This is a genomic window from Crateriforma spongiae, assembly GCF_012290005.1.
Taxonomy (GTDB): Bacteria; Planctomycetota; Planctomycetia; order Pirellulales; family Pirellulaceae; genus Crateriforma; species Crateriforma spongiae.
This window is the reverse complement of the sequence record NZ_JAAXMS010000004.1, coordinates 1-57,671: the sequence shown is the minus strand read 5'-3', so window position 1 is coordinate 57,671 and position 57,671 is coordinate 1. Positions and strand designations below refer to the sequence as shown.

Annotated in this window: 42 protein-coding genes and 1 tRNA gene (1 of these 43 running past the window's edge); 25 read left to right on the top strand and 18 right to left on the bottom strand. The window is 58.6% G+C overall.

Features of this window, described 5'->3' with window-relative positions; all coding sequences use genetic code 11:
- On the bottom strand, positions 1-235 hold the beginning of the coding sequence (locus HFP54_RS11715) for a hypothetical protein (protein ID WP_206036168.1). The gene continues 425 nt to the left of window position 1, outside the view; only the first 235 of its 660 coding nucleotides appear in the window; it begins with the start codon at positions 233-235; the stop codon falls past the left edge of the window.
- Between the two features lie 320 nt (positions 236-555).
- Positions 556-630 (bottom strand) — tRNA-Pro (locus HFP54_RS11710).
- Positions 631-810: 180 nt separating this feature from the next.
- Between HFP54_RS11710 and pyrF the strand changes: the two genes are divergently transcribed.
- The 6 genes from pyrF (at position 811) to HFP54_RS11680 (ending at position 8,285) form a co-directional block, all read left to right on the top strand.
- On the top strand, positions 811-1,719 hold the full coding sequence (gene pyrF / locus HFP54_RS11705; protein ID WP_168565277.1) for an orotidine-5'-phosphate decarboxylase: 909 nt from the start codon (positions 811-813) through the stop codon (positions 1,717-1,719).
- Between the two features lie 75 nt (positions 1,720-1,794).
- Positions 1,795-2,784 carry a GDP-mannose 4,6-dehydratase gene (locus tag HFP54_RS11700; protein WP_168565276.1) on the top strand — a complete coding sequence of 330 codons (990 nt, stop codon included), beginning with the start codon at positions 1,795-1,797 and terminating at the stop codon, positions 2,782-2,784.
- Between the two features lie 136 nt (positions 2,785-2,920).
- A complete protein-coding gene (locus HFP54_RS11695; protein WP_146414022.1) occupies positions 2,921-3,937 on the top strand; it encodes a glycosyltransferase in 1,017 nt (338 codons plus the stop codon).
- Positions 3,938-4,181: 244 nt separating this feature from the next.
- Positions 4,182-5,453: a capsular polysaccharide export protein, LipB/KpsS family gene (locus HFP54_RS11690; protein ID WP_168565275.1), complete on the top strand. Its 1,272-nt coding sequence runs from the start codon at positions 4,182-4,184 to the stop codon at positions 5,451-5,453.
- A 22-nt stretch (positions 5,454-5,475) separates the two neighbouring features.
- Positions 5,476-6,810, top strand: coding sequence for an O-antigen ligase family protein (locus tag HFP54_RS11685; protein ID WP_168565274.1), 1,335 nt, complete (start codon positions 5,476-5,478; stop codon positions 6,808-6,810).
- A gap of 86 nt (positions 6,811-6,896) precedes the next feature.
- Positions 6,897-8,285 (top strand): lipopolysaccharide biosynthesis protein, encoded by a 1,389-nt coding sequence (locus HFP54_RS11680; protein ID WP_168565273.1) that lies wholly within the window; start codon positions 6,897-6,899, stop codon positions 8,283-8,285.
- On the opposite strand, the gene HFP54_RS11675 is transcribed toward HFP54_RS11680, so the two are convergent.
- The 3 genes from HFP54_RS11675 to wbaP all read right to left on the bottom strand — a co-directional run bounded on the left by HFP54_RS11675 (position 8,203) and on the right by wbaP (position 13,426).
- Entirely contained in the window at positions 8,203-8,880 is a 678-nt protein-coding gene (locus HFP54_RS11675; protein WP_206036167.1) for a class I SAM-dependent methyltransferase, read from the bottom strand. The genes HFP54_RS11680 and HFP54_RS11675 overlap by 83 nt on opposite strands.
- 254 nt (positions 8,881-9,134) lie before the next feature.
- A complete protein-coding gene (locus HFP54_RS11670) occupies positions 9,135-11,513 on the bottom strand; it encodes a polysaccharide biosynthesis tyrosine autokinase (RefSeq protein ID WP_168565271.1) in 2,379 nt (792 codons plus the stop codon).
- Positions 11,514-11,704: 191 nt separating this feature from the next.
- A complete protein-coding gene (wbaP, locus tag HFP54_RS11665) occupies positions 11,705-13,426 on the bottom strand; it encodes an undecaprenyl-phosphate galactose phosphotransferase WbaP (protein WP_168565270.1) in 1,722 nt (573 codons plus the stop codon).
- A 467-nt stretch (positions 13,427-13,893) separates the two neighbouring features.
- On the opposite strand from wbaP, the gene HFP54_RS11660 reads away from it, so the two are divergent.
- Positions 13,894-14,571, top strand: coding sequence for a hypothetical protein (locus HFP54_RS11660; protein WP_168565269.1), 678 nt, complete (start codon positions 13,894-13,896; stop codon positions 14,569-14,571).
- A 67-nt stretch (positions 14,572-14,638) separates the two neighbouring features.
- Positions 14,639-15,946, top strand: coding sequence for a polysaccharide biosynthesis/export family protein (locus tag HFP54_RS11655; protein ID WP_168565268.1), 1,308 nt, complete (start codon positions 14,639-14,641; stop codon positions 15,944-15,946).
- Between the two features lies 1 nt (position 15,947).
- On the opposite strand, the gene HFP54_RS11650 is transcribed toward HFP54_RS11655, so the two are convergent.
- The 3 genes from HFP54_RS11650 to HFP54_RS11640 form a co-directional block, all read right to left on the bottom strand.
- Positions 15,948-17,078 carry an MraY family glycosyltransferase gene (locus HFP54_RS11650; protein WP_197137494.1) on the bottom strand — a complete coding sequence of 377 codons (1,131 nt, stop codon included), beginning with the start codon at positions 17,076-17,078 and terminating at the stop codon, positions 15,948-15,950.
- A 56-nt stretch (positions 17,079-17,134) separates the two neighbouring features.
- On the bottom strand, positions 17,135-17,545 hold the full coding sequence (locus HFP54_RS11645; RefSeq protein ID WP_168565267.1) for a hypothetical protein: 411 nt from the start codon (positions 17,543-17,545) through the stop codon (positions 17,135-17,137).
- A 236-nt stretch (positions 17,546-17,781) separates the two neighbouring features.
- Positions 17,782-19,830 carry a S46 family peptidase gene (locus HFP54_RS11640; RefSeq protein ID WP_168565614.1) on the bottom strand — a complete coding sequence of 683 codons (2,049 nt, stop codon included), beginning with the start codon at positions 19,828-19,830 and terminating at the stop codon, positions 17,782-17,784.
- A 281-nt stretch (positions 19,831-20,111) separates the two neighbouring features.
- On the opposite strand from HFP54_RS11640, the gene HFP54_RS11635 reads away from it, so the two are divergent.
- From HFP54_RS11635 to HFP54_RS11625, 3 genes are read left to right on the top strand one after another with little or no spacing between them, the layout of a single operon-like run.
- Positions 20,112-22,700 (top strand): DUF1592 domain-containing protein, encoded by a 2,589-nt coding sequence (locus HFP54_RS11635; RefSeq protein ID WP_168565266.1) that lies wholly within the window; start codon positions 20,112-20,114, stop codon positions 22,698-22,700.
- Complete coding sequence (locus tag HFP54_RS11630) at positions 22,697-24,088, top strand: DUF1552 domain-containing protein (protein ID WP_145296899.1); 1,392 nt, start codon at positions 22,697-22,699, stop codon at positions 24,086-24,088. Before HFP54_RS11635 ends, HFP54_RS11630 begins: the two co-directional genes overlap by 4 nt.
- A gap of 41 nt (positions 24,089-24,129) precedes the next feature.
- Positions 24,130-25,677, top strand: a complete 1,548-nt coding sequence (locus tag HFP54_RS11625; RefSeq protein WP_168565265.1) for an ankyrin repeat domain-containing protein — start codon at positions 24,130-24,132, stop codon at positions 25,675-25,677.
- Between the two features lie 88 nt (positions 25,678-25,765).
- Here the strand turns inward: HFP54_RS11625 and HFP54_RS25605 are convergent, their stop codons facing one another.
- From HFP54_RS25605 to HFP54_RS11595, 6 genes are all read right to left on the bottom strand, one after another.
- Positions 25,766-26,026 (bottom strand): transposase, encoded by a 261-nt coding sequence (locus HFP54_RS25605; protein WP_235951682.1) that lies wholly within the window; start codon positions 26,024-26,026, stop codon positions 25,766-25,768.
- Positions 26,027-26,528: 502 nt separating this feature from the next.
- On the bottom strand, positions 26,529-26,939 hold the full coding sequence (locus HFP54_RS11615; RefSeq protein ID WP_168565263.1) for a SufE family protein: 411 nt from the start codon (positions 26,937-26,939) through the stop codon (positions 26,529-26,531).
- A 116-nt stretch (positions 26,940-27,055) separates the two neighbouring features.
- Positions 27,056-29,266 carry an FdhF/YdeP family oxidoreductase gene (locus tag HFP54_RS11610; RefSeq protein WP_168565262.1) on the bottom strand — a complete coding sequence of 737 codons (2,211 nt, stop codon included), beginning with the start codon at positions 29,264-29,266 and terminating at the stop codon, positions 27,056-27,058.
- A 161-nt stretch (positions 29,267-29,427) separates the two neighbouring features.
- Positions 29,428-30,033 carry a TadE/TadG family type IV pilus assembly protein gene (locus HFP54_RS11605; RefSeq protein ID WP_315853880.1) on the bottom strand — a complete coding sequence of 202 codons (606 nt, stop codon included), beginning with the start codon at positions 30,031-30,033 and terminating at the stop codon, positions 29,428-29,430.
- Positions 30,034-30,078: 45 nt separating this feature from the next.
- Positions 30,079-31,209 carry a vWA domain-containing protein gene (locus tag HFP54_RS11600; RefSeq protein ID WP_235951680.1) on the bottom strand — a complete coding sequence of 377 codons (1,131 nt, stop codon included), beginning with the start codon at positions 31,207-31,209 and terminating at the stop codon, positions 30,079-30,081.
- Between the two features lie 28 nt (positions 31,210-31,237).
- Entirely contained in the window at positions 31,238-31,672 is a 435-nt protein-coding gene (locus tag HFP54_RS11595) for a TadE family protein (protein ID WP_146414038.1), read from the bottom strand.
- A 436-nt stretch (positions 31,673-32,108) separates the two neighbouring features.
- Between HFP54_RS11595 and HFP54_RS11590 the strand changes: the two genes are divergently transcribed.
- Complete coding sequence (locus HFP54_RS11590) at positions 32,109-33,557, top strand: sulfatase-like hydrolase/transferase (protein WP_168565612.1); 1,449 nt, start codon at positions 32,109-32,111, stop codon at positions 33,555-33,557.
- Between the two features lie 81 nt (positions 33,558-33,638).
- The gene (locus HFP54_RS11585; RefSeq protein ID WP_235951677.1) at positions 33,639-34,400 is read left to right on the top strand and encodes a 3-keto-disaccharide hydrolase; all 762 of its coding nucleotides are present in this window, start codon (positions 33,639-33,641) and stop codon (positions 34,398-34,400) included.
- A 327-nt stretch (positions 34,401-34,727) separates the two neighbouring features.
- Here HFP54_RS11585 and HFP54_RS11580 read toward each other — a convergent pair whose 3' ends face one another.
- On the bottom strand, positions 34,728-35,069 hold the full coding sequence (locus HFP54_RS11580) for a Gfo/Idh/MocA family oxidoreductase (RefSeq protein ID WP_168565259.1): 342 nt from the start codon (positions 35,067-35,069) through the stop codon (positions 34,728-34,730).
- Positions 35,070-35,472: 403 nt separating this feature from the next.
- Between HFP54_RS11580 and lpdA the strand changes: the two genes are divergently transcribed.
- From lpdA to HFP54_RS11560, 4 genes are all read left to right on the top strand, one after another.
- A complete protein-coding gene (lpdA, locus tag HFP54_RS11575; RefSeq protein ID WP_168565258.1) occupies positions 35,473-36,873 on the top strand; it encodes a dihydrolipoyl dehydrogenase in 1,401 nt (466 codons plus the stop codon).
- Positions 36,874-37,651: 778 nt separating this feature from the next.
- On the top strand, positions 37,652-38,020 hold the full coding sequence (locus tag HFP54_RS11570) for a hypothetical protein (RefSeq protein ID WP_168565257.1): 369 nt from the start codon (positions 37,652-37,654) through the stop codon (positions 38,018-38,020).
- A 459-nt stretch (positions 38,021-38,479) separates the two neighbouring features.
- The gene (locus HFP54_RS11565) at positions 38,480-39,259 is read left to right on the top strand and encodes a TIM barrel protein (protein WP_168565256.1); all 780 of its coding nucleotides are present in this window, start codon (positions 38,480-38,482) and stop codon (positions 39,257-39,259) included.
- Between the two features lie 190 nt (positions 39,260-39,449).
- On the top strand, positions 39,450-40,259 hold the full coding sequence (locus HFP54_RS11560; protein WP_168565255.1) for a class I SAM-dependent methyltransferase: 810 nt from the start codon (positions 39,450-39,452) through the stop codon (positions 40,257-40,259).
- Between the two features lie 150 nt (positions 40,260-40,409).
- Here HFP54_RS11560 and HFP54_RS11555 read toward each other — a convergent pair whose 3' ends face one another.
- Complete coding sequence (locus HFP54_RS11555; RefSeq protein WP_168565254.1) at positions 40,410-41,366, bottom strand: SMP-30/gluconolactonase/LRE family protein; 957 nt, start codon at positions 41,364-41,366, stop codon at positions 40,410-40,412.
- 288 nt (positions 41,367-41,654) lie between these two features.
- On the opposite strand from HFP54_RS11555, the gene HFP54_RS11550 reads away from it, so the two are divergent.
- Both HFP54_RS11550 and HFP54_RS11545 read left to right on the top strand, forming a co-directional pair.
- Positions 41,655-43,184: a sulfatase gene (locus HFP54_RS11550; protein ID WP_168565253.1), complete on the top strand. Its 1,530-nt coding sequence runs from the start codon at positions 41,655-41,657 to the stop codon at positions 43,182-43,184.
- Between the two features lie 72 nt (positions 43,185-43,256).
- Entirely contained in the window at positions 43,257-43,991 is a 735-nt protein-coding gene (locus HFP54_RS11545) for an SDR family oxidoreductase (RefSeq protein ID WP_168565611.1), read from the top strand.
- Positions 43,992-44,156: 165 nt separating this feature from the next.
- Here the strand turns inward: HFP54_RS11545 and HFP54_RS11540 are convergent, their stop codons facing one another.
- Positions 44,157-45,101 (bottom strand): nucleoside hydrolase, encoded by a 945-nt coding sequence (locus HFP54_RS11540; protein WP_168565252.1) that lies wholly within the window; start codon positions 45,099-45,101, stop codon positions 44,157-44,159.
- A gap of 85 nt (positions 45,102-45,186) precedes the next feature.
- A complete protein-coding gene (locus HFP54_RS11535; protein ID WP_168565251.1) occupies positions 45,187-46,134 on the bottom strand; it encodes an NHL repeat-containing protein in 948 nt (315 codons plus the stop codon).
- 387 nt (positions 46,135-46,521) lie between these two features.
- Here HFP54_RS11535 and HFP54_RS11530 point away from each other — a divergent pair, with 387 nt between their 5' ends.
- The 6 genes from HFP54_RS11530 (at position 46,522) to HFP54_RS11505 (ending at position 57,539) form a co-directional block, all read left to right on the top strand.
- Positions 46,522-47,976, top strand: coding sequence for a DUF6666 family protein (locus HFP54_RS11530; RefSeq protein ID WP_206036165.1), 1,455 nt, complete (start codon positions 46,522-46,524; stop codon positions 47,974-47,976).
- 354 nt (positions 47,977-48,330) lie between these two features.
- Positions 48,331-49,092, top strand: coding sequence for a toxin-antitoxin system HicB family antitoxin (locus HFP54_RS11525; protein ID WP_168565249.1), 762 nt, complete (start codon positions 48,331-48,333; stop codon positions 49,090-49,092).
- 440 nt (positions 49,093-49,532) lie between these two features.
- Entirely contained in the window at positions 49,533-52,283 is a 2,751-nt protein-coding gene (locus HFP54_RS11520) for a secretin N-terminal domain-containing protein (RefSeq protein ID WP_168565248.1), read from the top strand.
- Positions 52,283-54,229, top strand: coding sequence for a proprotein convertase P-domain-containing protein (locus HFP54_RS11515; protein ID WP_235951675.1), 1,947 nt, complete (start codon positions 52,283-52,285; stop codon positions 54,227-54,229). Before HFP54_RS11520 ends, HFP54_RS11515 begins: the two co-directional genes overlap by 1 nt.
- A gap of 261 nt (positions 54,230-54,490) precedes the next feature.
- Positions 54,491-56,038, top strand: a complete 1,548-nt coding sequence (locus HFP54_RS11510) for a sulfatase-like hydrolase/transferase (protein WP_168565247.1) — start codon at positions 54,491-54,493, stop codon at positions 56,036-56,038.
- Between the two features lie 91 nt (positions 56,039-56,129).
- Positions 56,130-57,539 carry a sulfatase-like hydrolase/transferase gene (locus HFP54_RS11505; protein ID WP_235951672.1) on the top strand — a complete coding sequence of 470 codons (1,410 nt, stop codon included), beginning with the start codon at positions 56,130-56,132 and terminating at the stop codon, positions 57,537-57,539.
- Positions 57,540-57,671 lie beyond the last annotated feature (132 nt).

The following is a 57,671-nucleotide window of genomic DNA, read 5'->3' as shown; positions in this document are numbered from 1 at the left end:
CAGTCCATGATCCGACGAGCAGGACCAGCAAAGTCAACGCGATTCGAAACATGGCCATATTCCTCGACGATGGGGCTTGGTTGAATGTCACAGTTCCAATCGTCCCAAACCCCTGTCTGTTACGAAGAATTCGTCCCGAGAAGTTCACAGGTTCCAGCATGGCATAGGCAGCGACGACTTCGCTGCTTTGGCTTAGGCATGCTTGCCAGAGCGTGAAGATGAAAACGACGCCCACCGACTTTGCTTCACCATCGCACAAGTGATGAAGAGGGCTATTGGGTCGTTTGGCGTTTCAGCACCTTGTTCGTGCAACCATCCGGCGGCTAGCGACTGGCCGACTCCCCGCCGAACGCTCGAGCATTCCGAGCTCGCGAGCTAATTGCAAACAACCTGCCCATCGAGTTCATCTCGGTGCGATCCCACCTGCCGAAGTCGCCCACTTCTTTCGTCGCTGCATCACCGGTGCGACGGACCACTCATTCCGGCGAAAAGCGGGCGGCATGTCACGACGCCGGTATCACTTAAAGTGGTGATTCGACCGACATTTGTGAACAGTCGGGATGACTAGATTCGAACTAGCGACCTCTGCACCCCCAGTGCAGCGCTCTAACCAGGCTGAGCCACATCCCGAAAATCGGCGGCGAAGGTGGGGCCGTGAAGGCTTGCCGAGCCGATTTCCCTAGAGATTAATGAACCTTCACGGACTTCGCTAGCGGAGTTTCGCGTCTGGGACGGGATGTTTATTCTGCGACGGTCGCTGGCACGCGTTGACAGCCGATTTTGCCGCCTTTTTCCGCGAGAACCCCGATCATGAAGTTCGCCGATCGTCTTGCCCAAGCCGTCCGCCAATCGGGTTCGGTCACCTGTGTCGGGCTGGACCCGCGTCGCGATCAGCTGCCCGCCGGCATCCGGGACGGCATCCCGAACGATTCGCCCGACCAATGGGCGGCGGCCTACACCCAGTTCTGCACGGAGATCATCGATGTGGCCGCCGGGCGCGTCGCCTGTGTGAAGCCACAGGCCGCCTTCTTTGAACAACTGGGGCCCGCCGGAACGATCGCTCTGGGCGAAGTCATTGCCTATGCCAACCGCCGCGGTCTGATCGTCATCACCGACGGCAAACGCAACGACATCGGCAGCACCGCGACCGCCTATGCCGATGCCTATTTGGGCGCCGGCAACGCCAGCGCATGGGGCAGCGATTCGCTGACGGTCAGCCCCTATTTGGGCGAAGACAGCCTGCAACCGTTCGTCGATGTTTGTGACCAGCGGGACGCGGGCATCTTTGTTCTGGTCAAGACGTCCAATCCCGGCGGCGGATTGCTGCAAGATCGTCAAACCGATAGCCAAACGGTCTATCAACGCGTCGCGGAACTGATCGCCCAGATGAACGCCGACCGACGAGGCGACAACGGGTATGGACCGGTCGGTGCGGTGGTCGGTGCGACCTATCCGGAACAGTTGGCCGAGATGCGAGCCGCCATGCCGACGTCGTGGATTCTGGTTCCCGGCTTTGGTGCCCAAGGCGGCGGCGCGGACGACGTGAAGCATGCGTTTGACGATGCCGGCCTGGGGGCGGTCGTCAACAGTTCACGCCACATCATCTTTGCCCACCGTCGTGCGGAATTTGCCGACAAGTTTGGTGATGCAAAGTGGCAAGACGCCGTGTCGGCGGCGATCGACGAAATGAATCAAGCGTTAAGTTTCGGCAGCCTGTAGTTGCGTATCGTCCAAGACCGGGTGACAACGGTCCGCTTGAAAACTGTCTCTCACCTTTCGCCTGATTGAGCGTCAATGAAACGAGTCCTGGTTACCGGTTGTGGCGGATTCATCGGTTCGCGTGTTTGCCACCAGTTGATCGACGACCACAACGTGGATGTGGTGGGTATCGACAACATGAACGACTACTACGACATCTCGCTGAAGTTCCACCGGTTGGACCAGTTGCGTCGTCACAGCCAATTTCACTTCCACGCGGTGGACATCAGTGACCGCATCACGTTGGGCGATGTTTTTGAAAACTATCAGTTCGACGTGGTGCTGAATTTGGCCGCGCGTGCCGGCGTGCGCTACAGCATGGAAAACCCTTACGTCTACATGCAGACCAATGCCCTGGGCAACTTGAACCTGTTGGAAGAAATGCGGATGCACGGGATCCGCAAGTACGTGTTGGCATCCACGTCATCGCTGTATGCCGGCCAAGAGATGCCGTTTGTCGAATCGCTATCGGTCAACACGCCCATTTCACCGTACGCGGCGACCAAGAAGGCGGCCGAAGCGATGGCGTATTCGTACAACTATCTTTACGACATCGACACCACCGTCGTCCGGTACTTCACCGTTTACGGACCCGCCGGCCGACCGGACATGAGCTATTTTCGATTCGTTTATCTGATCGACCAAGGCCATCCGATCACCGTGTACGGCGATGGAGAACAGTCACGCGACTTTACCTTTGTCGATGACATCGCACGCGGCACGATCCTGGCGACCAAACCGCTGGGGTACGAGATCATCAATTTGGGCGGCGGCAATCAACCACATTCGATCAACAAGGTGATCGGCATCATCGAAGAACTGTTGGGCAAGAAAGCGGTCGTGGATCGCAAGCCCGCACACGTGGCCGACATGGAGTCGACTTGGGCCAACATTGAAAAGGCCGATCGTTTGCTGGGATGGAAACCCGAAATCAGTCTGGAAGAAGGCTTGCGACGATGCGTCGCCTGGTACCAGGACAACCGAGAATGGTTAGTCAAGTTGCCCGGAATCTGCGAAACAGCCTGATAACCGGGTTGTATCAAGTGGGCGACTCAGACCCCCCGACGACTTTAGAAAGTCTTTTGATTTTGTGACAAAGCGTCGATGTGTCGCGATTTTGAGTCGATGAACAGGACAGCTCCCCCTCAAAAGAGGCTGTCCTATGGATTCACGACAGGACCGGTCTGCCGGTGCGCCCCGATTGAACCGTTTTCACGGTGGCGTCACGCAGCCGGCATCTCGCAGAACCGACCCCGGGTCGGCGCGAAACGGATCCGCCCCACAAACCGCGGTCGCTTTGAAACAATCGGCCGGCACACCGGTGCGGCCCAGTCGGGCGACTTCGGGGCTTCGCCAGAACCGGTTTTCGGTGTTGATGTCGGTCTATCGGAACGACGACCCGATCCATTTTTGGGAAGCCATCGACAGCGTCACCGCAAAACAAACGCGGCGTCCCGACGAAGTCATCTTGGTGGTTGACGGTCCGGTCAGCGAAGACCTGGAAACGGTCATCGATCACTGGGAAGCCCAGCCGATGCACAACGTTCGCGTGGTTCGATGCAAGAACAATATCGGACTTGCCAAAGCGATGAACGTGGGCCTGCAGCATTGTCGTTATGACTATGTTGCCCGAATGGATGCCGACGATGTTTCGCTTTCGGATCGGTTTGAAAAACAGCTGTCGTATCTGGATCAACATCCGGACATCAGTCTGTTGGGCGGTTGGTACCGCCAGTTCGATGATCAGATGCAACAGTGCCTGACCGATCGCAAAGTTCCGGCGCAGCCCGACGCGATCAAAAAGTATTCGCGAAAACGCACCCCCTTTAACCATGTGACCGCGGTCTTCAAGCGTGCCGACCTGATGCGTGTGGGCGGCTATCCGTCAATCGACGGGCTGATGGAAGACTGGTGGATTGCACTGCGAATGATCAAGCAGGGCATGCGGCTTGCGAATCTGCCGGAGTATCACGTCAACGTCCGCGGCGATAACGCGTTCATGCGACGACGCGGTGGCTGGGATTACCTTCGCTCGGAATTCGCCAACCTGACCGCGATGAACCGCGAAGGCTTGATGTCGATGCGGGATCTGGTCCAAAACCTGATGATCCGATCGGGCGTGCGAATCATCCCAGTCGGCCTGCGTTCGATGATCTACAAAGCGATCAGACGCGTTTAGTGCGATGAACGCATGCCACGTGGTCGTCATGATCACCGCGGCTATCAAGGTTCAAGCGACTGGTGGTCGTGCGTGAAAAGCAGTTTCACGAGGCTTGCTATTGTGCCGGGGCCCGGAAATCAACTACTTCCGCAATGGAATATTGATTTGCACCGCCGGGGTTGGTGCCCGGGAAACATCTTCGAACCTAGCAGTCGGCAATCCCCGATCGCCGCCCACCGACATCGATTTTGGCCAATCCACGATGAAGCTTCGATTGCTATTTCTGGCCGACAATGTGGAACGCGCACGGTTCTTCGTGCGTGTTCACCGTGCGTGCCAGGAATCGGGAATCGACGTCCGTTTTCTGGCGTATCGAAAGTCGACGCACGGCTTGTTGCGGTCGCACGGTGCGCCGGTGGAATTACTGTCTTGGCGTCGATCGGTACGCAGCAATACGAGCTTGGATCGCTTGAACCAGTGCGCTTCGGAGAGTCTGGAATGCCTGCGTGGCGATGTGACATTGGAATCTTTGCGACGATTGGCGGCGCCGGTTTCCGCAGCGATTGAAACCCAATTGCATCGCATGAATCCGACTCACCTGTTTCTTTGGAACGGCAGCCAGTTCGTTGAACAATTGGCCGCAGCGGTTTGCCCCCCGTCGGTCGCCACGCGATTCATGGAAATCGGCAACATCCCCGGAAAGCTGTTCATCGATGACTCCGGCGTCAATGCAGCGTCATCGATCCGCCGCAACCCAAACCGTTTGCGGTTGTACGCCGATTGCGAGGCGGCGGAATACGAATCTTGGAAGTCGGCCTACTGGGACCGAAAGCTGGGGGTTGGCGTTCCGCAAGCCAAGAGTGCGATCCGGATGCAATGGGAACGCCCGAGCGACTGGATCAACGCCATCGCAGGCCGCGGCATCTATCCGATCCGACCGAACGCGATGTTGGGTCGCTTTAGTGACAAATGGCACCGTTTGCGAAAAGCCAAGCCATTGAGCGACGTCGACGACACGATGTCCAAACTGAAAGACTTGCCGTCGACGTTTCGACTATTGCCGCTGCAGGTTTCTTGCGACACGCAACTGTTGCTTCACAGCGACGTCAACAATCAAGCTGCCATTGATCGTGCGGCGGAACAGTCGGGCCGTGATGGCCTGGCATTGGTCATCAAGCCGCACCCGGCGGAAACCAACCGATCGGCGATTCAGGCGGTGGATCGGCAGATCACACGGTTGCGATCACGACGTTTGAAGATCTATCAAACGCGTGAAGACACTGCGGGTTTAATCCAACGTGCCAGTCACGTTTGCACCATCAATTCGACCGTGGGACTGGAGGCACTGATCGCGGGGAAACCGGTCACCGTTTATGGGCGTGCCTTCTTCGAATCTTTTGTCGATCGCCCGGATCTGCTGCGTCGCTACTTGACGCGTTTCCTAGCCGACGCCGACTACTTTGCGGATCATGCGATCACGCCGATGGGCCTTGAACGCATGATCGATCCGTGGCCGCAACGTCAGGCCGCATGAGTCCCATCGGAATGTCAAAATCATGCGGCTGATTCATTGCTTCTACCTTGCACTGGTCTTCCTGACACTGGTTCAGATACCGGTCTATGAGAATGACGTCACGGGCAACACCCTGAATGCCTATCACTTGCTGTTGCCGATCGGATTGATCCTGGGGGCGACACGCATCCATCGGCTGACGCTGAATCTGGAGATGTGCTTTTTCATCTCCATGGCGTGCACGACGATGTTCACTTATTGGGTCTACGGATACAACATTCGTGGAATCTTATTGGTGTTTGCCGGGGCCGCATGCGTTGCGGGTGCAGATTGGGTTCACCGGACCACAGTGGATGAACGCAAACAGACGCTGCGGGTCATCTTCTGGATGACGATCATCGCCATCATTGCCCGCAATGTGATGCACCACGGCGAGTTGGCGACCATCTACAGCCGGGAAAAATCCAATTCGCCGGTTTGGTTCCTGGCTTCCGGAGGTCCCAATTTGGAATCCACCCACCTCGGTATGCTGGCGGCACTTCTGGTGGGAACGTCCTTGTTTTTGCCATCTTTGGCGATTGCCGCGATCACCAGTGTGTTGATGTTGTCTCGGGCGGGCGTGATCGCCTGTTTGGCTGCATCCTGTTTCTGGATCGCGGAGAATCGTCGGAATCCGTATCGAATCGGCTTCTTGCTGATCGCGCTGATCGGTGCGACGACTTATGTGATGCTGTTGGCCGGTGGTCGACATGAGGATCAATTGACCCAGCGTTTCGATATCAAAGCCGAACAACGTCTGGCAGACCAGCGTCAAGGCCGCTTGGCGATCTGGAAATCAGCGTCACAACAGATCACGTCCAATCCGTTTGGGCATGGTGCGGGCAACGGATTTGCGATGATGAATCGCGACTTGGACCATTTTTATCGCGAGAACAATTCACATAACATTTTCATCGACCTAACAATGGACGGTGGTGTCCAGTCCACCTTGTTGTTGTTGATGATTGTGTTTGCGAACCTTCGTCAACCGCTGACGCGGATGGATTCCTGCACTCGGTTGGTATGGATCTACTTTTTGCTCGGGATGTTCGAATTCACCGGCTATGACATCATAGGATGGTTCTTCATTGGTGCCAGTAGTGCGTCGCGGTCCTTGGCGAAGCAAGCGATCGACGAACAGCAAGACACATTGCCGGTGGCCGACACCACCATCGGATCGATCGATGACATGATGGCGTTGCCGTCACCCGGCGAAATCGCCGATGACGGCCCGCTGATCGACGAGGGCGAGCCCCAACGATCCACTCGGGAAGAAATCACTGCCGATGACGAACAATGGTGGGCGATCGACATGGATCGAATTCGTCACAGTGCATGAGTCTTGTCTACGCGTGCAGGTCACTGAATGGCGGTGCGAGTATTTCTGGCGCTCCGTCGACATGGTGAACAGACGCCAGGGCTTTTATGATCAGCCCACCTGACACGTCACATGGGACAACATTTTTGCTGAATCGGCTGTTTCGACTGGCGACCTCCGGCGGGCTGGCTTTTGTGCTGCGCGTCGGGGGTGCTGCGGCAGGTGTGTTGATGAATGTTGCGGTCACCCGTGCAATGGGGGCCGAGGAGGCCGGACGCTTTTTCGTCGGCCAGATCATCATGATCACCGCTGCGATGTTCGCCCGTCTGGGATTGGACAGTACCATCGTCCGTCAAATCGCGGCGAAGAAGGTGACCAACGATCGCCGGGGGATGAGCGACGTGATCCTGGTTTCGGTGGGATTCACCGGCATGGCTTTATGTCTGGCCGGTTCCGCAGTCTGGCTGGCGGGTCATGAACTTCCCGTGTTTTGGGATCCAGGTGGCTATCAGGCGGTCATCCGGTCGACCGCTTGGGCCATGATCCCGTTCGCGTTGACTCAATTGCTGGCCTTTGGCTTTCAAGGACTTGGACGGATCAACACGTACATGTGTTTTGCGTTCCTAGCGTTTCCCGGATCTGTCATTCTCTTGACGCAACTGGATGATCGCTTCGGAATTCACGACGCCGCAGATCTGATGCTCGCGGCAGCCATCGTCAATGCATTGATTGTGGTCGTGGCCGGATTGATTTGGTTTCGATTCGTCCCGCCACGTCGCTATTCACGGTCGATCGATCCGCGGCAAATGATTGCCGATTCGGTACCACTTCTAAGTGCTTCGGGGATCACCCAAGGCAACCGCTGGGCGTCGCAGTTGATCCTGGCGTTCTTTGCCAGTCCGGCTGTGGTCGCAGCGTTAAGCAATGCCAATCGCGCGGCCGGTCTGGTCAGCTTTCTGTTGACCGCCGTCGACAGCGTGGTCGCCCCCAGATTTGCGACACTAAGTTCGCTGCACCGCTCCGATGCGATCCGCCGATTGGTTTATCAAATCAATGGGCTGATCATTGCAGTCAGCGCACCGATCGTCGTGCTGGTATTCATCTTTGCCGAACCGATCATGGGAATCTTCGGCAACGGTTTTCGCCCGCACGCCAACCTGTTGCGTATCTTGGCGATCGGACAGTTCATTAATGCGGCCACTGGTTGCGTGCGATGTGCGATGGTGATGTGCGGTCACGGCCGCGAATTTCGAAACGCCATCGGTTGGTCCGCGGTGATCGGAATCGTCGTGGCGTTGACTCTGACGCCGTGGCTGGGCGGCATCGGAGCGGCAATCAGCGCGGCGGTGGCTGCATCAATTTCCAATGTTGCCGCTGCGATCGTGATGCGATCCGTGATGGACATCAACGTTTTCAATCCGGCCAATTCATGGAACGAATGTTTCCATCAAATCCTTCGCCTAAGCCGTGGGGCAAAAATGCGGACAGACGATTGATGTCGCCGCTGTCATAGTGAAGTTCTGGCAAAACGATGCTTCGCTTGTCGACGATCACGCTGATGTTGTAACCCGATCGTTTCACCCAAGCGGTTCGGCAATCGAACCCGGCGAAGATCAAGTGGTACAACAGCATTCCTGCATTCCACAGTGATAGATGCCCGCCGACGATTTGGTGCTTTAGGGGCGGCACGGTGATCACCACCCAACCGCCCTCCTTGGTATCACGATGCACCTTTTTCAGAAAGTCATTCGGATTGGGCTGGTGTTCCAACACATGGCTGGCCCAAACCAAATCAAACGGATGATCGAACTGGTATTCATAGTAATCCGCGATGATGTCCGTTCGATGCTGGTCGCGTTTCTGATAATAGATCGACTTTCCGAAATCAATGGTCGTGACAGACTTTCCATGTTGGTGAAAAAGTTCCGCATGTTTTCCTGCACCACTTCCAACATCCAGAACGGTTTGAAAGTCACAATGCTTCAGTGCGGTTTCCAACGCCTCCATCGCCAACAACACATCGCCTTGCCGGTCGGCGTCGTTGGTGATCACGCTAGACCCGGGTAATGACCGCAGCAGTTTCGCTGTCATCCGTTTTAGGCGGCCCGGAAATCCGTCCGAATCCTGATAGAATGTTTTGTCAATCAGATTGGTTGCGAGCGTGGCTGCGCTGACCATGGGATCGATCCTTGTTCTGTGTCGATTCGCAATCCCCGGTTCCCGAGCCGACGTAGGCCGTTGGGGCGTCCTGGTTTGATTGCGATTCCATGTCTTTGAAGCTCACGGATTGGGCGAGTCTTCGTGTCGTGTCATCGGTTTTGGATACGGTAGTGATTGCCGACACCTTAGGCGGCGTTGTTGACGGAGCCCGTGGCGGACGCGGCGCGACCACGCTTACGCTGGCTGGACGACCGCGTGTAATCGTTTCGGTAGTAACCGTATTGCGAAACGCCCGCGTCAAATTCCTTGTCCGCACCGACCACATTCAGCATCGAACCGATCAAGTTCGCGCCCGTGGATTGCAAGCGCTGCATCGCATTGGCCAATTGTTCGCGACGAATCCGCGCCACGCGAACGACCAAGACCGCGCCATCCAGTCGCGGCAACACGACCGCCGGATCGCTGACCGCAAGGACAGGCGGCAGGTCGACCAGGACCAAATCGAAATGGTTTGACAGCGATTCGATCGCCTTGTCCAGGTTGACGCCCTGCAGTAGTTCCGCCGGGTTCTCTGGAGTTTTGCCTGCCGAGATGGCATTTAAATTTTCAATTTCAGTCGGCTGAATCACATCGGCCAACGGCAATTTGGCTTGCAGCACCTCGGACATCCCCTGCTGATCTTGCAGGCTGAGATAACGATGTTGGCTTGGACGCCGCAGGTCACAGTCCACCACGACGACGTTCAGCCCCACCTGTGCAAATGCTTGGGCAAAGTTGGCAACGATCGTTGATTTGCCATCGCCCTGCATGGAACTGGTGAATCCAATGCTGCGAACCTTTTTGGATTTGATATCAGGCAGCAAGATCGTCCGTCCCAGACGAAACGCCTCCGATTCGGACGACCCGTCGGTGGCAACCAAGCCGGCGATACCCTGATCAATCGCTGACATCTGCCCGACGTGTCCCAGGTTTAGCAAGCCGATCGCTTCGTCGACCTCTTGTGCGGTGCGGAACCGGCTGTCACGCAATTCGTTACCGACGGCCAGAACCATGCCGCACAACAACCCGAGCACCAATCCACCGAGCGAACAAAGTGGAACATTGGGCCAAACGCGTTTGCCGAGCCGGGGGACTTCCAAGAATTCATACAGGAACCCGCTAAGCCCACTGGCCGTGTTCAATTCTTGCAACTGACCGACGATGCCGTCAAAGATGGCTTCGTGACGCGCGATCTTCTTCTGCAGGACCAAGTCCTTTAGCTCGTATTCGATCAGTTCCTTGGCTTTGCTTTCCGCATCGGTGGTCAACGCGATCAATTCTTTTCGGCGTTCACCGATCGCGGCAATGTCGTGTTCGATGAATCCGATGTAGGCACGCAGCAACGCGTCGGGTTTGATCGCTTGGCTGCCGAACGCCATCTCGGGGGATGTTTGTTCTTTGCTTTTACGAACGAAGTCTTCGACCAGCTGGATCTCGTTGTTGATTTCACGGACCTTCGGATGTCCGGACCCAAAGACAGCGGTCAGCTTTTCACGTTCGGCGTTCAGCATCAACAGCCGGGTGACCTGTGCCCGAGCTTCTTCCATTTTGGCGGGCATGGCCGCCTTAAATTCGGCCGAATTGGATGCGGAGACTTGCAGACCAGCAAACGCCCCCAGGCGTTCCAGGCTGTCGCTGTCGATCAGCGCCAGTTTGTCCAAGTGATCGCTGAGATCCGAACCGCCTCCGATATGTTTCAAAGATTCGCGAACCCGATCCAAACGCGTCCGCATGGTGGATTGTTGGATGTCCAGTTCCAACAATTCCTCGGACAATCGGCGATAGCGATCCTGGTAGACGTTGCTGCTGCCTTCACCCTGGAAGAACAGCGGCGCGTTTTGCCGGCTGACCAAGTATTCTTCTTCGGCCTCCTGCAGATCGGCTTCCAACGCACGCTTGGCGTCTTGAATCATACGGCCCGCTTCCCCCATGACGCTTTCCACTTGCGACACGATGAAGCGTTCATAGCGCCGCATGATGGCCGCAAGGATTTTTTGGACGTCTTCGGGGCTGTTGTGCTGCAGCGTGATGTTCATGATCGCTGCGCTGCGAGCCGACCCGTCGCCGCCTTTGCCGATCGACGTGTTCTGAATCACGTAATCGACCTGGTCCGTTTCGTCGCTGACCTTTGCCATCAAGGACGGCAATTCCATCAGACCGTATTCGGCCAGTGCTTCGGACACGATTTTTCGTGACCGGATCAGTCCCATGTGATTGGCCAAGACGTCTTCGTCGACGACATCGGTGCCCGTGCCGGAATTGTTCAGGCCGGCCGAACGTTGGGCCACCAAGACTTTGGCTTGCGATTCGTACAAGACCTCGGCGTGCGTCGCATAGGCCACGCCCATCGCCAGCCCGCAACTGCCAAGAAACAGAATCAACCATCGCTGGCGTGCGATCAGTTGTGGCAGGTTGATCGCTTCGACGCTATTGCGCAGCGGCAAACCGAGTCCGGTGCGAGGCGATTCGGTCGAACCGCCGCGTCGGTTGGGTTGATGCTGTGTCACCGAAGTGGATCCTGTCATGGAACGTCGATACTCTGTTTGGCGGTGCGTCCAATGGACAGACCGGGGGTTTGCGGCGTAGCGGAATCCGAGCCGCCAGGTCAAGGCCGATCGGACGAATCAGATCAGTGCGGATCCAGAGCCCCCCACACCGTTTTTTCCAGCGTTTTGCGGCTTCAAAGTCACTTCGTCGTCCGCAATACAAAAACTTTTCAGTAAGCCCCTTCGCGTAACAACAGTGTTCGGATCGTTCGCAACAGCAGGTAATAGTCCAGCCAGTACGACCAATTGCGAACGTAAAAGCGATCCAGCGCGACGCGCTCGTCATAAGTCGTGTCGTTACGGCCGGACACTTGCCACAATCCCGTCATGCCAGGCCGCACGGCAAGGTAACGCTCAAATTCGCCGCGATACTTTTCGATCTCCGATTCAACAATCGGTCGCGGCCCGACCAGGCTCATCTGGCCCCACAAGACGTTCCAAAGTTGTGGCAGCTCGTCCAAACTGGACTTGCGCAAAAAGTTGCCCAGGACCGGGATAACGCGGGGATCCTGACGCAGTTTCTGATCCGCCTGCCATTGAAGTTTCAGATCGGGATCGCTGTCCAACAGGTGTTTCAATCGCTGATCGGCGTCGACCACCATCGTGCGAAACTTCCACGCCTGAAAATGAACGCCGCCTTTGCCGATCCGTTCGTGCGAATAGAAAACCGGCCCCGGCGAAACGAAGCGAATGAACAATGCGATCATGGCGGCCAGCGGTGCCAACACGACCAACAACACCGCCGCGCCGGCGACATCGGTGATCCGCTTGACCAACACGGGCAACGGCCGACGCAAACGGTGGCGCATGCGGACCGACATGAACCCACCGACATCACCGGTTTCACACCACAGACTGGGCAACTGTTCGCACACCGGCAGAATGACTTCGGGAACCTGTGACTGAACCTGATCGGCGACGGCCGCGGCTTGACGGCGTGAAACGTTTTCAGTCGCCACCACGGCCAAACGAAATGCGTGGGTCTCATTCAAATGCGGCAATTCGCCGATGCCGCCTAAAACGTCGGCCGGACGTCGCGGCCGAATGGATCCGTCTTGTCCGAACACCGCAAAGGTCGGCTGGGTCTGAAGGATCCCAAGCGATCGAACGCCTCGCGACGCGGATCGTTGCAAGTATTGGTGCAACAGCATGGCTCGACGACCATCGCCGATGATCAACGCCGGAACCCCCCACCACGAAAAGCGGGAAAGGATGCCCCGGCCCAAGATCCTCGCCAGCGGAAACAGGCCGACCGTCAAAGCAACCCAGGCAGCACAAGCCAAAACGCGGGCAGCCACCGGCTGGCTGGCGAAAACGTATCCGTAGGTCACGATCAATCCGGCCAGTCCTGCCGATTGGATTCCCATGCGAAGTTCGGTGACGGGATTTTGGCCCGGCACGTTCAACAGTCCCAGCGGAATCCCGATTGCCGCGTACAGCGTGACCGTGGAGATCGTGGCGGTGGCAAGGGAAATGGTCGCGTCCCAAGTCGTCCATTGCTGGGCGACCGTGATGACGATCCACTGCATCGCCAACAGCATCGTCGCATCGGCGATCCACAATGGCACCGCCGTCACCGTCGCGTGCAAGAACCTGCGTACCACCGTCAAGCGGCCGACACGGGTCAGGTCATCCGATGGATCCGGTTCATCGTGCCCAGTGGAAAACGACGCGGCGTCGGATTCGGCGACCACCGCGTGTGCCGCGTCCAACCGCAGATTCGAATCCGTGCTGCCGGTCGGTGGATGCAGGGCTTCCAGCGACACGATGCCGGCCGGCAATCGCCGCCTCCGCTGCGCCGCCGCGGCTGCACCAGACGATCCGCCGGCGGCCGACCTTGCGCCCGGTGACGGCGTCGTGCTGCGTCCGGCGGCCGAGGAACGGTGCGGCATGAAACTGTCGTCTCGGTTGCAATGAAGGCGTCGGACTGCGCCCCTGAGCCACCGGGGTTCGCGGTTCTGTCGTGCGAAAACCTAAAAAGACCTCACCACCCAGTCAGGTGCCCCAGTGCGGCGTCACTGTCAGCTTTATCGTCGCCAGAAGCGTCAGAACTTGAATTTCTGTCACAACCGATACAGCCGAACAGTGGGTCGTCCGCAGTGAATCGTCCGCGTTGCATGCTGCATGAACGGAACCAGAGATCGGCCGGGATCGCTTCCGCATCGGCGAATCGTTAGCGGATGTTCAGCGAATCGAGCCGAAAGTCAGAAAATCGCCAGAAAAATCTGCGTAATCGTTAAATCTTCTCAGGACCGTATCCACGCGGTGCCGAAGACCAGGTGCATAGGAGCGTTGTGTTGCGCTTTTGAACTCGGAATCGTCGACGAAGCACCCTCCCCCTTCCTCCCCACCAAACGCCATGACGACTTCGGCACCCAGCGATCCACGGGCAACGGCCCCGACACGGTATGGCACCGTGATTCGGTTGTCGTCGTTCGTCGTCAAGCTGACGTTCGCCATCGCCCTGACGTGCTCCGGTGGCTGTGCGTCGATGCAAGACTGTCGTTATGAAACGTCGCAGCGGTTTCGCGGCTGGATGGAGTTTCAACGTCGCCCATCGCCCCGGCAATCGGAATTCCCGAGCGACTATCGCGCCGGTTGGCTGGACGGTTTCAACGAGGTGACCACGGGCGGTCCGAATTGTCCGCCGGCGATCGCCCCCAAACGGTACTGGAATCCCAAACAAGTCTTGAAAGACTGTGACCGCCGTCGTGCCGCCTATTACGAAGGCTGGCATGACGGTGCGGCTCGCGCGGCTCAATTGCCCGACACGCACCATTTGAAAGTTTACGAATCGGATTGCTGTCCGATGCCACGTTGTTCTTGTGGATCAAGCCTTTGCACCGGAGGCTGTGCGATCGACGCGGGATCATCGATGCTGATCTCGGAACAAATGATTGAATCCGCCCCCACGGTATCGCCATCGACTCCGGTCGGATCAACCGTGATCGAATCCTTCGGCGATTCATCTTCGACGACGATCCAAGACGTCCCGGTGATGGACATGTCGCCGACCAATCCCCCGGCACAACCCTGATCGGCCCGCCGCGCCGGTTGTCGTTCCTCCCCCCCCACGACCCGACAACGCCTGACTGGCATAACCGATGATTCATCCGCGAAGCCTGACTGAATCCGCCGCCGTGTGGATCCTGGTGACACTGACGCTGTTCAGTACGGGATGCCAATTCCACTGGAACAATTGGGACGGCGAATCGATTCCGGCCAACCGTCTGTCACCCGACCTGTTCGGATGCAGCCGTGACGACTTGGTGCCCGTTCCGCAAACCAAACTGGGGCAAAATCCGGTCGACCAACACCGCATCGGTGCGGGCGACGTGTTATCGGTCTACATCTTTGGCGTGTTCCCGCCGGGTGAAAACGAAACGCCGATCGTTGAACAGAACCAAGGTTTGAACCAACGATACTATCCGCCCAACGGAAACGTCGTGGCACCGTCGACGGGATTGCCGATCAAAGTGCAAAGCGGTGGAACATTGGATTTGCCGTTGATCCAGCCACTGGCGGTCCAAGGGCTGACGTTGACCGAGGCGACCGAGACGATTCGGGCGGCCTATTACAAACAAAACGTCCTGTTGCAGGGCCAAGGCCAGATCACCGTCGGCTTGCTGATTCCACGCACCCAACGCGTCGTCGTTTTGCGTGAAGATTCACCGGCCGGCAACATGACCCTTAGCGGCCAAAGTGCGGTCGTCCAAGCCCATCGCGGCAGCGGTCAAGTGATCGACTTGCCGATCTATGAAAACGACGTTTTGCACGCCTTGGCGGCCACGGGTGGATTGCCCGGTACCGACGCGGCACGCGAAGTCTATGTCATCCGCGCCGGCGGTTTTGCGGACCGATTATTGGACAGCACCAACCCCAACGCATTGGTCAACGACTATGTCGAACGTCCCTCGCTGGGCGGACAAAGCGGAACGCTGGAAATCATGCCGGACATCGTTCGCATCCCGCTGATGATTCGCAACGCAACGTTGCCGTTCGGCCCCAATGATGTGATTCTAAACGAAGGCGATGTGTTGTTCGTTCCCAAACGACGCGAATACTTTTACACCGGTGGCCTGTTGCCGGGCGGTCGCGTTCCGTTGCCGCGTGACGAGGACTTGGACATCGTCGAAGCCATTGCGATGGTCGGCGCTTCGCCCGGTGGCCCGATGGGTCAAGACGGTGCGGTGTTGATGTCGGGCCGACAAGCCTATCTGCGTTCGGCCACCCGAGCAGTGATACTTCGCAAGTTGCCCGACGGTCGCCAAATGAACATTCGCGTCGACTTGGATCGCGCAATGCATGATCCGAAGGAACGAATCGACATCCAGCCCGACGATGTCGTGATGCTGTATCAAAAACCGGGCGCGGCGATCATCAACTCTGCCCTTGGCGTCGCGGTTCGATAGTTCACTGATTCCAACGCGTGGATTCCAAGATCCCGATCAACCACAACATGCATCCGACGATGCCCAGGACCGTGATGGCCTGCAGCACGGTGACGTGCGTCAACAAAATCGCGGCCAAACCGCACGTCGCGGTGACCAAATAAATCGTCACCACCGCTCGCGGTCGCGTCATGCCCAGTTCGACCAAGCGGTGTGAAAAGTGGCGTCGGTCGGCCTGAAATGGGCTGCGTCCTTCGCGGATGCGGATCCACAACACCGTGCACATGTCGTACAGCGGAACCGCCATCGCACACAGCGGCGCTAACACCGCGTGCGGTCGTCCTTCACCGCCACCGGCGAACGTGGCCATCAGCATCGCAACGCTGATCAGATAGCCGACCAGGTAACTGCCGGTATCGCCCATGAATATCTTTGCCGGGGGTCGGTTGTGCCACAAAAACCCCAGCAATGCCCCCAGCACCACCATCAAAAACGCCGCGACCAACAATTGTGGCTTGGCCGTTGCCGGATCAGGCGTGCTGATCATCACGATGGCCATCGAAGTGGCGATCACCGCCGCCACGCCACCGCTTAATCCGTCCATGTTGTCCAGCATGTTAAAGCTGTTGATCACCGCCACGATCCACAGCACCGACATCAACTTGGTCAGCCAAGCCAGACCGATGAACGCGGTCAGCCCGATGCCCATCCCATAGACGGTGAAGATCGCGACGCCGAACTGGACCGCCAAGCGAAATTGCCAAGGCAGACCCCGACGGTCATCCACAAACCCCAAGACGACCAGGACCAATCCGGCACCGATCAAGGACCACAGCATTCCGATTCGCGTCTGGGCACCGTCGGCATAAATCGCCACTCGGCCGGCCAAAGATTCCGGCAGTCCGTCGATCCAACCGGTCCAGAAAACCGCCAAGGTTGCGATCGCAAATGTCACCACAACGCCCAGTGCGATGCCGATGCCGCCGCCCAGCGGCGTGGCCTGGGTATGCGCCTTGTGACCACCGGGACGGTCCATCAACCCCAGACGGATCGCGTGCCGCCGGATCGGATAGATCGCCAACATGGCGACGATCATGGCCGGCAATGTCGCACCGACCAACAACAGGATGAAAAGTTGAAAAGCGTTGTTCATGGGTGGAATTGTATTCACCCGCCCACCGATCCGCCCACCGGATCAAAACGCTTCCCCTAAGTCGTCATCGTTTGGACCAGATCACGAAATCGCGTCTTGCCACTGGCCTTGAAACGGTATTCCAACGTCCCCGACCAGTCGTCATGAAACAACGACGCGTCGTGACCAATGAACAGCGTCCGACCGTTGGGCAATTGCACGTCGATTTGAGCCCAACGCGGATCATCAAACGGGACATGAATCAGACGCGTCTTGTAGGCAAAAGCGACCAGACGTTTCTCGGTCGCAATCATGCTGCCGCGGAACCAGCGACGATTCCATGAACAGCGTTTGCCGGGACGACGAAAGTTGATCATCGTCACCGAACCACTGACGTCCTCCAGCGTCCAAATCGTCCGTTCGCTATTACAAAGCGATACGCCTTCCTCGGGCAGTTTGCCGGAAGAGAACAGCGAAAACGGATTCATCGGACGCCTCGTGGACTTTGATGATTTCGATTGTGGAGACATCCGCCGCGAAGCCTGACAACCGATCGGGCTTCGGGACGACAACGACGGCATCGCACCGGTTGCCGCCCATTCGACGATCGGGGGCGGGTCTTGGCAAAGAAATCGAAATTTCTTGACGCAACCGCCTCGACCCCCGTCGCCCAATGGCAACTTCTCCATTGCCCCGTTCGATCGCCGTAGCCTGATGGCCCAGCCTATTGCCCCAGCGATTTGGCCAAATCGGGTGCCTGATAGATCTTTTCGATCGCCTCGCGAATCCCGACCGCCGAAACGCTGACCGCACGTGCCTGTTCATCGCTGTACAGGTAATCGGCCGTCAGACTTTGGATGTTGCCGTCGAAGATCAGCCCGACCAATTTGCCGTCGCGATCCACCACCGGGCTGCCGCTGTTTCCGCCGATGATGTCAGCGGTGCAGACAAAGTTCAGCTGGGTCGACAGGTCCAAACGGTCTTTGGCGTCATGCCAACGCGACGGCAAATCAAAGTCTTCCTGGCCCTCGTGATCGGCCGCATGGGTGAACGCACCGGCAAAGTCGGTGGTCGGTTCGATCCATTTGCCGTCTTCGTCGTATCCCTTGACCGTCCCGAAGGCCAAACGCAACGTGAACGTCGCATCGGGATAGCCACCGGTGCCTTCCACCGCGGTGGTCGCTTCGGTGATCTTGGCGTACGCCTGGCGTTCGCGTTCGTCGATCTTTTCGTTGATCTCGCGGATGCGTCGGTATTCCGGTTCCAACCAACGCGCCAGTTGGATCATCGGGTCGTCGCTTTGCAGCACCACGGCGCGTCCGCCGTCGACCAGTTCCTTTCGATACGGGACTTCGTCCATTCGCGTTCCCGCAACGATTTCCGCCGCCCGTTCCCGTGGTCCCTTGCCGGCCAAGATTTCCACGACCAAATCGTCATCGGCACCGCGGACTTCGATCAATCGCGACAATTCATCGGCCAGCTTGATCGTTTCCAAATCGTCATAGATCGGTGCGGTGGACAACAAACGCTGCAATAACGATTCGCGTCCCGCATCGGTGAATTCGCTCAGGCGTTGTTCGTTAGGCTTGGTGTCTTCTTCGGCCAACAGAACGGTGTTCATCGCCAAGCTGAATAGGGAACTTCGCAGGTTTACCGATTGATCCAGCATGTCGGCCTTTTCCTTCTGCAGTTTGGCGACGTCCTGCCATGCGTCGGCCAACGGTGCCAAGGATGCGTCGTCCGCAATCGCGGCCAGCAATTTGTCCTCGCGACCTTTCTTCGCGGCAAACGTTTGCGGATTCTGCAGACCGGCCAGCATGCCGGTGTAGGCCTTGCGGGCGTTTTGGATGCCGAACAATTCATCACGGCCGCGACGCTTGGCTTCGGCACCGTTCAGACTGAATTGCTGCATCAAAATTTCCTTGCGGCGCAGATAATCCAACACGTACGGCAAACGATCGTCACGCAAATATCGCAAAGCATCGACGGTATAGATCCGCTGGGTTCGACCAGGGTTGCCGCTGACGAAAACCAATTCGCCGCCTTGCAAAGGTTGATCGTTCCAAGCCAAGAAGTGTTCCAGCTTGGCCGGTTTCCCGTCTTCGTAAACGCGCATCAGTGTCGCGTCCAAGTTGTATCGTGGGTATTCAAAGTTATCGGCATCACCACCGAAAAAAGCTGCCGCCGTTTCCGGTGCCCACACCAATCGGACGTCCGTGTATTTCTTGTAGCGATACAGGTGATACTGTGCGCCACCGAACAGCGTGATCACATCGCTGCGGAACCCGGTGGATTCGAAAGATTCGTTTTCGATCGTCGCGATGATCGCACGCCGTTGTTTGAACGCGGTTTCCGGATCCGCATCGTCGTCGACCGCCGCGTTGACTCGATCCGTCACGTTTTCGATCGAATGCAATTGGTTCAATTCCAGATCGGGTGCCTTCAATTCTTCGTCGATCGATCGCGCGGTGAATCCGTCATCGATCAAATTGCGCTCGGGCGTCGACAATTTATGCAACGTGTCACTGGCGACGTGATGATTGGTCAACACCAAACCATCGCTGGACACGAATGATCCCGATCCGCCGCTGTTGAAACGTACCGAAGACAATCGCAGGTGATTGGCCCAAGCTTGGGTGATTTCAAAGTCGTGCCGTGATTTCAACGTTTCTTTGGGCAGATCGTTGAACAGGTACATGCCTTCGTCACCATACAGCGTGACCGCCGTACCGCCCAAAGCCCCCGAAAGCGTCAACATCACCGTCGTCGTCATCACAGCCGTCCGAATCCGTTGGTGGATTTTCATTGCCATCTCAAGTTGTGGTGTTTTGGAAACTCGATCCAGTCGTCCATTCCAGCGAAAGGGTCCTTCGCTTTTCCGAGTTCAAGTTTATCAGTCCGGCCGATTGCATCGAAGGCTGCGGGCGGTCGACCGTCCACGATGCCCGGAGGACTTCAGAATTCTCCGTGAATCGGGATGAAGACTGTGTTAGATTGATGGTGCCCTCCTGCCCCCCGCTCTCATCGCGATTCCTTTTCCCGCCTTTGAATTTTATGACTCGAACGGATCTTCCGGACCGTCGTGCGCCCGCCTTTGACAACGCTGCACCGACCAAGCGTCGGCCATGTCGCTTGGCGATAATCCGACATGTCTTTCGTTCACTGGTGTGCATCCTGGCGTTCGGATGGTGTTTCTTGGCGGTCGCCAATCCCCCGGCATCGGCCGATCCGCCGGCAACGGTTTCGGGCGACCAAGTGCGTGTGGTGACCGAGTTCGTCGAATCGTATTGTCTGGATTGCCACAACGCCGACGACGCGGTCGGCGGACTGGATTTGGAAACCACACCGATCGGTCAAGCAAGCTGGGACGACGAGACAGGACAATGGTCGGGCTGGGAAAACATTTACAAACGAGTGGCGTCGCGCCAGATGCCACCGGCCGATGCGTACCGTCCGGACGATGACGAATACGCCGTGGCCACCAAAGCTTTGGCGGGCGTGCTGGATGGTGTTGCTGAATCCAAGCAAACGTTGACGCCCAGCGATTCGATGCGTCGTCTGACACGAACGGAATATCAAAACAGTGTTCGTGATTTACTGGACATCGAAATCGATGCGACGCGTTGGATTCCCAAAGACGAATCCAGCCATGGTTTTGACAACATCACGGTTGGTGAATTATCGCCGGCTTTGATGAGCCGGTATTTGACGGCGGCCGAAAAAATCAGCCGAATCGCGGTCGCCCGGCCGACCGGAACGCCGATGGGCTTGACGGTTCGCTTGCCTGCCGATTTGACTCAAGAACACCATTTGCCCGGGCTGCCCCTGGGCACACGTGGCGGCACGAACATCCGACACACCTTTGCGGAATCCGGTATCTACGAAATCGCCGTCCGCCTGACCCGCGACCGTGATGAAATGGTCGAAGGTTTGTATCGGCCTCACGACTTGGATGTCTTGGTCGACCGCCATCGACACCACCGGTTTCATATCCAGCCGCCGGAAAACGGCAAAGACTTCACGCACGTCGACACCAACTTGAAAGTTCGCGTTCCGATCACGGCCGGACCGCATGACATTGCGGTGACGTTTGTCAGCCAAGGTGAATCGCTGCGAGAAATCAAACGCCAGCCCTTCGACGCGGCCTACAACCGGCACCGACACCCACGGCAACAGCCGGCATTGTTCGAAGTCAGCATGGTCGGCCCGTTAACTGATCCTCAGAGCGCCCATAGCGCACAGCCGATTACACCGGAGCCCGCCAGCCCCGTCGACACGCCCAGCCGGCGGCGGATCTTTACCGTCCGCCCCGACGACGATTCGCTGGCGTCGCAGCTTGCCGCGGCGGAAACGATTTTCGCAAAGCTGTTGCGACACGCGTATCGACGCCAAATCGGCCCGGACGACTTAGCGGTTCCCATCAAGTTCTTCCGTGACGCGGTTCAAACCACGGTCACGACGTCTAAGTCGGCCACCGTATCGCATCGCAGCAACTCGACCGCGGATGGCCGGTTCGAATTCGGCATCCAGCGAGGCATCGCCGCCATCCTGGTTAACCCACACTTTCTGTTTCGAATCGAACGACCAGCGGAAACCGCGGGGCTGCACCGCGTCAGCGATACGGAATTGGCGTCTCGGCTGTCCTACTTTCTGTACGCCAGTCTGCCGGATGAAGGATTGCTGGATCTGGCGGCATCGAACCGGCTGAGCGACGCGGAGGTCTTGGACAAGCAAGTCCGGCGAATGCTCGATGACCCACGCAGCGACAGCCTGGTGACCAACTTTGCGGCCCAGTGGCTGTATTTGAAAAACCTGGACGGCGTGAAGCCTGACCTACGGCGTTTCCCCGACTTTGACGAAAACCTGCGGCGTGCGTTTCGGACGGAAACGGAATCGCTGTTCCGTCACATCAAAGAACACGATGAAAGCGTGCTGGGGCTGATCGACAGCGACTTCACGTACCTGAATGAACGTCTGGCGGTTCACTACGAAATTCCCGGTGTCGTCGGCAGCCATTTCCGACGCGTGGATCTTTCCCCCGATTCGAATCGCGGCGGACTGCTTCGTCACGGCAGCATCCTGGCCGTAACGTCGTATTCCACCCGCACGTCACCAACGATCCGTGGCAACTGGGTGTTGGAAAACTTGGTCGGTACCCCGCCCCCGCCACCGCCGCCGGACGTACCGGCGCTAAAAGAAAAACAAAGTCTGACCGACGCAACGTTTCGCCAACGCTTGGCCACCCACCGTGAAAACCCGGCCTGTGCGTCCTGTCATGCGTTGATCGATCCGGTGGGTTTCTCGCTGGATCACTACGACGCGGTCGGACGATACCGCCGCTTTGATGCCGATGACACTCCGGTCGATTCGTCCGGGACATTGCCCGATGGCACAGAGGTCACCGGGGTGAAAGACCTGGAAGCCAGTTTGACCCGACATCCCGAAATGTTCGTCACGTGTCTGGTGGAAAAGATGCTGACCTACGCCCTGGGACGCGGTGTGGATCATCGTGATGCCGCTGCGGTCCGCCGGATCGTTTCCGAGTCAGCCCAAAACGACTATCGCTTTTCGTCAATCATTCGAAACATCGTGGCCAGCCGGCCGTTTCAATCTCGTTACCATCCGCCCAAGGACCCGTCATGACGTCACCGAAACGCCCTTCGAATTCCGGTTCGCGATTCGGCCAATACGTCACGCGAACATCGTTGCCTCGTCGCACCGTGCTGCGTGGCTTGGGCGCGACGATCGCCTTGCCGCTGCTCGACGCGATGGTTCCCAGTTTGACCGCCGCGGAATCCACACCGGCGGCGGCAAAGAACTTGCGACGCGTCGGATACATCTACATTCCAATGGGTTTCAATCCGGCCCAGTGGACGCCCGAGGGCGAATCGTTGGACACGTTACCGTCCAGCCTTGCACCGCTGGAAAGCGTCAAAGACCAGGTGACGGTGATCAGCAACATGCACCTGCAGAACGCTTATCCCGGGTCTCACGCGACCAGCAACAGCGCGTTTCTGAGTGCGGCACAAGCCAAACTGACCGAAAGCAGCGATTACTACCTGGGCACCACCGTCGACCAGATCGCCGCCAAACAATTCGGACATCAAACTCAATTGCCGTCGCTGGAACTTTCGATGGACTTGTTGTCCACCGTCGGCCAGTGCGACAACGGTTACGCGTGTGTCTATCAAAACAATTTATCTTGGTCATCGCCGACGACACCGTTGCCGGCCGAGGCGCATCCGCGGATCGTGTTCGAAACCTTGTTCGGCGAAGGCGGCACGCCCGAGCAACGTGCCGAGGCGCTGCGTGCTCGGGCCAGCCTGCTGGATTCGGTCACCGATGAGATCAAGCGTTTGAAGCTGGCTTTGGGATCCGACGACCGCAACAAGATCGACGACTACATCGAAAGCATTCGCGAAGTCGAACGACGCATCGAACACGCCGAACGCACGGCGCAGGACAACCCGTTGCCCGACTTGGACCGCCCGGTCGGCGTCCCGGTCGCCTATGCGGATCACGCGGAATTGATGTTCGATCTGCAGTTGCTGGCCTTCCGCGGCGACATCACTCGCATCGTCACCTTCCAACTGGCACGCGAATCCAGCACTCGGACGTATCCCGAAATTGGTGTTCCCGAACCGCACCATCCGGTCACCCACCACGGCAACAATCCACAAAAGCTGGCCAAGGTCGCCAAGATCAACCAGTACCACATTTCGTTGTTTGCCAAGTTCTTGGAAAAGATGGCCGCGACCCCCGAGGCCGACGGCAATCTGTTGGATCATTCGCTTTACATGTACGGCAGCGGGATGGGTGACCCCGACGCGCACGACCATCACAACTTGCCGGTGGTCGTTGCCGGCGGTGCGGCGGGCAAGATGCGTGGCGGACGTCACATTCGCTACGAAAACCCCGAACCGCTTTCCAACTTGCACCTGACACTTTTGAACAAAGTCGGCGTGCCTTTGGAAACCTTCGCCGACAGCACCGGTCGTGTCGAAGACCTGTTCGACCCGGTCAACGTTTGATCGATCGTCGCCCGCCATCGCTCTGACGCGGATCGTTTTGAATGATTGCCGCTTTGACGTTCCAACAATCGCAAAAGCTTCTCGGTATGACGCGAATCCAGTTTGTCTTTCCGGCAATCGTCATGGGCATGATTTTGGCGATCGCTGCATCCGCTGCGGATGTGCAATCATCGGCCCCCACAACGCATTCATCGAATTCAAGATCCTTGGTCGATGCGCTGGAAGCCGGCAGAACCGATGCGCTCGATTCGCTGAATGAAGTTTCCGTCAAACAGCGTCAACCCGACGGCATGACGGCACTTCACTGGGCGGTACGGCACGGTAAATCGGACTGGGTGACCGCGATCATCGACGCCGGGGCCGACGTCGATGCGGTGACGGATTACTCCATCAGCCCGCTTGCGATCGCTTGTGAAAATGGCGACGCGACAATCGCCAAAATTTTGTTGTCTGCCGGTGCATCACCCGATCTGACCACCGCCGGCAAGGTGACGTGCTTGATGCTGGCGGCACGCGGCGGTGACGTGGACGTGATCGACACGCTGCTGCGTCAGGGAGCCGACGTGAACGCGAAACAACGCAGCGGCCAAACGGCATTGATGTGGGCCGCGGCGGCCGGCAACGCCGATGCGATCGATCGACTCATCGCCGGTGGTGCGAACATTGATGAATCGCTGCGTTCGGGATTCACACCGATGATGTTTGCCTGTCGCAACGGCCATATCGAAGCCGCAATGCGTTTGCTCGATCACGGTGTCGACATCTCGGCGGCGATGGAACCCAAAAACACGTCGGGGCGAAACCCGCGCAAAGGCATGACGGCTTTGATGCTGGCGGTCGAAAGTGGCCATTTCGATCTGGCACTGCGGTTGGTCCAACGTGGCGCCGACCCCAATGACCAGTCCAGCGAATTCGCGCCCCTGCACGCACTGGCCTGGGTCCGTCGCCCGCAAGTCGGCGACACCCCCGAAGGCGACCCGCCGCCGCAGATTCACGGAAACGTCTCCAGTCTTGAATTTGCCGCCAAGTTGATCGATGCGGGCGCCGACGTGAACCTGAAATTGCGTCGTGGCAAAGCACCCGGCAAAGCCCGCTTCAACACACGTGGCGCGACACCGTTCTTGATGGCCAGCCAAACCTGTGACTTACCCTACATGCAATTGTTGCAGGACCACGGCGCCGATCCGATGATCACCAACCACGACGACTGCACTGCGCTGATGGTGGCCGCCGGTGTCGGCGTTCATCACGTGGGCGAACATCCGGGCACGATCGACGAAGTCCGACAAGCGGTCCAGTGGCTGGTAGAACTGGGATTGGACATCAATCACGTTGATAAGAATGGTGAAACGGCGATGCACGGAGCCGCTTATCGATGCTATCCCGAAATCGTTCGACTGGTGGCCAAGCTGGGCGCGGATCCGGAAATATGGAACCACAAGAATCGACACGGATGGTCGCCGCTGACGATCGCCAAAGGTTATCGACCGGGATCTTTCAAACCCGATCCGCCCACCATCGAAGCGGTCATGGAAGTCGGCAAAATCACCGACGAAGACGCCCCCACCGAACGCGGCTGGCAGGGCTAGAGTCGCTAAAGTCGCCTTTCGCTCCGCGAAAGATGCGTTCGGATATTTAGCGCTACTTTCGCGGAGCGAAAGGCGACGATGTGCAAAACTAACTGCGGTAACGACGATACAGATACTCGCCGTGTGCAAGATTCGCTTTGGGGCCGTTAAGGCGAATGTAATTCCTCAGGTATTCATATTGTCTAGGGCTCCGGACCAAGTGATCAAACGGCTCTTGCTGCCATAACTTTCCCTTTCGTGAAAGTGCTCGGTTGACCTCTTTGGCGGTGAAATGAAGCCAAGAATCGCATTGTTCGATAAGTGACTGTTGCGACCGAAAGCTGGCAAGCAAATGAACATGATTTGGCATGATGCAAAAGTCCCCCATTCGATATCGCTGTCCATCGAAGAATAGCAGGGCGTCATGGACAATTCGTGCGAGTGTCGGATCGCGAAACGGACATCGCCCCTGACACGAATCCAGATATGCCTCTCGATGCCGATTGAATTCCCTGAGGAAACGACGACGCTGGTCATCGGTCAGTTTCGAGAAAGACGATCGCCACGTTGGCTCTGTTCGCCCCGTGTTTCGTCGGATCCAGTCAACCTTTTCGCGTTCCCAGCGGTTTAACGTCTCTTGCGGGATCGAATCCTGAGTGCGAAATGTGATGAATACGACGGCTCCGGCTTGGGCCCAATGAGGGCGGGAGTGTTCGCTGATCGAAATTGGTGCATTTGGATCAAAGCATTCGCCAAGCATCGTCCTTTTCCATGCGAAAAATCGTCGCCTTTCGCTCCGCGAAAGTAGTGCTAAATATCCGAACGCATCTTTCGCGGAGCGAAAGGCGACGATGCGGAAAGGTGACCTTGCGCTATTCGGCGGGCATTTGCGATAGCTGCCGAACTCGGTCGGCCATGCTTTTCAGACCGTTGCTGCGAGCGGAACTTAGGTGGCGAGCCAAACCCAGCTGTTCAAACTTGCTTTCAAAATCATACGCCGCGATCTCTTCGGCGGTCTTGTCCTTGACCAGATACAGCACCAGCGTGACTAAGCCGCGGACCAAATGCGCGTCACTGTCGGCCAGGAATTTCAACCCGCTGGGCGAAGAATCATCGGGCAACGCGACCAGCCAGACGTTGGACGTGCAGCCTTGGACGCGAAAGTTTTCGATCTTCCACTTATCGTCCAACGATTCGGCTTGATCCCCCAACTCGATCAACAGTTCGAACTGTTCACGGGGGTCATCGCAATCTTCAATGTCCTGGACGATTTCGTCGATCATGTCGCGTCGCGTTTTCGCGTTGGCAAAGGTTCAGGTGTCAAAACTCGTGGCGTTCGTCGTGCCCCACCGTACTGTTGCGAATTTTCACGTCCTGGCAAGCCTGGGCCCGCGACAGATCATCCCGCCGGTGCGACCGAGCCGCGTTCTTGTGGGGTCACGGTGATCACCACGCCCTTGAATGCCGGTGTTTTGCTTTTCGGATCGATCGACCTGGGAACCAAAACGTTGCTTTCCGGATAGTACATCAACGCATTTCCCGAGCGGATGTCGGGATAAGGTCGCGCCAAAATGTTTTCCATCCGGCCGGTGTCACTGGAAACGGTAACGCGAGATTCCGGCTGGATTCCCAGCGTGGGGAAATCGTCGGGATGGATCAAGATGATGTCTCGCGCAGTCTGATTGCGGTACAAATCTTCGTCTTCGTACACCACCGTATTGAACTGGCCTTCGCTGCGGACGGTCATCAATCGCAATCGTCCCGGACCTTCGGCGGCCAGCGGCGGCAACGCATGGACGTGCAAAATCGCTTTGCCATCCTTGGTCCCAAAGCTGGGTTGGTGGAACGTGCGTCCGGCGATCTGGAACTCTTCCTTACTCTGATCGATCGACTTGATCTTTTCGAATCCTGGGATGACTTCGCCGATCCACTGGCGGATCGTCGACGTCTGTCCCATCGCGGTCCAATCGACACCCTGAGTATCGGGCATCAAACGCGACGCGATGGTGGAAATCACATCGATCTCGCTTCGTGGCCCCGGTAAACGCCGCGGCCCACCATCGGACAACCGAACATAGTTGAACATCGATTCTTGGGTCGTCGGCTGGGGTTCTTCATCGCGGGCCAAGACTGGCAAGATGATCGTGTCGTCGGCCAGCCCGTGAACGTGCCCGGTGTTCATGGTCGTGCTAAGCATCACGTTCATCTGCAAGTTGGACAGAGCGGCCGCGGCATAAGCCGAATCCGGATTGCTGCCGTACAAATTCCCGCCCAAACAGAACCCGACTTTCAAGTCACCTTGGTGGGCAGATTCCATACACGCCAACGTGTCTTTACCCGCGCTCGTGGGCAACTGGATGCCGTATTTTTCTTGCAAGGCATCAAAGATCTGTTTCTTCAACCGCGGGGTCACCCCCACGCTGCCGATCCCCTGGACGTTGCTGTGACCACGGATCGGCATCAATCCGCTGCCCGGTCGCCCCACCATCCCGCGGCACAACGCCAACGCAGAGATCGCTTGAACATTCAACACGCCGTGCTGATGGTGCGTGATGCCCATCGTCCAGGCGAACACCGCGCGGTTGCATTGACCATAGACGTCCGCAATCTCTTCCATCTCGGCTTGCGAAACGCCCGACTTCGCAACGATCTCCGCCCAGTCCATGGCATCGACCGCCGCCAACCATTCGTCATGATGGCGGCAATGTTGCGACAAGAAATCCAAATCCACCCTGCCAGCCTGACGCACGGCTTTGGCGATCCCCCACAACAACGCCAAGTCGCCGCCGATGTGAGGTTGATAATAGTGGGTTGCGATCTTTGACCCGCCCAACAGCGAACGCGGGTCGCTGGGAATGCGAAACCGAATCAATCCTGTCTCGCGGACCGGATTGATGACGATGACCTTGCCGCCGGACCGACGCACCTTCAACAGGCTGCTCATCAATCGCGGGTGATTGCTGGCCGGATTCCCGCCGATCAGCATGACGCAATCGGCGTGTTCCAAGTCTTCCAACTGGATCGTCGCCGTCCCACTGCCGACGCTGGAATTCAGGCCCACGCCGCTGGCTTGGTGACAGTAGTAGCTGCAGTTATTGACGTTGTTGGTGCCATACAAACGTGCCATCAACTGCAGAAGGAAACCGGCTTCGTTGCTGCTGCGTCCGCTGAAGTACCAGAACGTTTCGTCCGGTGTGACTTCACGCAGCTTGCCGACGATCGTGTCAAACGCCTGTTCCCAAGTGATCGTTTCAAAGTGGGATTGGCCGCGGCGATAGCGAACCGGATGCACCAAACGTCCCAGATATTCCAGTTCGCGTGGCGTCAAACGCTGAAGCGATTCGATACTGTTCTGCTTCCAAAAGTTTGGATCGATTCCGCCTTGCATGTCCGACGCCATGGCCTGCATGCTTTTCTTACAGACCTCGGGAAACGACCCGACCTCGTTGACCATGCCGCCTTTCTGGCCGCCCATGCCCAGTGCGCAGGTTTTGCACGCATTCTTACTGCGCAGCGCCCGGTAGAACTTCCACATCCCGCCGGCTTGACGGCCCTTCTTGAATGAATAGGCGATTGCCCGCCATCCGCCGCCGCTGTTGACTTTGACCATCGTGTCCGTCCGCTCGAATCGAAACCTAACCGGACTGCATGTTAGCAAAGTTGCGACATGGATGATTCACTGAACGAGCATCACGAAAAACGCCGGCGACCAAAATTTGATCACCGGCGTCGATCGTTGAAGTGGACGTTCGCCCTTTCACCCCCATCGCCTTACAGCATGGGTGGAGGAGGAGGCGGGGGCGGAGGTGGTGGAGGCGGTGGGGGTGGCGATGGCTCGGGTGCCGGCTCAGGCTCCGGTGCTGGTTCCGGCTCCGGCTCCGGTTCGGGTTCGGGTTCCGGCTCTGGCTCCGGGTCGGGTTCCGGTGGTGGAGGCGGCGGGGGTGGAGGCGTCGGCAACGATTTTGCCAGCACGATGGGCGCTCGTTCGGTCATCAACGTGCAGTGCCCCTCCACATCGCCGCTGGTGTACTGGGGTGACAACCAAACGTTTTCCGAAACAGGAATCTTCACGGACACGTTGACCGACGTGTCCGATTCGCCCAGCGTTTCCGGCGTTACCGTGATCGTCGCCGAATTGATCCCGTGCTTGGCCAAATAATCCTTGGCCATGTCTTTGGCCGTGGACGACTTGGAGCCCGGAACGATCACGGTTCTTGCCGCGATGTAGGCCGAGTGGTCGGCGACGTGTTTCAACATGCTGGCGCGGGACAGTTCGATGCCGCCAAAAATCAGCATCACCAACAATACCAAACAGAATGCGAATTCGACCGCAGCGGCCCCCGTTCTCCCAGCCGAATCGTTACCAGATCGTTGCACCGGAGTTCTCGGGCGAGAGTGTTTTATGAATAACATCAACATGCCTCACTTGGTCAAAAGACTGGGCAAACGACGGGCGATTTCACGAAACGCGTCCGCCAGCTGAGCCGCGGTCACGGCGTGAAAGTGTTGGCCGCCACAGATGTCGGCGACCTTTTTCATCTTGTTTTGATCCGCTTCATCACTGAACGTGATGGTGAAAACGGTGATCCCGTTGTGATACAGGCTGTAGGCGGCGTTGACGGGATCTTTTCCGTAGTTATGAATCCCATCGGTCATCACGATCACGACCTTGGTGGCAAAAGGACGTCCCAAGGCTTGGTCGGTCACCGCGGCGGATCCTTCCATCATCCCGCCCCCAATGTTGGTCCCGCCGGCTTCAAAGCTGACCGAGATCGCCTGCAACGCATCCATGACTTCCGTGTAGTCGTTCGTCAGACGAACGGGAGTGGCCGGATTGCTGTTGTAGGTCGACAGCGCCACGTACTCTTCCATCGGCGAAGCTTCGATCAGCTGTTTGAACGTGTTGACCGCTGCGATCAAGTCCAACCAACGTGCGCTGGGTGGCACCGGTTGTCCAAAATCCCACCCGGCCGGTGCGGCCGCGGGCGCCGGCGGGTACTGGGCCACTTCGTCGGCCGCGTATGCCATCGATCCGCTGCGATCGACCACCAAGCTGATATCCATCGCCGCTTGGGTGGCGATCGCTTCGCGTTGTGTCTTGAACTGAAAATTGGTTCCGAACGTCGGGAACAGCGGCTTGATGTTGGTGTTGTTACTGTTGGCCAGTGAACGTGTCACGAATCGAATCGCATTGCCGTTTTCTGCCGGTGTGAACGAATGCGTCGAATCCAATGCGTTTCGGTTGCTGACACCGACATCCAAATCCCCTTCACCGACCGGCATGACGTGTTCGCCGATTGGGTTCAACGATGCCGCGGTTTGTGCCGCCGTAAGCGCCTGGGCCTTGTCACCGTCGGTCAACACATACTCTTTTAGCGCCGCATGCGCTGCGGCGTCCGATGCGATCTGAACATCGGTATTGAGCGATTCGATGTAGGTGATGTTGATCGCATAGGCGGAAATGATCAGCAACACCGGCAGCAACACAGCCACCAATGCCATCGTCGCTCCGCGGCGATCACGTTGGTTGTTTTGGATGCGATGAATTGGCATCGTTTGCGGGCCCTATCAAAGTTTCTCGTTACCGTGCACGCAGACTGACCGTACGTGTCAGTATCTTGCCGCTGAACAGGTATCCGCCCAGCAAAGAATTCGAATCAAACGGTGCGGACACCGTGACTTGGAAATAGTCGTCTTCACCAAGTGCGCCCGGATCACTGGGACTCATCGAAACGTCATAGCCTTTAACGCCGTGCGCATCGAGCAACAGCTGGCACTGGTATTCGACGTTCTCCGCTTTCGACGTCGGCACCACCCCCACGCGGGCGCCTTCGTAAGCGGTGATCTTCAAGCTTTGGCCCACAAACATCATGTTGCAGGTTTCGATCGTCCCCAACATGATCAGCGTCAACAGCGGCAAACAGACCGCAAGTTCCACCACGGCCGCGGCGCGGCGTCCGGTACGACGTCGATGCGGTGTCGCAAGTTGGCTTTTCCGGGATCGGTTTGGGTGCATGATCGGATCGTGAAAAACAAGTTCCTGGAGATTTCCACTAGATTCCTAGGTCACACACCGCTTACTGGACGTAAAACCACCCACAAGAATCTGGCGAATTGTCGCGGCCAACCGCATCAAAGGCCGCTGATCCGGAAGGTACGAAAGATGCCGATCATGTCGGTGATGTCACCGGTCGAACGCGGCGGACCGGCAAAGTTGATCCGGGGCGCTGATCCCATCTGGGGCGCTGATCCCATACAGTGACCGGAGACCAGCCCCCATGCCCCAGCGTTTATGATGACGCCGATCCGCCGCAGACCATGACTCCGCCCATGATTTGCACACGCGTGTGATTCGTCCCCACCCCACCTCAGCTTCGTCGCTGACGGCCCGCCGCCCCGCCCCAACCGTGTTTACCGTGCCCACCGACCAATCCGCCGCCGGTTACCGCCGGATGACCGGCCTTCTATCTATCGTCGTTCTCGTCATTGCCGCTTCCCGAGTCGGCGCGGCAACACCGACCTCGCCATCGATCGTGCTGATCGTTGCCGACGACTTGGGATACAACGACCTGGGTTGCCTGGGCAGCCAGATCATCAGCCCCAACTTGGATCGCTTGGCGGCCGAGGGGATCCGGCTGACGAATTTCTACGTCGCTTGGTCAGCCTGCACGCCATCACGTGCCGCACTGTTGACCGGTCGCTATCCGCAACGAAACGGCATCAGCGACATGATCCGGAACGAAGCCCCGGATTACGGCCACCGCTACACCGCCGCCCAGTACGCCGCCACCTTCGAACGCATTGGCGGCATGGATGTCCGCGAATCAACGTTGGCGAATTACTTGTCCGATGCCGGGTATCGATGTGGCATCTATGGCAAATGGGACTTGGGCAGCCTGCGTCGTTTCTTGCCAACGTCCCGAGGCTTCGACGACTTCTATGGTTTCGTCAACACGGGGATCGATTACTACACCCACGAGCGTTACGGCGTGCCCAGCATGTTTCGCAATGAATCCCCAACCGTCGATGACCGTGGCACTTACTGCACCGACTTGTTCCTACGCGAAGCGTTGCGATTCCTGGACCAGCAACCCAGCGACCAGCCGTACTTCCTATACCTGCCGTTCAACGCGCCCCACAATTCGTCATCGTTGGATCCGAAGATTCGCAGCACGATCCAAGCGCCCGAACGTTTCAAAGCGATGTATCCCGAGGTCGCCCCGACGTACCGAACCACCGATCGATATCGGTATGGCAATCCTGCAACGGTCGTGACAACCGAGGCTCGGCGTCGCGACTATGCCGCGGCGGTCACATGCATGGACGACGCAATCGGGCAAGTGATCAGCCGCATCGAATCACGCGGCCAGCTGGACCAGACGATTGTCATTTTCCTGTCGGACAACGGTGGCGGCGGTGGCAGTGATAACACCCCGCTGCGTGGAAAAAAGTCGACGATGTGGGAAGGCGGTCTGCGTGTTCCCTGTCTCGTCCGCTGGCCTGATGGCAACCTGAAGCCCGGCCAAGTGAACCACCAGTTGCTGACGAGTCTTGAGATCCTGCCCAGCCTTTGCAGCGCGGCCGACGCCGACGTTCCGGCCGATGTCACCCTGGACGGCTTCGATTGGTGGGACACGCTTCGCGGCGACACTGATTCGCCACGCAAATCGATGTTTTGGAAACGCCAGGATCGCTGTGGTGCACGCGTGGGCGATTGGAAGTGGGTCGATATGCCGGACAAGGGGCAAGGCGGACTGTACCGAGTCACCGATGACATCGGCGAATCCAACGATCTGTCCCAGCAATATCCGGTCGTCTTGGAGGACATCCAAGCGAAATACCGGCAATGGGAAAGCGAAATGCAAGACGCACCGCCGCGTGGACCGTTTCGTGATTTCTGAACCGTCGTCGCCCGTCCAGTTTTCTTTGCGTTTCGGCCACACCAAATAACGCCCGACCCTCCCGATGAAACGATGATGATCATGCAACTTCCCAAGTTTCGATCCGCCAAGTTTTTCACACTGTTTGTCGGACTAATGGCCACATGCTTTTCGCCTGCTTGCCAAGCCGACGAAGACACACAGGACGATGCACCGGAGCACATGATCGTCGTGTCCCCCAGCGATCCGGGATGGACGCCGCTTGGCGAAGCCGACTTTGTGCGTGTCAATGGCGATGACCAGACGCTGACCTGGGACGGCCCGGTGGCTTACGGATCGGGAACGCCGATCGGAGTCACACGCAGCCGCAAAACCTACAAGAACTTTGAACTGCTGATCGAATGGCGGCACGAACGCCCGGCCGGCAACAGCGGTGTGTTCGCGTGGGTTCCCGCGTCGGCTTTGGAAGACTTGCCGCCCGGCAAACTGCCCGACGGCGGGATCGAAATCCAAATGCTGGACCACGATTACACACGCCAGTGGCACCAGCGAACCGGCGGCGGCAAGACGCCATTCTTTTCGACCCACGGCGACGTATTCGCGGTCGGCAAGTCGACCATGAAGCCCTTCCCGCCGCTGTCACCCAACGGCAGTCGTTCGTTTCCTTCAAAGGAACGATCTTTGGGCGCCGGCCAGTGGAATCGTTACTACGTCCGAGGCGTCAATGGCACGATCCGTTTGTGGGTCAACGGCGAAGAAGTGTCCGGCGGTTCGGATTGCCAGCCCAGCGAAGGCTACCTGTGCTTAGAAAGCGAAGGCAGCCCGATCACTTTCCGCAATCTGTTCATCCGCCAATTGCCGTAGCCGCCCATCGTCGCCTTTCACCCATCGTCGCCTTTCGCTCCGCGAAAGTAGCGCCCGCCCCTCACACCAACCATCCATAAAAAAAGGCCGGCAAACCCCATCGGATTCGCAGGCCGCCGATACTTCAAAATCAAATTCACGCTCAATCCGTGATCTCGTATCTCTTCGGCTGCGGACGTTCGATGATCGAATTCGCCAGAGCGTCATCACCCATCGTCGCCTTTCGCTCCGCGAAAGTAGCGTCCGCCCCTCACACCAACCATCCACAAAAAATATGGCCGGCAAACCCCATCGGATTCGCAGGCCGCCGAAACTTCAAAATCAAATTCACGTCCAAACCGTGATCTCGTATCTCTTCGGCTGCGGACTTTCGTTGATCGCATGAAAACATTCAACATCGATTTGCGTGATGTTCTTCATGTGATAGCCGCCTTCGCCGACGCCACCCAACGTTGCCGCATCCGAATCGACGTACAAATCATCAAACGCATGTTCGGGCAACGGATCGTTTTCCAAAGCTTCTTCGATCTGTTGACCTTCGCGGATGGTCAGCGTCACAGGCTTTTCGCAAACCCCGTCCTTGCCGGCGTTGAGCGAATCGATCACCTGCTTGGTGTGCCGGTGGTCAACCGAACCGACCACGTCGACATCCGCAATCCCGGCACACACGGGCCGAACTTCAACGCTTCGCGGCCGTGATAGGTGTGCTGCCGGATCCCCGTCGCGATGAACCCCACAACCGGCTGTTCATTTGGGGTGTTGGTCCCGTTTCGTCGGCAGGGCCGGGGCTGGTACGCGGGCCGGTCCCCGGTAAGTCGGCCGCTCCGGCGGCAGCCTGCAGAAAGCTTCGTCGATTGGCTGGAAGAGTCACGGGTCAGCTTCTGGGCCCCAGGAGACAAGTAAGATGAACTTCGGGCACCTTGAAAGATCTCGCAAAACGCACGGACCTCAAAGATTCCGACCGTTGTTCCCCCTCGTCATTGCGGCCCAAAGCCTGCATACTTCATTGGCTGCCCTGCGGACGTGACGGGCTGCCCAATTCACTCGGAAACCAGCGAAATACTAAGCAGACATGAACAAAGCGCGACACGAATTGGTCGTCGTCGGCGGCGGGCCGGCAGGATACGTGGCAGCCATCCGAGCGGCTCAGCTTGGCATCGACGTCGCGTGTATCGACGAAAATGATCGCTTCGGCGGAACCTGCGTCCGCGTCGGCTGTATCCCCAGCAAAGCCCTGCTGGAATCGTCGCACTTGTACGAACAGTCACGGCACGACCTGGAACAGCACGGCGTGAAGGTCGGCGACGTGACGCTGGACCTGGACGCGATGATGGCCCGCAAGCGGAAGATCGTCGACACGCTGACCGGCGGCATCAACATGCTGTTCAAACACCAAGGGGTCACGCCGTACCAGGGTCGCGGACGACTGCGCGACGTCAATTCGGTCCAGGTGACGCCCACCGGCGATGGCGAACCGACGTTGATCGAAGCCGACCAGATCCTGCTGTGCCCCGGCAGTGTCCCGGCAAAGCTGCGCAGTGTCGAAGAGGACGGCGACCGCATCGGAAACAGCACCACCGCGCTGTCGTTCCCCAGCGTCCCCGAACGTCTGGTCGTCATCGGCGGCGGCTACATCGGCCTGGAACTGGGCAGCGTCTGGAACCGTCTGGGCAGTGAAGTCATCGTGCTCGAAGCAATGGACCGCATCCTGGCGGGCCTGGACAGTGAACTCGCACAGCTGGCCCATCGCGCGTTCAAAAAGCAAGGCTTGGATTTCCGCACCAAGACCTTCGTCGAATCGGCCAAAGTCGACGGGGATCGGTGCGTCGTGACGATCAAAGACGGCGATTCGATCGAGTGTGATCGCGTGCTGTTGGCCACCGGACGCGCCCCGGCGACCGACGACTTGGGGCTGGAATCGGCCGGCCTGGAAACCGACAACCGCGGCTTCCTTAGCGTCGATGAAAACTACGAAACATCCGTCGAAGGCATTTACGCGACAGGCGATTGCATCGGAGGAGCGATGCTGGCACACAAGGCGATGGAAGAAGCGGTCGTGTGCGTCGAACGAATGGCGGGCATCAAAAGCCACATGAACTATGACGTGATCCCCGCGATCGTTTACACCCACCCCGAAATCGCGACAGTCGGTAAAACGGAAGACCAGCTAAAAGACGAGGGTGTCGAGTACAACAAGGGTGTTTGCCCTTATGGGGCCAACGGTCGCGCGCGGACGTTGGGCGAAGCCGAGGGCCGCGTGAAAATCCTGGCCGACGCCGCGACCGATCGCGTGCTGGGAGCCCACATCATCGGCGCCCGCGCCGGTGACATGATCGCCGAGGTCGCCGCGGCGATGGAGTTCGGTGCCAGCAGCGAAGACATCGCACGGACCTGCCACGCCCACCCGACGATGTCCGAAATCGTCCACGAAGCCGCTCTGGCCGTCGACGACCGCCCGATCCACACGATCTGACCCAAAGCCAGCGCGCGGCCATTAAGGGGACGGAGGTCTTTTTTTGCAGCGTGGACTCACTTACGCGTGCCATCGTCGGCGATAGCACGTGCTTGCCCGACGTTTGACGATGGGGAGACGCTACTTTCGCGGAGCGAAAGGCGACTTTGGTTTTCTCGGGCGGCCATTAGGGGACGGAGGTCTTTTTTGCAACGCGGACTCACTTACACGCGCCATCGTCGGCGATAGCACGTGCTTGCCCGACGTTTGACGATGGGGGGACGCTACTTTCGCGGAGCAAAAGGCGACTTTGGCGGCTCTTAAGGGGACGGGCGGCTCTTAAGGGGACGGAGGTCTTTTTCGAAACCCGGACTCACTTACGCGCGCCATCGTCGGCGATAGCACGTGCTCGCCCGACGTTTGACGATGGGCGACGCTACTTTCGCGGAGCGAAAGGCGACTTTGGTTTTCTCGGGTGCAATGGGTGGTTTGGTTACGGTGCGAGGTCATTTGAAAGAATGACGCGAGGTCGCCAACGTCATGCCGGTCGAAAAAACGAAACGGCACTGCATGTCGCGTCGTTTGGCTGCGGTTTAAACCGTCTTTGACGTCCGCTGGATGCGGAACGTTGCTGCCCCCCATCCCTTCGGCAAGAGCAGGTAGAGTACAAGCGTCATCTCCCTGACGCCAAGTCGCGACAATCAATTCGGGCGAAGCCGCAACGTAAGAACACCTTCCCCGACGGTCGTAAGGAATGGCGTGTGTTCCAGCCGAGCAATATTTGTGACGGGGTCTCTTGATGAACTTCGACAGACAAGACGGAAAGCCGGATGAAGGGCCGACGCTGGAGATCTTCTCGTCTCCAAGCGGTGGGTGCTTTATCGGAATCAAAGACGAGATGGGTGTGTGGCCGTTTCGAAGCGAAATGTTTGACACCGCAGTGGAAGCGGAACAAAGGCTGGCCGAATTGAACGCCCCATTGCCGTATGAATCCCTTTGCCCGGATTGCCAAGCGGGATATACCGAACAAGCATTTTTGAAACTCGGAGTCATTTCTGGTTTGTGGGCATGTCCCTGTTCGCCAAATTCGTTGTTGTTTCCACCTTCACAAAGCTTGGAAGAGTCGATCAAAGCAATCCATGATTTCATGACAAGCCGTGACGGGTAGCAGCTTTCAAAACATGAGTGTCGCCCGGATACCTTTCCAGGATGTGTAAAGAAACACGCTTCGCGATCGGCCGATGATAGGCATTGGGCCGCGACGAAACCCTGCGTCAGAGAGAGGACGCTTCTTCCGCGGAGCGAAAGGCGACTTTGGGTGATCGCCAGCGGGAGTCCGGTGGGAACCGAACTTGGCCAAAGGTAAGCTATCTGGGTGCAGGCCCCGCGACGGAACCGGCCGTCGTGCATGGGGAGAACGGCGATCGATGATTTTTACCGAACACGATAGACGCTAGACATGACGATAAAACGACGACATCTCCTTGCATCAACAGCCGTCGCATCTGTTGGCGTGGCACTCTGTGGGGCAACCGGGCCCGACCACTCGACTGCGTCAAGCAGGTCGATGGACATGACACTGGAAGATCGGCGGAGATGGCTCGCCTCGTTCTCCTGCAACATCGAGATGTGGTTTAAAGACCTCGACTTTCTCGACCGCATCACGGCGGCGAAAGAAGTCGGCTTTGACGCGATTGAAATTTGGAATCCCCAGAAAAAGAAGCTTGGCGGCGGCTTGGTATCGGCAAAGAAAATTGCCGAGCGTGCGCGTGGCGAGGGGATGAAGGTCACCAGCATCTCACCCGGTGCGCCATCGCTTGCCGATGCCAACAATCTAAATGCCTTCATTGACTGGATCGATCTCGCGGTTGAACTGGCGGACTTGTTCGATGTTCCCAATTTCAATCTGACTGGACACAAAATTGTCGAGGGCCAGAGTGTTCAGGAAATGTTGGGCACCTACACGAGGGCAGTTGAAGCGGCCTTGGGAAAGTTGGAATCGGCTGGCAAAATCGCAACGATTGAGCCTTACAATCCGTTCGATCATCCCGGCCATTTCATCTACGGCGTGGAGCCGGCGCTGTCCATTTGCAGGGCCGTCGATTCTCCGAATTTGAAAATCAACTGGGACTTTTTTCACATGCAACGCACCGATGGCAACCTGATCACCCATTTGGAAGATGGGATCCATCAGGTTGGGTATGTGCAATTGGCAGATTCCCCGGATCGCTTTCAACCGGGCACGGGTGAGGTTGCTTATGGGCGTATCTTGAATCGGTTGCGAAACTTGGGATACAAGGGCTACATCGGCGCCGAGTGTTTTCCTCAAGATCAAAATGCGATGGTCGCCGCATCGGACATCGCAGCCTTGGCCGAATCCGTCAACTTGCAACCGCCGATGAAGTAGTGCAAAAGGCCCGGATGGACCAAGTTCCATCGAAGCAGTGCCTGAGTGAACGGCTACCCTTGGGATGGAACGGGCGACCATCCTGCGAAATCGATGGCACGAACTGATCAATGCCCACGCGCGGCGACCGGCCCCTTTTTTATGCCTGGGCTGTTTCCGAAAATTTGATTGAACTCGGACTCTGCAACCGATGAACCGGCCCCCTGATCCAGCGGACGATATTCTTGCCTACAACCGCCTGGCATGGGACCATCAGGTTCGAAAGAAAAACCGTTGGACGACTGCGGTCTCACCCGAGGAGATCCAACGTGCGCGTAATGATGACTGGCAGATTGTTCTGACACCGGAAAAACCGGTTCCTCGCGAATGGTTCCCTGATTTCCGTGCGCGTCCTTTCGAGGTTCTGTGTCTGGCCGGTAGCGGCGGCCAACAGGCCCCGATCCTCGCGGCGGCTGGGGCAAAGGTGACGGTGCTTGACAATTCGCCCGGGCAATTGGCACAAGACCAACTCGTGGCCGATCGCGAAGGCTTGTCGCTGCGGCTGATCCAAGGCGACATGGCCGACCTTTCCGTTTTTGACGACCAGTCCTTTGACCTCATCGTTCACCCGTGTTCCAACACCTTTGTTTCCGACGTGCTGCCGGTTTGGAAGGAAGCGGCGCGAGTCATGAAAGTTGGCGCCGATTTGCTTTCCGGAATCGTCAATCCAATCGTTTATCTATTCGATGATGAGTTGATGGAAAAGGGCGAATTCAAAGTCCGTCACAAGATTCCCTATTCCGATTTGACAAGCCTGTCTGCACAGCAAAAGAAGGCTTTGATTGACCAACGAGAACCCTTTTGCTTTGGACACACCCTGGCCGACCAGCTTGGCGGTCAGGCCGACGCCGGCTTAGCCATCACGGGGTTGTTCGAAGACGGCTGGTCAGATTGGCCCATTTCCGATTTCATCCCAACGTTCATCGCGACAAAATCCACAAAGATTGGGCCGGTTAAATGATCCGGAGTCCGATGAAAGGCGAAGCGGCAAAATGGCGAAGCCGCTGATTCGCAATGGCAGGAGCCTGGAAGGGGGCAGAGGTGGCGGATCGGATGGTGTTGCACGCAGGGTCGGACGCTACTCTCGCATAGCGAAAGGTGACTTTGGGGGTTAGCCTTCGAAGCGTGGCGGCAGTCGGTAATCGGAGGCTTTGAAGGGAGTCGGTGCGACGAACAACAGGCCGGAATTGGGACAGGCGGCGAAGTCTTCCGGGCTCATGTTTTCCACCGCGGTTGTGATGACCAGCATCACGTCGCCTTCCATGGGCACCAGGGCTGGACAAGTATTTTGGGGCGATTGCGGCGTTCGCCAGACTCCACGCAGCGCACCGGATTCCAAGTCGTACCAGCGTGTCTCGCCGTACTCCGCCGCCTTGGGCAAGTACATCGAAACAATGATGCCGCTTGCATCGGGCGTCAGCACCGCACCATCGGGTACCGCGGGGTCATCATTCAAATCCACCAAGACTTCTGGGTCGCCCAAGATCGCGGTGTCGATATCGATCGGATAGCCGACGATCTGGCGCGTGGGCGAATCGATATCAATCAGACGCAACGATCCGTCTTGACCGGCATACACCGCTTTGCCGTTGCTGCAGACTTGGTCGTCACGCAGACGCACCAATTGGCCGTCACGACCACGGTACAAGTACAAACCGGCTTTGCGATTGGCAAATTCCAAATCCTTGGTGCCAAAGATCAGGTTGTCGTCGACCACCAAGCCGTCATTGATGATCGTGTTGTCGACGTCCGAATCGATGCCGTCGACCAGAACGTCCCATTGCCCGGTGGCCGGATCAAAGAAGCCCAGGCTTCGTTCGCAACCGACCACAAAATCGGATCGATCGGCACGTGGAAACGCGAATCCGGGACGGCCGGGCAAATCAAAGGACTGGTTTTCGCGACGAACCAGATCGCACAAATTCAATGACCCGATTGTCGCATCATCGCCGTGCTGGATCGCCACCCAAGACAATTGACCGGACGCCAGCGCGTAGGGTCCTTCGGGCAAAAATCGCCGCGTGTCGTCTTGCCCGATGTCCAGCGGTGAAGCGGTCCAGGAATCCATGTCTCGTGCCCATGCTTGAAGAGTCGTGCCCAGTGACGGACCGCACGACACTGGCCTGCCCCCGGCGCTCCCCGCGTCGATGCGTGATCCGTCTGGGCACAAGTCTGGCAGACCGCGTGGTGCGACGAAAGCCCGCCGGGCAAAGTGGGGATCGCAAGTGTATCTTATGCGGCATCGCGCACCGTCACGGCAACCGCGCGTCACCCCCGAACGTCCGCGCCCGCCCGTCCTGGGCCCGCTAATTCGGCCCCTTCCTTTTTGCCCCCGCCCCATTCACGAGTTCCCGCCATGCCCAGCGAACAACATCCCATCTTGTCCGGGTTCGCCAATGCAACCCACCGGACACCCCGCCTGTTGACGTTGTTGTTGATCTGCGTCGCCATCCATTGGCCCCAACATGCGGAGGCCGATGAGAAGCCGTCGGATTCGTCCCAGCGTTTGAACGTCTTGATGATTGCCGTGGACGACCTGCGTCCCGAACTGGCCTGTTACGGGGCGACGCATATTCACAGCCCCAACATTGACCGGCTGGCCAAATCGGGCATCCAGTTCAATCACGCTTATTGCCAAGTCGCCGTGTGTGGGGCATCGCGTGCCAGCTTGCTTAGCGGTTGCCGCCCGGAAACGACCGACTGTTGGGACTTCAAAACACCGCTTCGGTCTAAGATGCCGGATGTGCTGACGTTGCCACAACACTTCAAGAACAACGGTTACGAAACCTGTTTTTTGGGCAAGGTCTATCACAGCCGCAACGATGACGCGTCGTCGTGGACGATGAAGGCGGACCGCTGGGCACCGGCCGATCCGAAGAAGGGCAAAGGCTATGTTGCCACGCCGATGAACAAGCGGGTTCAACACCCGACAATCAAAAACCTGAAGCACGGCCCGGCAACCGAGAACGGCGGCGATGTTCCCGACGACGCTTACACCGATGGGCACAACGCCCAGCGTGCGGTGAAGCTGATCGAAAGGTTTGCCGACCATGACAAACCGTTTTTCTTGGCCGTGGGCTTTGTCAAGCCGCACCTGCCCTTCAACGCGCCCGGCAAGTACTGGGACCTGTACGACCGAGACCAGATTCAGATTCCGCCGCGGGTCGATATCGTCGACAGCGTTCCGTACGGACGCAGCACGTGGGGCGAACTGAAAAACTATCCCGACATCCCGCGAAACGTCGACACGCTGGATGATGAAACGACCAAACGGTTGATCCACGGCTACTACGCCGCGGTCAGCTACACCGATGCCCAGGTCGGCAAACTAATGGATGCACTGGAGCAAACCGGCCAGCGTGACAACACGGTCATCGTGCTGTGGGGCGACCACGGTTGGTACGTCGGTGACTATGGCGATTGGTGCAAGCACACGAATTACGAAGTCGCCACGCGTGTTCCGATGATCTTTTCGGCGCCCCAGCTTTCGGCCGATCACCAGACCAACGCGTTGGCGGAATTTGTGGACATCTACCCGACGCTATGCCAGCTGACCGGGATGTCGGTCCCCGATCACTGCCAGGGCGAATCATTGATGCCGGTCCTGAGCGATCCCAACCGCGACGGAAAAGCGGCCGCGTTCAGCCAATACCGCCGCAATAAGCCGGGCGTCGGACCGGTGCTGGGTACCAGCATTCGAACACCGCGTTTTCGTTACACCGAATGGCGTCGCGTCAAAGGTGGCCAGCTGGAAGACATCGAGTTGATTGATTTCCAAACCGATCCCGAAGCCACACGCAACGTGGCCGCCCAGCCACAGTACCAGTCGTTCTTGCCCACCTTGCAGAAACTGTGTGCACAATCCAAAACGGGCGTCCCCCTGTGACGGCCGGGTGCTTTCCGGTCCGCGCCGGCACCACGGCCAAATCCCACCAATGATCCCCACGTTGTGAACACCATGGATGCACTGAAAGACAGAATCGTCGCCGTCACCGGCGGTGGCACCGGTATCGGCGAAGGCATCGCGACCGCGCTGGCGGCCGCCGGTTGCCGTGTCACTATCGGCGGGCGACGGCTGGAAAAACTGCAGTCGGCGGCACAGTCGATGACCGGCCCGCATCCGGTGCGATGCCATACGATTGACGTGGCCGACGCGGCCAGCATCGAAGCGTTCTTTGACGACGTGACGCAAAACGTTGGCGACGTCGACATCCTGGTCAACAGCGCGGGGATCAACATTCAAAACCGCACCATGGCGGAAATGGCGCCGGAGGATTGGGAACGTGTGCTGCAGATCAACGCGACCGGTGCTTATCGATGCATGCACCGCGTGTTGCCCGCGATGCGAAAGCGACGCGACGGCTTGATCGTGAACATCAGCAGCGTGGCCGGCAAACGTGCGATCAGCCTGGGCGGCGTGGTTTACTGCGCCAGCAAGTTCGCGATGACCGCACTGGGCACCGCGGTGTCCAACGAAGTCCGCGAGGAAGGCGTGCGGATCACCAACGTGTATCCGGGCGAAGTGAACACGCCGATCTTGGAGAACCGTCCGGTCAAGGTCAGCGACGAACACAAGGCGTCGATTTTGCAGCCCGAGGACATCGCTTCGGTCGTGCTATCGATCTGCGCCTTGCCGCCTCGCGCCAACGTGCCGGAAATCGTGATCAAGCCGACACGACAAGAATGGGTCTGAGCGACCACGGATCGCATGGCCGCCTTTCGCTCGGCGACCGTTGCGTTTGATAGCGTTGCTTTCGCGGAGCGAAAGACGACGATACTCGGCGACCGTTGCGCTTGATGGCGTTGCTTGCGCGGAGCAAAAGGCGACGATGGTCGGCGATGAATTAACGATTGGCCGTTAGGTTTGCTGGCCGGCGAACCGCAGACCACGGACCAGCGATTGTTCGGCGTCGGCTTCGTTGATTTCCGTCGCCACTTCCATGTTGCTCGTCCACTGTGGACGCATCCGCAAGTCGGCGACGGTCATCCCGCGGGTCAGTTCACCCTTGGTTTCCACGTCGACCGCCATGGGTTCCCACTGGAACAGTTCGGGTTCCAGCACCGACAACAACGCGGTGGGCGCGTACAGCGGAATCATTTCGCGGCCCAGATGATGGTGAGCGGCGCGAAAGGCGAACTGCAAAATCCGATGCAACAAATGGCCGACACGTGTGTCGCGGCTCGGCAAACGTTCCAGCAATTCGACGCCGAAGCTGAATTCCTCGGTCACGTCCAGCGGCACCATGCTCTTGGTCGTTGCCGAAGCAAGGATGTCCTTGGCCGCGGCCGGGTCAAAGAACATGTTGAACTCCGCGGCCACCGACGCATTGCCCGATGCTTGGACCGCGCCACCGCTGATGATGACCTTGTCGATCAACGGCAACACCGCCGGATCGCGACGGGCCAATCGGGCCAGATTCGTCAGCGGGCCCAAGCACAACAACGTGACCTCGTTTTTATGACGTCGGAACACGTCCGCCATGACTCGGTCGCCGTCGGGCAGGTGCTGGCGGTTGGAACCACGCAGGTTCAATCCGCCCAATCCGTCGGCACCATGCAACGCCGGGTTGCCATCGACCGGTGCTTCGCTGGACGGTGCCAGGGCTTTGCCGACACGCGGATAACGAGGCGGATCCAGGGTTTCGATCAACGCCGTGACGTTATTGGTCGCTTGATCCGAATCGACGGTTCCCGCCGTCGCCGTGATCGCCATGATGTCCAACCGCGGATCGAACAACGCCATGCAAAGCGCGACGGCGTCGTCGATGCCCGGATCACAATCGATAAGAATCTTTCTTGCCATGCCGAAGTTTAACCCGAGCGCCGGATTCTGACGAGTCAGCGAGAAACTGCTTGTCGTCGACGTTCCTGCCGATCAGTGGTCCCGTCTATTGCCGCGTCGCGACGACTTTCGGCGACGATTCGTCTCGTGAAAACGCCACCAAGCGTCCCCGTTGTGGGTCGGCCACCCAAACGGCGTTGTCACCGGCGGCGATCCCGACCGGTCCGGCCAGGTCCTGCCCTTCGGCCCATGCGGTGACCGCACCGTCACCGTCGACAGAGAAAACGCCACCCGCGTAAACGTCGGTCACCAACAACCGGTCGTCGGCAACGGCCAAGCCCGCGGGGAATTGGAACGTCCGCTGGTCCAGCACCGTCGTTACCGCCGGGTTGTCGACGATGCGGTCGGGGCGATCGACCGTCGGAATGCTGACGTCGATCAGCTGAACCGACCGCTTGGCCGGACAAACAGCCGCCAACGTGGATTCGTCGCGAAACGCCAGGCCTCGTGCATTGACCCGGGCGAACCATTCGGGGGCACCACCGTCGACCGGCATCCGCCAAATCGCCTGCGTTTCGGCATCCGCGACGAACAGCCATTGGCCGCCCGAATCGACCGCCAACGACATCGGAATGCCGATCTTGCCACCCGACAAGGGCTTCGGTTCGGCGCCGGCGGCGGGAATGTGATAGACCTCGCGGGTCGCCGAGTCGCCCACCAGGACGCCGCCGCTCGGGTGCAACGCGATGCAACGAGGCCGATTCAGCGGCTGGCGGAAACGCGGCGAACCCTCGGCGAACAGAGTGCGGTCGCCGGATTTAGACATCCAGATCCCCGGCAACTCCAGGTCGACGATGTACAGCGTGTCGTCGGTCGCGGCGTCGCCCGATTCGACGGCCACGGCGATCGGATACTTCATTGCCGAGGTGCCAGCGGTCCGGCCGCCGGCATCCTGGGCACCGGTTTGCTGGGCGTTGGAGTCCTTATCTCCGGCTGCCTGAGCGATGGCGGTCTCGGCCGACAGCATCCCCAGCAGGCAAACCGCCAGAACCAACCAGTCTTCCCAGGCCGACCAAGCTTTCCATTGACGCGAGCCCCTGCGGCACCGCCAAAGCGCCAGCCTTTCACAGTTTTCGCAAACCTCCGCGAAAGAGGGGCAACGATGGAAAAGAGTAACGATTAGACCAACTTTTCTCATTAAAACGATTCTGCGGAGCCGATGAGGGGAACCAGGCAGTCGTCTTGGTAGGCCGGCGGTCCCGAACATTGCGGCGATCCCCCCGACGCGAAACGCTTTTCCGTTTCGCCGGGCCCGATCGCCGCCGGATTCCGCCTGCCGGTGCTTGATGACAAACACATCCCCTCCCCGACAGCCAAAAAGCCACAAAGCAACGTCATGATAACGCTTGGTCGATCATTACAGGATTCCCGCCGCTGGCGGATGACCGCGATCGTCACGTGCCTGATCGCGGTGGGCATTCTGCGTTGCCCGGCGGGCTCCGCCCAAGTGTCCAACCAAACGCCCAACAATCACCTGCGGTCCGGCTATCAAGCCCAGCCGCCCGGACGCATCCAGTTCAACGCCAAACCGGCCGGATCGCCTCGGACATCGGTGGCCCCCAAACGTCCGACCAGCAGCCGCAATTCCATGATCCGGATGGCGGCCGAAGGCCAGGTGCTGGCCGAGGTGCCCGCCGAATCACTTCGCGGAAATCTGGTCAAACGAAACGGCGGCAACGTTCAACAAGTTGGTTTCCTGGAAGACCACGGTCGATGCGGACCGGTTTGCGATTGCGGCCACTGTGGCGCCGAACCGGGATGTGGGATGGAAGCGGTGATCGTCGAGCCGGCCTGTGGGATGGAACCCGTTTGCGGGATCGAAGCGGCCTGTGGCTGTGAACCGGTGTGTGGCATGGAACCGGCTTGTGGAATCGAACCCGGATGCGGAATGGAATACGGATACGGTTCGCTCGGCTGCAGCGGCACGGTCGGCTGTGACTGTGGCGGCTGCGACGGCGGCGGCTGTGATTCCGTGGGGGGGCCGGCTGCGGTCCCGGTCTTCTTGCCGATCCTGAGAATCAACTGGTCACGCTTTCAATTCTTCGCCGGTTCGATGGCCTACAGCGGCCCGCTGAACTACGTCGACGCCGGCCCGGGGGGCAACCGAGTCCTGGACGGATCGGGCAGCTTCGGGTTCCACCAAGGGGTCAACGAAGGCCGTTCGCTTCGCCGCTGGCTGGGCGTCGATCTGGCCGCCCAATTGGGGCTGCGTGCGACCCAATCGAACCTGCGTGGCAGCGAGTTTTCCGACTCCAGCCGCAACCAGATCTTCCTGACCGGCGGACTGTTTCGCCGGGTGGATTACGGCCTGCAATACGGGGCCGTGCTGGATTACCTGAATGACGACTGGTATTTCCAAGGCGACCTGCTGCAAATCCGCGGCGAAGTCAGCTGGCGGACCGGTCGCTGTCACGACTTCGGCGTCCGTTACACGGCGGCTTTGAACAGCAACATTTCCGACACCACGGTGCTCAACGACGACGGTCAATTCGTCACCGACTATGTCCAGTTCGAAGCGATCGACCAGTACCGTCTGTTCTATCGCCGGATCCTGTCCGGCGGCGGTGACGCGATGGGCTTTTTGGGCGGCACCGACGAAGGCAATTTCCTGATGGGATCGCACCTGAATCTGCCGCTGCGTGAGAAGCTGATGCTGGCAACCAGCACCACCTATGTGGTGGGTGAGGGTGCGAGCAACCAGCACCGCAACGAACACTGGAATGTGTCGATCGCACTGGTCTATCGACCGGGCGGACCGAACGGTTGCGGACGCTACTGTCGCCCACTGTTCGACGTTGCCGACAACGGCAGCTTCCTGGTGGAAAAGTGGTACTAGCGGCCTGGCACGGCGGCGACGCGAATCGCCACCGGACGCGACCGCCGCAAGAAAACTTTTCGTGAAATTTCCGCTTGCCCGACAAGGCGGACACCTGGGCAGCGAGCCAAATCGGACTGCCCAATTCTTCAGCAAACGCCGTTCACCACACCTTTGGGTGGCTGCACAGCCAGTGCGCAACCTGGTGGCGGCATCGCTAAGTCGTTATGACAGCAAATGTTCGGCGATAGCATTTGAATGGGTCGGAGGATGGCGGCAAATCAATCGCACGCCCTCCCAGGATACCAGCGAGCACCGCCGGGGCCCGCTCGGGGACGTGCTCGTCAAGGAATCCGACCGGAAATTTCGTTCGCCATGCCCTCATCATCGCCTTCGCATAACTCCGCCCCCGCCCGCCGCAACTTGAACGGCAAGAACGCCGTGGACGCCGAAGGCCGGCCGTTGCGATACGCCAGCGATCCGGATCCGGACAAGCCCCAGCCTGAATCGGTACGCCTGAACTTGGGTCCGATCGACACCGATCTGCCGGTGGAAGAACGCCCCGGCGAAGCCCTTCGCTTGGCGGCCGAGGCTTTCAGCCAAACGGGGGACTGGGTGGTTCTGTTTCGCGAGCTGCTGGGGACCGAAGGCGTCTGCCGAAAACTGTTCCCACACCCGGACCAGATGCGGTACTTCGAGACCACCGATCCGTACATCGAAATTCAGGAGATGATCGCGGCGTTGCGGAGCCAGGAAGTGGGCAAGGGAGGGGCCAGCGAACCGGAGCGGATGATCACGATCCGTATCCCAAAATCACTTCACGAAGCGCTGCGAATGGAAGCCGACGAACAGAACCTGAGCATCAATAAGCTGTGCATCACCAAGCTGCTTCAACGGCTGGACGCTCGGCACGTTCCGCTTCAACGAGGACGCCGTCGCGGCCGACGCCCCGGCCCCCAAGCTCGACCCCAAAATCGCCAGAAAGACGATACCCCACGGCGGCCCAAAGAGCCGCAATTGACCCGCCACTCCACAGCCAAAGAGGCCGCAACGGAGACGCCGGAAAGTTTACCTTCCGTAAACTTTCGCCCCCCCGCCTCTGGTGACTGGTCCCAGCGTGGCGGCATCGATCAGTAGCCCCCGGCACGGCGGCATCCACCACAAACGACCGGGCGCCGCACGCCATTACCAAGACGCTACTTAAACCCGGGCACGACTTAGCCCCGGACGCGACATAGCGACCAGGCAGCCCGCCCGTCGGACCGTCGCCGTGACCAACCTCGGCCACGGTTTCGCTGAACCGCATCGCCGAATTACTTTGCCGAACCACTTTCCCGAACCGCGGCCCACAGGAATGGGCCGGCGTGAGTGGGCCGGCCGTGGCGTCCCTGTCCGGCCCATCGGCAACCGGTGCGATCCAACCCGGCAACGTTGCCGCATGCCGGGATTCATCGGAACGAAACGCGATTTTCGCCGGTCCGAGATCTGGACATTGCGGGTATACTGATGAAACGTCGACCGCCCGATGTCGACGGCCCCGCCTGATCAGATCCCACCTCAAAAATCGCCTGCTTCCGATGCACCACGCCATCCAGACGCAAACGCGTCCGCCGCGATGTCATGCGCCGTTTTTGTCCGCAGCGACTCGTGTTTCTCTCGCCATCGCCGGCCTGCTGTTGCCGCTGACTTTGGCCGTCCCCGTCGCGGTGGCCCAGGAACCAGCCGCCTCGCAGGAAGACGTCGAAGAATCGGACGTTGACCAAGAGAGTGCGGCGGAGTCTGAAAAATCTTGGCTGGATCGATTTGACGTTGGCGGCTCCGACGTTACGGTCACGCCGGCCGAAAACCGCCAGCCCAGCCTGCCATCGACCGACGCCGACGGCAATCCGATCGTCCGGTTCAGTTTCGATCGCGTGCCTTGGCGAGACGTCATTCGGTGGATCGCCGACGAAGCCGACTTGGCACTCCAGTTCGATGAGCTTCCCGCCGGCAGCTTCACTTACACCGATCCCAACGCGTTCACGCACCGCCAGGCGATCGATCGCATCAACCTGTTCCTGCTGCCGCAGGGGTTCACGCTGGTGCAAAGCGGCCGGCTGCTGTCGGCGATCAACCTGGCCAACCCCCGCAGCGTTCAGCAACTGGAAGCCTTGGCCCCACGTGTCTCCGCCGACGAATTGGCCGACCGGCCGTCGCACGAGGTCGTTCGCTGCTTCCTGGCCCTGGGCGACCTGGAACCGGACGAAGCCCTTCAGGAACTGGGCCCGCTGAACTTGATGATCGATCCGGCCGTGTTCGCCAAGACCAAACAACTGATGGTCACCGACACGGTTGCCAAGGTCACCAGTGCGAAATCGATCATCGATTCATTCACACCAGATTCGCTGGACAACGGCACGGTGATGAAGACGTTCGCGCTGCAGAACGTCGACGCCGAAGACATCCTGGTCGTCGCTCGGCCACACCTGGGCTTGGCGACCGGCGAAACGATCGGGATTGATGTCAGCCTGTCGTCCGACCCGACCGGGAAATTCATCTTTGCCACCGGCGTGGAGGACAAGGTGAAGGTGATCGAGAATTTGGTCGAATCGCTGGACCAGCCCGCAGCCACGTTCGGCGGTTCCGACAGCAACGTGGAACTGCGCAGCCATCCGGTCGCCGGCGACGCCGAAATGGTTTACGACGTGCTGCAAACGATGCTGGCCGGCGAAACGTTGCGGATGTCGGTCGACGAGAAATCCGACAGCATCATCGCGTTGGCCTCACCGCGGCTGCACGACCAAATCGCCGCGACCGTCGGGGAACTGCAGGGCAGCGAAGCCGGTTTCGAAGTGGTGCCGCTGCAATCGGTCGACCCGATCTTCGCAATCAGCCTGATCGAAGAAATGCTGGCCTTGGATGACTTTGACGACGACGATCGCGACGCCGAAACACCACCCAAAATCGACGCCGATCCCGGACACATGCGACTGTTCGTTCGCGGCACGCCTCGCCAAATCGAACAGATCAAACAAATCGTTGCCGGTTTGGATTCCGGCAGCCCCGACACCGGCGACGACGTGACGATTCTGCCGCTTAGCGGTCGCGCGGCTCTGGAATCTTTGGAAACGGCGGCCAAGTTCTGGCGTGAAGATAACCCCGTCGTTCTGTTCCCGTCCGGTCGGGGCGTGAAAACATCACCAACGGAAAAGGCCATCGGCGACAAAGTCAAACCGGACGCCGCCGACCAGAAATCCGGCGTCGACGCGAACCTGACCGAAGAAGAACGCACGCTGATCAGCCTGACCGACGGCGTCGATGAAGGCGGTCCACGCTTGTTGACTGACAACCAGCGCAGCCAAGCGGCGATGATCCGATGCCAGTTGATCTCTCGCGGGCTTCTGATCCAGTCCGACGACAGCGACGCGTTGGCGGAATTCAAACGACACCTGCAAAACATCGCCGGCCCCGCCGAATTGGCTCCGTCGCCGCCAATCATTTTCTATCTGTCGTACGCCAAGGCCAACGACGCGCTGCGGATGCTGGCCGAATTGCTTGACGGCGGCGAAGCGGCACGCGAAGGCCAAGCCGGCACGCTGGTCAACGGTTATGTGTCCGGCGGTGGAACTTACCTGGGCAGCATCGTGACATCACGCGAAGGCACGATGACGATGATGGCCGGCAGCATCACCGTGGTCGCCGATCCGCGACTGAACCGGCTGATCGCCCAAGGCACCGCGGGCGACCTGACGCTGATCGAGTCCTATTTGAAAATCATCGACAAGGACAACAGCCTGACCGACGACAAGACTTACGGCGTCACGCGGGTGATCGAAGTCATCCATGCCGACGTCAACGAGGTCGCCGCGGCCATCCGCGAAGCGTTTGCCGATCGCATCGCCGATTCCAAAGCATCCGTGGCGGCGGCCGGCGGTGGAGGCGATCCGCGACGCGAACAAGACTCGCGGCAACGCGACAACGACGATCGTGGTGATTCGAAGAGGCCCTCCGGCAAGAAACCCAGCGCGTCGGCTCCTGAAATCGCCGAGCCGAAAATGACCGTCGCGGTCCACGAACCCAGCCAGTCGCTGATCATCACGGCACCGGACCAGTTGTTCGACCAAGTCCAGACCCTGGTGGATCGACTGGACGCCAGCAGCGAACAGACGGTCGAAGTGATGACGCCCAGCAACGCGGCACTGCAAGCGATACTGCAACCCGGGTTCTTCGGCGGCACCGTGACCGGCGGCACGTCCAACAACAGCAGCTATCGCCGCAGCTCATCTTCGTCTTCGTCGTCCCGATACCGTGGCAGCTACTCTCCCGGATACAACCGAGGGGGCCGCTAATGACGATGCGAACAATCCATCAGCTGCGAACCACGCCTTCCACCACCACGTTCTCCGGTGCATCGTCCTGTCACGACGGGAATGCCATCCGGGCCGCATGCGTATCGGCTTTCGCCGTCTTGGCATTTTCGTTCGCCATGGCACCCAATGCGGCCAACGGACAAGCCGGATTCCGCGAAGCACTGGAAAAGCTGGACCGAGACGACAACGGCAAAATCGATCCGGACGAAATCACCGCACTGGCGCGGCCGTATCTGGAAAAGGTGTACGCCCAGCGGCGGCTTCCGATGAACAAGCCCCAGGACATCGAACGCATCCAAGAAGCATCGCGGATCTATCACGCCATTCAAAACGGTGTCGCCGGCGAACGCGTCCGACTGGACAGTGCCCCGCGGATTCGCGACTTTGAACCCGACGATGAACAGGAAATCATTCCCGGGTTCGGGCTGGCCAAGATCAAGTACCCGTACACCCAAGACGACCTGGACGAAGCGGACCAGACGCTGCGGCGATACGACCGCAACAATGACGGCTACATCGATCGAGGCGAGGCAAGGCGTGCGCGATGGACGCACCGTGATCCGTTTGAAATGGACCTGAACTTGGATGACCGCCTCAGCCGTTTGGAACTCAGCCAGCGGTACGCGCGACGACGTTTGTTGAAAGATGATTCAGGCGAACTGATCCAACGCGCACGACGCGTCGGCTCGGGCGTCGAACCGGTCTCCCGCAACCGTGATGACGATGACGATCGCGGACAATGGTGGCGTCGTGGCGGCAGCCGGTACTGGTTGACCGCCAGCATGCTGGGCCGTTTCGACAAGAACCGCAACGGACGGTTGGAAGCCCAAGAATCCACGGATTTGAATTTGCCGATTTCGCAAATCGATACCGACCGGGACGGCGACCTTTCACGCGACGAACTGAATTTCTATCTGACGTCGCTGCAGGATGAAATCGGCGATGATGCCGAAGGCTTGCCGGGCTGGTTCTATGAACTGGACACCGACCGCGACGGCCAAGTTTCGATGCCGGAGTTCGCCGAGGATTGGACGCCGGACAAACTGACCGAATTCACACTGTTGGACGCCAATGCCGATGGCTTGTTGACGGCGATGGAAGTGTCGACGTCCAAGGCGATGATGGGCGGCGAATTTTCCAACGAGACCGCGGAAGTGCTGCCGCCCAAACGCACCGTGATCTCAGAAATCGAAATCGACGAAGACCTGATCATCGGTGACTTGAATGTCCAACTGTCGATCACTCACACCTTCGTCGGACACTTGGACGCATTCCTAACCGGTCCCGAGGGCCAGCGCGTTGAACTGTTCACCGAGATCGGCGGCAGCGGCGACCACTTCGAAGAAACGGTCTTCGACGACCAATCGGATCGTCCGATCAACAAGGCGCGGCCACCTTTCGAAGGCCGACACCTGACCGAAGCCAAAGCACGACGCCAACCTGGGTTGGAACAATTCAACGGAACGTCCGCCCGCGGTGTTTGGCAATTGGTGATTCGCGGGACACGCAGCGACCGATTCGGCATGCTGCACCGCTGGGCGTTGATGATTCGCCCCCAAGAACAGATGGTCGGCGGCCTGGCCGATGCAACGCTTGTCGATGGCGAAGACGAACAGGATGAATCGGAAACGTCCACGTTTTCTTTCGGCGGTAACCAAAGCGACGCAGACGATGCAAAGGGCAAACCCACCGGTTCGATCGTCCGCGAAGGCTGGCCCGGTGGCGATGTAAAACAAGCCAAATCGGTCCCCTCCGCGTGGGACCGTGACACCGTGGATCGCTATCGCCAGTGGGCCGAAAAGCAAAAGGCGTCCGGCCAACCCATCACCGCGGAATCGAAACGCCAATGGCTGGAATCCGCCAAGTCCGACGCGAACTCGCGTAGCGGATATAAAGGGAACTCCGACGGCGATGACGATCGCTGATCCGAAATCGGCTTCGGCCTGATCACCGGTTCAGCGCCGTGATCGTTTATCGTGGTTGCGGATTCGTTCCCGGTTCTGTTGTCCGATTGCCGTTGTCTGGCGCTCTGTTGCCGCCTTCGGATCCCTGGCGTCCGTCATGCTTCGTCGGGCGCGATGACCGACAGCAGTCGAGGGTCAGCCGTGCCATCGCAGGTGTGACTTGATCCAAAACGCCGCGTTCCTTCCGATTCATCCCGCCTTCCAAACCCCTGAGACGCCGCCATGCGTTTTCTGTTCGCTGCGATTTGTATCGCCGTCCCGCTGCTTGTTGATTCGGCCCACGTCAACGCCGACGACCGGCCCAACGTGGTCGTGTTTCTGGTCGATGACATGGGAATGATGGACACATCGGTTCCCTTCATTACCGATGGCCAGGGCACCCCGGTTCGCCAGCCGTTGAACGAATACTATCGCACGCCGTCGATGCAACGTTTGGCCGAACAAGGCATCCGGTTGAACAACTTTTATGCAATGAGCGTCTGTTCGCCGACACGCATCAGCATCATGACCGGGCAAAACGCGGCACGCCATCGCGCGACCAACTGGATCAATCCGCAAACTGATAATCGTGGCACCTACGGGGCTCCGGAATGGAACTGGGCCGGTTTGACCGGCGACGATGTGACCCTGCCGGGCGTGATGCGTGCGGCCGGCTATCGCACGATCCATGTCGGCAAAGCTCACTTTGGTCCCGAAAACCATGTCGGTGCCGAACCGCTGAACCTGGGCTTCGACGTCAACTTAGCCGGCGCCGCCTTTGGTGCACCGGGCAGTTACTACGGTGAAAAGAACTATGCCCGTGGTCCCGATGGCCGACACCATGCCGTCCCGCACTTGGACCAGTATCACGGCACCGACACGTTTCTTAGCGAAGCGTTGACGATCGAAGCCAAAAAGATCATCAGCGACACGGTCGAATCGGGCGAACCGTTCTTTTTGTACTTCGCCCATTACGCGGTGCACGCCCCCTTCGAATCCGATCCGCGTTTCGCAGACCACTACACCGATTCGGGTAAGCCCAAAAACGCTCAAGCCTTTGCCACTCTGATCGAAGGCATGGATAAATCACTGGGCGACATGATGGACCACTTCGCCGAACTTGGCATTGGCGAAAACACGCTGATCCTGTTCCTGGGTGACAACGGCAGCGACGCGCCGCTGGGGCATCAACACGAGGTCGCCTGTGCCGCGCCGCTGCGTGGAAAGAAAGGGGCCCACTACGAAGGCGGCATGCGAGTCCCCTTCATCGCGTCGTGGTGCACGCCCGACGCCGACAACCCGCTACAGCAATCACTGCCGATTCCCCCCGACACGATCTCATCACAGATCGCCAACGTCACTGATCTATTTCCCACCGTATTGCAGGCCGCGGGGATCGATCCGCCCGCCGAACACACGGTCGACGGGCAACCGCTGCAGACCATCCTGACCGGCAAACAAGACCCGAATCACTCGCAACAGTTCCTGATGCACTATCCGCACGGCGTGCATCGCAGCAATTACTTCACCGTGCTTCGTGACGGCGACTGGAAAGCAATCTATCACGCCCTGCCCGGTGAACCATCCAAGGGCAAACTTTCGCAATCCAACGGCCAGCATTACCAACTGTTCAACCTGGCGTCGGATCCGTACGAACAAAACGATTTGTCCAAAGCAAAGCCTGATGTTCTGCGCCGCATGATCGCGCAAATGCAACAACAACTCGAAAGCCACAACGCGGTCTATCCGATCGACGATGACGGCAATCCTCTTCCACCTCAGTTGCCCTAACCACTCCGGGCCACACGCATCTTGATCAACATCTAATCACGGCTCGCTTGCCCCGCTGCCCTGTAAACGCATCCACCACAATCGAAATCGAATGAACGCAAACAATCACACTGCGATCGGCCGCTGTTTTGTCATCGCAACGATGCTGGCTGCGGGGTTGGCGTTTGCCCACCCGGACACCGCCGACGCCGCTAAGCCCAACGTCGTCATGCTGTTGGCCGATGATCTTGGATACCGCGACGTCGGATGCTACGACGGTCCGGTCCAGACACCCAACATCGATTCGCTGGCCGCGGGCGGCGCCAGGTTTACCGATTTCTATTCCGGTTGCGCCGTTTGTTCGCCTTCACGAGCGACACTGATGACGGGGCGTCACCACATCCGCGCCGGTGTTTACAGTTGGATCCAAGACGAACAGCAAAAGTCTCATCTGTTGCTTCGTGAAATCACCCTGGCCGAAGTCCTCAAGTCGGCCGGCTATGCCACGGCCCACATCGGAAAATGGCACCTCGGATTGCCCAGTGAAAATCATGACAAACCCACGCCCGACCAGCACGGGTTCGACCATTGGTTTGCCACTTGGAACAACGCCAGTCCCAGCCACCACAATCCGGACAACTTCATTCGCAACGGTAAACCGGTCGGAAAGCTGGACGGCTATTCCTGCCAGCTGGTGGCGGACGAAGCAATCGGCTGGATGAAGCAGCACGTCGAAACAAACATCGACCAACCTTTTTTTGTGAACGTTTGGTTCCACGAACCCCACGCCCCGATCGCGGCACCCAAGGATCGCACCACCAAGTACGGCAAGCCGGACGACAAGGGTGCGATCTATTCCGGTACGATCGACAACACCGACGATGCCATCGGCCGATTGCTGCGCACCATCGATCAACTGGGGATTCGGGAAGACACGTTGATCATCTATGCATCGGATAACGGCAGCTATCGCACCGATCGGGTCGGCAATCTGCGCGGACGTAAAGGCGTCAACTGGGAAGGGGGAATCCGCGTGCCGGGCATCTTTCATTGGCCCGGTCGAATCGCCCCGCAACAAGTCATGACCGATCCAGCCGGACTCGTCGATGTCCTGCCGACCGTTTGCGGGTTATTGGAATTGGAAAAGCCATCGGTGCATTTGGACGGCAGTGACTTGTCACCACTGTTGGTCAACCGTGCGGATGCATTTGTCCGTCACCAGCCGTTGTTTTGGCACCTGCAAAGATCCAGCCCAATCGTCGCAATGCGTGACGGCAATTTTTCGCTGGTCGCATCGCGGGACTATGAAATGCCCACTCATAACCTGTTCCAAGAAGCTTGGATCCCGCGGATCAAGGAAGGCGGCTATCGCGATTTCGAATTGTTTGATCTGTCCAACGATCCAGGACAAACCACCAACGTGGCAAAGCAATATCCTGAGGTCTTCAATCGCATGAAGCAGCGATTATTGGAGATCAACGCGAGCATCATGAAAGACGCCACCGATTGGCATCTTCGCTAGCGGTACAATTGAATCGCTCCGCGTCTGTCAAGCATTTCTCAATCGCCCGCGAATGCTTATGTCCGGGCTCCGTCGCGCCGCCGAAATCAGGTCAGCACCAAGCGTCCTTCCGTTGGCTGGGGATCCAAAAAG

Bases quoted from the DNA above. Each gene is read 5' to 3' on its own strand.
- HFP54_RS11595 (WP_146414038.1), bottom strand. From the start codon at position 31,672: ATGCACCCAAACCGATCCCGGAAAAGCCAACTTGCGACACCGCATCGA.
- HFP54_RS11600 (WP_235951680.1), bottom strand. From the start codon at position 31,209: ATGCCAATTCATCGCATCCAAAACAACCAACGTGATCGCCGCGGAGCG.
- HFP54_RS11645 (WP_168565267.1), bottom strand. From the start codon at position 17,545: ATGAATCCGTTTTCGCTGTTCTCTTCCGGCAAACTGCCCGAGGAAGGC.
- HFP54_RS11640 (WP_168565614.1), bottom strand. From the start codon at position 19,830: ATGACGACGACGGTGATGTTGACGCTTTCGGGGGCTTTGGGCGGTACG.
- HFP54_RS11695 (WP_146414022.1), top strand. From the start codon at position 2,921: ATGGATTCACGACAGGACCGGTCTGCCGGTGCGCCCCGATTGAACCGT.
- wbaP (WP_168565270.1), bottom strand. From the start codon at position 13,426: ATGCCGCACCGTTCCTCGGCCGCCGGACGCAGCACGACGCCGTCACCG.
- HFP54_RS11550 (WP_168565253.1), top strand. From the start codon at position 41,655: ATGCCCAGCGAACAACATCCCATCTTGTCCGGGTTCGCCAATGCAACC.
- HFP54_RS11520 (WP_168565248.1), top strand. From the start codon at position 49,533: ATGCACCACGCCATCCAGACGCAAACGCGTCCGCCGCGATGTCATGCG.
- HFP54_RS11655 (WP_168565268.1), top strand. From the start codon at position 14,639: ATGATTCATCCGCGAAGCCTGACTGAATCCGCCGCCGTGTGGATCCTG.
- HFP54_RS11540 (WP_168565252.1), bottom strand. From the start codon at position 45,101: ATGGCAAGAAAGATTCTTATCGATTGTGATCCGGGCATCGACGACGCC.
- HFP54_RS11510 (WP_168565247.1), top strand. From the start codon at position 54,491: ATGCGTTTTCTGTTCGCTGCGATTTGTATCGCCGTCCCGCTGCTTGTT.
- HFP54_RS11570 (WP_168565257.1), top strand. From the start codon at position 37,652: ATGAACTTCGACAGACAAGACGGAAAGCCGGATGAAGGGCCGACGCTG.
- HFP54_RS11675 (WP_206036167.1), bottom strand. From the start codon at position 8,880: ATGACAGCGAAACTGCTGCGGTCATTACCCGGGTCTAGCGTGATCACC.
- HFP54_RS11680 (WP_168565273.1), top strand. From the start codon at position 6,897: ATGATCAGCCCACCTGACACGTCACATGGGACAACATTTTTGCTGAAT.
- HFP54_RS11685 (WP_168565274.1), top strand. From the start codon at position 5,476: ATGCGGCTGATTCATTGCTTCTACCTTGCACTGGTCTTCCTGACACTG.
- HFP54_RS11625 (WP_168565265.1), top strand. From the start codon at position 24,130: ATGATTGCCGCTTTGACGTTCCAACAATCGCAAAAGCTTCTCGGTATG.
- HFP54_RS11690 (WP_168565275.1), top strand. From the start codon at position 4,182: ATGAAGCTTCGATTGCTATTTCTGGCCGACAATGTGGAACGCGCACGG.
- pyrF (WP_168565277.1), top strand. From the start codon at position 811: ATGAAGTTCGCCGATCGTCTTGCCCAAGCCGTCCGCCAATCGGGTTCG.
- HFP54_RS11615 (WP_168565263.1), bottom strand. From the start codon at position 26,939: ATGATCGACGAAATCGTCCAGGACATTGAAGATTGCGATGACCCCCGT.
- HFP54_RS11585 (WP_235951677.1), top strand. From the start codon at position 33,639: ATGCAACTTCCCAAGTTTCGATCCGCCAAGTTTTTCACACTGTTTGTC.
- HFP54_RS11530 (WP_206036165.1), top strand. From the start codon at position 46,522: ATGACCGCGATCGTCACGTGCCTGATCGCGGTGGGCATTCTGCGTTGC.
- HFP54_RS11515 (WP_235951675.1), top strand. From the start codon at position 52,283: ATGACGATGCGAACAATCCATCAGCTGCGAACCACGCCTTCCACCACC.
- HFP54_RS11505 (WP_235951672.1), top strand. From the start codon at position 56,130: ATGAACGCAAACAATCACACTGCGATCGGCCGCTGTTTTGTCATCGCA.
- HFP54_RS11670 (WP_168565271.1), bottom strand. From the start codon at position 11,513: ATGACAGGATCCACTTCGGTGACACAGCATCAACCCAACCGACGCGGC.
- HFP54_RS11650 (WP_197137494.1), bottom strand. From the start codon at position 17,078: ATGAACAACGCTTTTCAACTTTTCATCCTGTTGTTGGTCGGTGCGACA.
- HFP54_RS11700 (WP_168565276.1), top strand. From the start codon at position 1,795: ATGAAACGAGTCCTGGTTACCGGTTGTGGCGGATTCATCGGTTCGCGT.
- HFP54_RS11660 (WP_168565269.1), top strand. From the start codon at position 13,894: ATGACGACTTCGGCACCCAGCGATCCACGGGCAACGGCCCCGACACGG.
- HFP54_RS11560 (WP_168565255.1), top strand. From the start codon at position 39,450: ATGAACCGGCCCCCTGATCCAGCGGACGATATTCTTGCCTACAACCGC.
- lpdA (WP_168565258.1), top strand. From the start codon at position 35,473: ATGAACAAAGCGCGACACGAATTGGTCGTCGTCGGCGGCGGGCCGGCA.
- HFP54_RS11565 (WP_168565256.1), top strand. From the start codon at position 38,480: ATGTGGTTTAAAGACCTCGACTTTCTCGACCGCATCACGGCGGCGAAA.
- HFP54_RS11635 (WP_168565266.1), top strand. From the start codon at position 20,112: ATGACTCGAACGGATCTTCCGGACCGTCGTGCGCCCGCCTTTGACAAC.
- HFP54_RS11590 (WP_168565612.1), top strand. From the start codon at position 32,109: ATGACCGGCCTTCTATCTATCGTCGTTCTCGTCATTGCCGCTTCCCGA.
- HFP54_RS11630 (WP_145296899.1), top strand. From the start codon at position 22,697: ATGACGTCACCGAAACGCCCTTCGAATTCCGGTTCGCGATTCGGCCAA.
- HFP54_RS11610 (WP_168565262.1), bottom strand. From the start codon at position 29,266: ATGGTCAAAGTCAACAGCGGCGGCGGATGGCGGGCAATCGCCTATTCA.
- HFP54_RS25605 (WP_235951682.1), bottom strand. From the start codon at position 26,026: ATGCCAAATCATGTTCATTTGCTTGCCAGCTTTCGGTCGCAACAGTCA.
- HFP54_RS11555 (WP_168565254.1), bottom strand. From the start codon at position 41,366: ATGGATTCCTGGACCGCTTCACCGCTGGACATCGGGCAAGACGACACG.
- HFP54_RS11545 (WP_168565611.1), top strand. From the start codon at position 43,257: ATGGATGCACTGAAAGACAGAATCGTCGCCGTCACCGGCGGTGGCACC.
- HFP54_RS11525 (WP_168565249.1), top strand. From the start codon at position 48,331: ATGCCCTCATCATCGCCTTCGCATAACTCCGCCCCCGCCCGCCGCAAC.